Origin of the sequence: Paenibacillus lemnae (assembly GCF_012933385.1) — a bacterium.
GTDB lineage: Bacteria > Bacillota > Bacilli > Paenibacillales > Paenibacillaceae > Paenibacillus_AQ > Paenibacillus_AQ lemnae.
Window position 1 is genome coordinate 1 of sequence record NZ_JABBPN010000007.1, and the last position, 57,671, is coordinate 57,671.

47 protein-coding genes (1 of these 47 running past the window's edge) are annotated in these 57,671 nt (G+C 48.1%); 14 read left to right on the forward strand and 33 right to left on the reverse strand.

The window, feature by feature from the left end:
- Positions 1-33 precede the first annotated feature (33 nt).
- The gene (locus HII30_RS09370) at positions 34-498 is read right to left on the reverse strand and encodes a nitroreductase family protein (RefSeq protein WP_169504768.1); all 465 of its coding nucleotides are present in this window, start codon (positions 496-498) and stop codon (positions 34-36) included.
- Positions 499-703: 205 nt separating this feature from the next.
- Between HII30_RS09370 and HII30_RS09375 the strand changes: the two genes are divergently transcribed.
- Genes HII30_RS09375 through HII30_RS09390 form a run of 4 tightly spaced genes read left to right on the forward strand, consistent with a single transcriptional unit; the run spans position 704 to position 4,765 of the window.
- Positions 704-2,149: a spore germination protein gene (locus HII30_RS09375; protein ID WP_169504769.1), complete on the forward strand. Its 1,446-nt coding sequence runs from the start codon at positions 704-706 to the stop codon at positions 2,147-2,149.
- Complete coding sequence (locus HII30_RS09380) at positions 2,146-3,303, forward strand: Ger(x)C family spore germination protein (RefSeq protein ID WP_169504770.1); 1,158 nt, start codon at positions 2,146-2,148, stop codon at positions 3,301-3,303. The genes HII30_RS09375 and HII30_RS09380 overlap by 4 nt, the downstream gene beginning before the upstream one ends.
- Positions 3,304-3,352: 49 nt before the next feature.
- A complete protein-coding gene (locus HII30_RS09385) occupies positions 3,353-3,574 on the forward strand; it encodes a hypothetical protein (protein ID WP_169504771.1) in 222 nt (73 codons plus the stop codon).
- A 6-nt stretch (positions 3,575-3,580) separates the two neighbouring features.
- Positions 3,581-4,765, forward strand: coding sequence for a GerAB/ArcD/ProY family transporter (locus HII30_RS09390; RefSeq protein WP_169504772.1), 1,185 nt, complete (start codon positions 3,581-3,583; stop codon positions 4,763-4,765).
- Here the strand turns inward: HII30_RS09390 and HII30_RS09395 are convergent.
- From HII30_RS09395 to HII30_RS09410, 4 genes are all read right to left on the reverse strand, one after another.
- Positions 4,753-5,811 carry a stalk domain-containing protein gene (locus HII30_RS09395; protein WP_169504773.1) on the reverse strand — a complete coding sequence of 353 codons (1,059 nt, stop codon included), beginning with the start codon at positions 5,809-5,811 and terminating at the stop codon, positions 4,753-4,755. The two genes, HII30_RS09390 and HII30_RS09395, sit on opposite strands and share 13 nt — an antisense overlap.
- A 79-nt stretch (positions 5,812-5,890) precedes the next feature.
- Positions 5,891-8,923: an alpha-mannosidase gene (locus HII30_RS09400; protein ID WP_169504774.1), complete on the reverse strand. Its 3,033-nt coding sequence runs from the start codon at positions 8,921-8,923 to the stop codon at positions 5,891-5,893.
- A 116-nt stretch (positions 8,924-9,039) separates the two neighbouring features.
- Positions 9,040-10,182, reverse strand: coding sequence for a GntR family transcriptional regulator (locus HII30_RS09405; protein WP_169504775.1), 1,143 nt, complete (start codon positions 10,180-10,182; stop codon positions 9,040-9,042).
- A gap of 292 nt (positions 10,183-10,474) precedes the next feature.
- Positions 10,475-11,347, reverse strand: a complete 873-nt coding sequence (locus HII30_RS09410) for a YetF domain-containing protein (protein WP_169504776.1) — start codon at positions 11,345-11,347, stop codon at positions 10,475-10,477.
- Positions 11,348-11,542: 195 nt separating this feature from the next.
- Here HII30_RS09410 and HII30_RS09415 point away from each other — a divergent pair, with 195 nt between their 5' ends.
- Positions 11,543-12,505 (forward strand): sugar kinase, encoded by a 963-nt coding sequence (locus HII30_RS09415; RefSeq protein WP_246246223.1) that lies wholly within the window; start codon positions 11,543-11,545, stop codon positions 12,503-12,505.
- Positions 12,506-12,546: 41 nt separating this feature from the next.
- A complete protein-coding gene (locus tag HII30_RS09420) occupies positions 12,547-13,212 on the forward strand; it encodes a bifunctional 2-keto-4-hydroxyglutarate aldolase/2-keto-3-deoxy-6-phosphogluconate aldolase (protein ID WP_169504777.1) in 666 nt (221 codons plus the stop codon).
- Between the two features lie 50 nt (positions 13,213-13,262).
- On the opposite strand, the gene HII30_RS09425 is transcribed toward HII30_RS09420, so the two are convergent.
- Positions 13,263-13,856: a YitT family protein gene (locus HII30_RS09425; RefSeq protein WP_425495987.1), complete on the reverse strand. Its 594-nt coding sequence runs from the start codon at positions 13,854-13,856 to the stop codon at positions 13,263-13,265.
- A gap of 93 nt (positions 13,857-13,949) precedes the next feature.
- The gene (locus HII30_RS09430) at positions 13,950-14,801 is read right to left on the reverse strand and encodes an MBL fold metallo-hydrolase (protein WP_169504778.1); all 852 of its coding nucleotides are present in this window, start codon (positions 14,799-14,801) and stop codon (positions 13,950-13,952) included.
- A gap of 112 nt (positions 14,802-14,913) precedes the next feature.
- On the opposite strand from HII30_RS09430, the gene HII30_RS09435 reads away from it, so the two are divergent.
- Positions 14,914-15,837 (forward strand): J domain-containing protein, encoded by a 924-nt coding sequence (locus HII30_RS09435; RefSeq protein ID WP_169504779.1) that lies wholly within the window; start codon positions 14,914-14,916, stop codon positions 15,835-15,837.
- Between the two features lie 55 nt (positions 15,838-15,892).
- Positions 15,893-16,759 (forward strand): DegV family protein, encoded by an 867-nt coding sequence (locus HII30_RS09440; RefSeq protein ID WP_169504780.1) that lies wholly within the window; start codon positions 15,893-15,895, stop codon positions 16,757-16,759.
- An 87-nt stretch (positions 16,760-16,846) separates the two neighbouring features.
- Here HII30_RS09440 and HII30_RS09445 read toward each other — a convergent pair whose 3' ends face one another.
- The 8 genes from HII30_RS09445 to HII30_RS09480 form a co-directional block, all read right to left on the reverse strand.
- Positions 16,847-19,129, reverse strand: a complete 2,283-nt coding sequence (locus tag HII30_RS09445; RefSeq protein ID WP_169504781.1) for a PAS domain-containing protein — start codon at positions 19,127-19,129, stop codon at positions 16,847-16,849.
- 309 nt (positions 19,130-19,438) lie between these two features.
- On the reverse strand, positions 19,439-19,828 hold the full coding sequence (locus HII30_RS09450) for a response regulator (RefSeq protein ID WP_169504782.1): 390 nt from the start codon (positions 19,826-19,828) through the stop codon (positions 19,439-19,441).
- 133 nt (positions 19,829-19,961) lie between these two features.
- Positions 19,962-20,636 carry a Na-translocating system protein MpsC family protein gene (locus tag HII30_RS09455; RefSeq protein ID WP_169504783.1) on the reverse strand — a complete coding sequence of 225 codons (675 nt, stop codon included), beginning with the start codon at positions 20,634-20,636 and terminating at the stop codon, positions 19,962-19,964.
- 175 nt (positions 20,637-20,811) lie between these two features.
- Entirely contained in the window at positions 20,812-21,789 is a 978-nt protein-coding gene (gene glpX, locus HII30_RS09460) for a class II fructose-bisphosphatase (RefSeq protein WP_169504784.1), read from the reverse strand.
- Positions 21,790-21,808: 19 nt separating this feature from the next.
- Complete coding sequence (locus HII30_RS09465; RefSeq protein WP_169504785.1) at positions 21,809-22,639, reverse strand: pyruvate, water dikinase regulatory protein; 831 nt, start codon at positions 22,637-22,639, stop codon at positions 21,809-21,811.
- A gap of 13 nt (positions 22,640-22,652) precedes the next feature.
- On the reverse strand, positions 22,653-23,270 hold the full coding sequence (locus HII30_RS09470; protein WP_169504786.1) for a helix-turn-helix transcriptional regulator: 618 nt from the start codon (positions 23,268-23,270) through the stop codon (positions 22,653-22,655).
- 23 nt (positions 23,271-23,293) lie between these two features.
- The gene (locus HII30_RS09475; RefSeq protein ID WP_169504787.1) at positions 23,294-23,476 is read right to left on the reverse strand and encodes a GapA-binding peptide SR1P; all 183 of its coding nucleotides are present in this window, start codon (positions 23,474-23,476) and stop codon (positions 23,294-23,296) included.
- Between the two features lie 188 nt (positions 23,477-23,664).
- On the reverse strand, positions 23,665-23,847 hold the full coding sequence (locus HII30_RS09480; protein ID WP_169504788.1) for a GapA-binding peptide SR1P: 183 nt from the start codon (positions 23,845-23,847) through the stop codon (positions 23,665-23,667).
- 167 nt (positions 23,848-24,014) lie between these two features.
- Here HII30_RS09480 and HII30_RS09485 point away from each other — a divergent pair, with 167 nt between their 5' ends.
- Positions 24,015-24,968: a cation diffusion facilitator family transporter gene (locus HII30_RS09485; protein ID WP_246246231.1), complete on the forward strand. Its 954-nt coding sequence runs from the start codon at positions 24,015-24,017 to the stop codon at positions 24,966-24,968.
- An 89-nt stretch (positions 24,969-25,057) separates the two neighbouring features.
- Here the strand turns inward: HII30_RS09485 and HII30_RS09490 are convergent, their stop codons facing one another.
- From HII30_RS09490 to HII30_RS09530, 8 genes are all read right to left on the reverse strand, one after another.
- Positions 25,058-26,857, reverse strand: a complete 1,800-nt coding sequence (locus HII30_RS09490) for a S9 family peptidase (protein ID WP_169504790.1) — start codon at positions 26,855-26,857, stop codon at positions 25,058-25,060.
- Between the two features lie 140 nt (positions 26,858-26,997).
- Positions 26,998-27,414 (reverse strand): collagen-like protein, encoded by a 417-nt coding sequence (locus tag HII30_RS21455; RefSeq protein WP_211184514.1) that lies wholly within the window; start codon positions 27,412-27,414, stop codon positions 26,998-27,000.
- Positions 27,415-27,493: 79 nt separating this feature from the next.
- Positions 27,494-32,056, reverse strand: coding sequence for an S-layer homology domain-containing protein (locus HII30_RS09505; RefSeq protein WP_169504791.1), 4,563 nt, complete (start codon positions 32,054-32,056; stop codon positions 27,494-27,496).
- Positions 32,057-32,259: 203 nt separating this feature from the next.
- Positions 32,260-33,657 carry an extracellular solute-binding protein gene (locus HII30_RS09510; RefSeq protein WP_169504792.1) on the reverse strand — a complete coding sequence of 466 codons (1,398 nt, stop codon included), beginning with the start codon at positions 33,655-33,657 and terminating at the stop codon, positions 32,260-32,262.
- 193 nt (positions 33,658-33,850) lie between these two features.
- Positions 33,851-34,492: an ABC transporter ATP-binding protein gene (locus tag HII30_RS09515; protein WP_169504793.1), complete on the reverse strand. Its 642-nt coding sequence runs from the start codon at positions 34,490-34,492 to the stop codon at positions 33,851-33,853.
- The gene (locus tag HII30_RS09520) at positions 34,489-36,135 is read right to left on the reverse strand and encodes an ABC transporter permease (protein ID WP_169504794.1); all 1,647 of its coding nucleotides are present in this window, start codon (positions 36,133-36,135) and stop codon (positions 34,489-34,491) included. Before HII30_RS09520 ends, HII30_RS09515 begins: the two co-directional genes overlap by 4 nt.
- 3 nt (positions 36,136-36,138) lie before the next feature.
- Positions 36,139-37,209 (reverse strand): Fe(3+) ABC transporter substrate-binding protein, encoded by a 1,071-nt coding sequence (locus HII30_RS09525; protein ID WP_425495986.1) that lies wholly within the window; start codon positions 37,207-37,209, stop codon positions 36,139-36,141.
- 210 nt (positions 37,210-37,419) lie between these two features.
- Positions 37,420-37,989 carry a Uma2 family endonuclease gene (locus HII30_RS09530; RefSeq protein WP_169504796.1) on the reverse strand — a complete coding sequence of 190 codons (570 nt, stop codon included), beginning with the start codon at positions 37,987-37,989 and terminating at the stop codon, positions 37,420-37,422.
- Between the two features lie 232 nt (positions 37,990-38,221).
- Here HII30_RS09530 and HII30_RS09535 point away from each other — a divergent pair, with 232 nt between their 5' ends.
- A complete protein-coding gene (locus tag HII30_RS09535) occupies positions 38,222-39,625 on the forward strand; it encodes a SpoVR family protein (protein WP_169504797.1) in 1,404 nt (467 codons plus the stop codon).
- Between the two features lie 102 nt (positions 39,626-39,727).
- Here HII30_RS09535 and HII30_RS09540 read toward each other — a convergent pair whose 3' ends face one another.
- A complete protein-coding gene (locus tag HII30_RS09540) occupies positions 39,728-40,771 on the reverse strand; it encodes a globin-coupled sensor protein (RefSeq protein ID WP_169504798.1) in 1,044 nt (347 codons plus the stop codon).
- Positions 40,772-41,207: 436 nt separating this feature from the next.
- Here HII30_RS09540 and HII30_RS09545 point away from each other — a divergent pair, with 436 nt between their 5' ends.
- On the forward strand, positions 41,208-41,909 hold the full coding sequence (locus tag HII30_RS09545; RefSeq protein WP_169504799.1) for a DNA-binding response regulator: 702 nt from the start codon (positions 41,208-41,210) through the stop codon (positions 41,907-41,909).
- 861 nt (positions 41,910-42,770) lie between these two features.
- Here HII30_RS09545 and HII30_RS09550 read toward each other — a convergent pair.
- Positions 42,771-44,666: a PrkA family serine protein kinase gene (locus HII30_RS09550; RefSeq protein ID WP_169504800.1), complete on the reverse strand. Its 1,896-nt coding sequence runs from the start codon at positions 44,664-44,666 to the stop codon at positions 42,771-42,773.
- Between the two features lie 269 nt (positions 44,667-44,935).
- Here HII30_RS09550 and HII30_RS09555 point away from each other — a divergent pair, with 269 nt between their 5' ends.
- Entirely contained in the window at positions 44,936-45,754 is an 819-nt protein-coding gene (locus HII30_RS09555) for a DUF2161 family putative PD-(D/E)XK-type phosphodiesterase (RefSeq protein WP_169504801.1), read from the forward strand.
- On the opposite strand, the gene HII30_RS09560 is transcribed toward HII30_RS09555, so the two are convergent.
- Both HII30_RS09560 and HII30_RS09565 read right to left on the reverse strand, forming a co-directional pair.
- Entirely contained in the window at positions 45,751-46,965 is a 1,215-nt protein-coding gene (locus HII30_RS09560; protein ID WP_169504802.1) for an aminotransferase-like domain-containing protein, read from the reverse strand. The genes HII30_RS09555 and HII30_RS09560 overlap by 4 nt on opposite strands.
- Before the next feature lie 104 nt (positions 46,966-47,069).
- Positions 47,070-47,726, reverse strand: a complete 657-nt coding sequence (locus HII30_RS09565) for a response regulator transcription factor (RefSeq protein WP_169504803.1) — start codon at positions 47,724-47,726, stop codon at positions 47,070-47,072.
- A 379-nt stretch (positions 47,727-48,105) separates the two neighbouring features.
- On the opposite strand from HII30_RS09565, the gene HII30_RS09570 reads away from it, so the two are divergent.
- Together HII30_RS09570 and HII30_RS09575 are read left to right on the forward strand one after the other, a co-directional pair.
- Positions 48,106-48,522 (forward strand): hypothetical protein, encoded by a 417-nt coding sequence (locus HII30_RS09570; RefSeq protein ID WP_169504804.1) that lies wholly within the window; start codon positions 48,106-48,108, stop codon positions 48,520-48,522.
- Between the two features lie 14 nt (positions 48,523-48,536).
- Complete coding sequence (locus tag HII30_RS09575) at positions 48,537-49,598, forward strand: phosphodiester glycosidase family protein (protein WP_246246224.1); 1,062 nt, start codon at positions 48,537-48,539, stop codon at positions 49,596-49,598.
- Between the two features lie 276 nt (positions 49,599-49,874).
- On the opposite strand, the gene HII30_RS09580 is transcribed toward HII30_RS09575, so the two are convergent.
- From HII30_RS09580 to glnA, 6 genes are all read right to left on the reverse strand, one after another.
- Entirely contained in the window at positions 49,875-50,129 is a 255-nt protein-coding gene (locus tag HII30_RS09580; RefSeq protein WP_169504806.1) for an AbrB/MazE/SpoVT family DNA-binding domain-containing protein, read from the reverse strand.
- A 192-nt stretch (positions 50,130-50,321) separates the two neighbouring features.
- Positions 50,322-51,071 carry a GTP pyrophosphokinase gene (locus HII30_RS09585; RefSeq protein WP_169504807.1) on the reverse strand — a complete coding sequence of 250 codons (750 nt, stop codon included), beginning with the start codon at positions 51,069-51,071 and terminating at the stop codon, positions 50,322-50,324.
- Positions 51,072-51,207: 136 nt separating this feature from the next.
- Positions 51,208-54,735, reverse strand: coding sequence for a lamin tail domain-containing metallophosphoesterase family protein (locus HII30_RS09590; protein ID WP_169504808.1), 3,528 nt, complete (start codon positions 54,733-54,735; stop codon positions 51,208-51,210).
- Positions 54,736-55,082: 347 nt separating this feature from the next.
- On the reverse strand, positions 55,083-55,547 hold the full coding sequence (gene trmL / locus HII30_RS09595; RefSeq protein WP_169504809.1) for a tRNA (uridine(34)/cytosine(34)/5-carboxymethylaminomethyluridine(34)-2'-O)-methyltransferase TrmL: 465 nt from the start codon (positions 55,545-55,547) through the stop codon (positions 55,083-55,085).
- A 114-nt stretch (positions 55,548-55,661) separates the two neighbouring features.
- On the reverse strand, positions 55,662-56,750 hold the full coding sequence (gene serC / locus HII30_RS09600; protein ID WP_169504810.1) for a 3-phosphoserine/phosphohydroxythreonine transaminase: 1,089 nt from the start codon (positions 56,748-56,750) through the stop codon (positions 55,662-55,664).
- Positions 56,751-57,120: 370 nt separating this feature from the next.
- On the reverse strand, positions 57,121-57,671 hold the final stretch of the coding sequence (glnA, locus tag HII30_RS09605) for a type I glutamate--ammonia ligase (RefSeq protein ID WP_169504811.1). It continues 874 nt past the right edge of the window; the window shows 551 of its 1,425 coding nt (coding positions 875-1,425); its start codon lies off the right edge, out of view; its stop codon occupies positions 57,121-57,123.

The following is a 57,671-nucleotide window of genomic DNA, read 5'->3' on the forward strand; positions in this document are numbered from 1 at the left end:
GTGGTGCTGACAAGTGCCTCTTTATTTTTGCATCTACTTGAGCATTTTTACGCTGCGATTCTCGGCATTCTTAGTATGCAATAAACAATCCACAATGCTCTGCTTGACATCATCACCTAGATTGGCATACATGTTCACAGAATTATTGACGAAGCGCTCCTTCACATCCTCTGTCATATAACCGGCTTCAACGGACAGCGAGTAAATTTTCTCACCCTTCTCGTACCATCTCATGTCACCAAAAACCGCGATGACGGCTGAAGCGGTCAATACATGCTCCTGGTTGAACGCGATCGGATGCAGCTTCTCTTTCAGTTCCTGGTCGTCGATAACGAGAAACCGCCATGGCTGAAGGTTGCTGGACGAGGGAGCCAATGCTGCTTCCGCCAGCATTTCGTTCATTTCCTCGCGTGAAATCTTAACAGATGGATCATATTTTCGAACAGAATGACGTTCTTTTATAATTGCATAGAAATCCTGAGTTGTAACAGTAGTCATAATAACTCACTCCTTTATATATTCTGAATATTGCATAGTACATAAGGTATTGTAACCTATTTTTCCGCTGACGGGCAACATGAATCAATCCCCGGCCAACCGCTTTTCACATGAAGTAATCTCATGCATAACATCCTTATACTCCCGGCATCCTATGAAAACACTGGCATCTCAGTCATACGACGGATAAGAGGAGGGGACATTCTTGGATACTTCCAACACTTTGTTTCAGGAACTGAAGAATTATTTGAGCTGCAATGATGATGTGACTTATTTTCCAGTTCAAGTTCAGGACGTGGAATGTACATTTATATATATCCGTTCGATTGTGGATATTGTTATGCTTCAGGAAAAAATTATCCGCCCTCTGCTTCTGCTCAATGAACCTGGAACCAGACCCTTTATGGAAGTCATACACTCAGATACTTTATTTCCCTGGCCTATGAAGGACGAGAAAGATCCCCTTACTGCAGCCGAAGCGATAACAGCAGGAAGTGCAGTTCTTATTGTCAACTCCCTGCCTTCTTGTATGATCTTTACGATACCCAAATATCAGAAGCGAACAGTTCAGGAATCCCAGAACGAGCAGGTTGTCATTGGACCGCGGGAATCCTTTATCGAAGACGTTGATGTGAATTTATCTCTGTTACGTCATAAAATCCGTCACCCTGAGCTCAAAGTCGTACGTTATCAAATCGGTCGGTATACCAAAACCCCATTATATGTTGTTTATTTAGAAGGGTTGTGCGATAAAAAACTGCTTCAAGTACTGGATCGACAATTCAAAAATATTGATGTAGACGGTGTCCTCGGTGTCAGTTTTATTTCAGAGCAATTCAAGATTACCCGTAAAACATCGTTTCCCCAGTTCCAATATACCGAACGTCCGGATTCAGTCGCATCTGCCGTTCTTGAGGGCAGGGTAGGCATCCTGCTCGAAGGTACACCTTCCGCTCAGATTGTACCTACTACACTGTTCAGCCTTCTGCAGTCTTCCGAGGACTATTATCAGAGTTTTATTTACGCCAGCTGGATCCGTATGGTACGGTTCGTGTTCGCCCTAGTTTCCGTGCTTCTTCCAGCATTGTACGTCTCGATCAGCACATTTCAGCCCGAGATCATTCCGACTGACCTGCTGCTTACCATTGCAGCTGCCCGGGAAAACATCCCCTTCACGGCATTGGTCGAAGCCTTGCTGATGGAGCTGACCTTTGAAGCGCTTCGAGAAGCTGGAACCCGTATACCCAAGCCAGTCGGACAGACGATTTCCATCATTGGTGCCATCGTTATCGGACAGGCCGCTGTTTCAGCTGGAGTGGTGTCTGCTCCGATGGTCATTGTCGTCTCGATTACCGGGATTGCCGCTTTCATCGTCCCTCATTATGAATTGGGACTTTCACTGCGGCTGCTCCGCTTTGCACTTCTTATTCTGGGCGGAACGATGGGTTTGATTGGAGTGCTGGCTGCGACATTTATTATTTACAGCCGCCTGTGCTCATTGAACACATTCGGAACTCCCTATATGCAGCCATTCGCTCCGATCGTTTTCTCTGAATGGAGAGATATGCTGTTTCGTGCTCCCTCTTACATGATGACCAGGCGCCCTTATGCCTTTCATGCCAAGAACAAAAGGAGGCTCCGTAAAAAATGAGACGCTGGTGGATCGCCATTTCTTCCGTTCTTCCCGTTCTATTACTGACCGGCTGTCTGGCCAAGGTTGAAATCAATGATCAGCTCTTCGTCCTGTCCCTTTACCTGGATAAGGATGTGGAAAAAAACGAATATACCGTAACGATCAGCAGTCCGCTGCCCAATCGTCTGAGCAATGGGGCTGGCAGCGGCAGCGGCCAGGGACAACCTTTTGCACTCGTCACAGAATCAGCCCCAACCATCCCTCTCGCTTTGAATGCCATTCAGAGACAGATGACCCGAAAGCTGGACTTCAGCCATACCCGGGTCATTGTCATCGGCAATCGTCTTGCACGTGCTGGTCTAGAGGACTTGTTCAATTGGACGCTCAGGGAACGTGCTCTTGATTACAGCACATTTGTTATGATTTCCCCGCAGGATGCAAGATCTGCATCTGAGCTTACTCCGGTTTTTGAAACAATGCCTTCTACGGTTCTGAAGCGTTTCGCTGTTCAAAATAATGTGATGGGAACGACATTGAAGGACTGCCTGTCAGGATATATGGCAGGCACCGGATATGCCATGAATCAACTTTCGATTACCGAAAAACCCGTGTCCAGTCAGAGCAAGACCGAGAAATGGGCTGGCGTGGATGGAATCGGGCTTTTTGATAGTACTCGTCTCAAATCTGTGCTGAACATACAGCAGACCCGGGTCATCGCCTGGGCAATCGGCAGCCGGAAGACCCCCATCTACAGACCTGTGTACAGTGTTTTGTGGGATGGAGGCAGGAGTAAAGCCAGTGTTCTATTTACACACAGTGAATCTTCCAAAACGATTTCCATGACATCATCAGGCCCGCTGGTAACCATCAAACTTCGAGGAACCGCTGACGTCTTGTCTTTGAAAGATGACAAGCGCAGAGAACCTACGGAATCCAACACCTATATTATTAAGGAGTTAAATGATCAGATCGGTGGACATCTAAGAGAAGCTCTAACAATTTCCCAAGAAAACGGGGCCGACATTCTTAAAATCGGGCAGCTCTTGAATGCCAGATATCCGGATGTCTGGCAGGAGCTGAAGCAGGATTGGGCAGGTAATTATAAAAATCAAGTGGAGTTCCAGATCAAGCTGAAGCTGGATATCCGCAATACAGATATGCAGACTGGATAGTTAACATATGCTGCAGTTTTAGCACTTCACTTTAAAAGGAGCCAGGCTCATGTTCTGTCTGATTTTTTGCTCGCTTGCAGTAGTCGATTGGTTCTTGCTCCGCAAGGAACAGCCTACTAAGGAGAAAAAGCGCAAAGTGTACCGTATCCTATGGTTTATTGTGCCTATGATCGCATGGAACGCAGGCGCATCCCACATTTACGGATGGCCTAATCCGTTCGACGTGATAGAACTGATGCTTGGATGGTCTAACTCTCTTCTGGAAGGATGAGGATATATGCGCCAGTCCCCTTGGCAATTGTTTCGATTTGCATTTATCTACTTGAACTCCCAGCCTACGGCTTATTTAATCCCCCCGCTGCTGGCAGGCGCAGGCTATTTAGGCTGGATATCTATAATAGGCGCCATGATCTGCAGCTTGCTGCTCCTGTATTGTACGGTACGTCTAGGAATGGCGGACCCTGAAACCTCCTGGCTGTATTTTGGAGAGCGTATTGTCGGAAAGTGGCCGCATACCCTCGTTCTGATTCTCATTGTCTTCTGGATAATCACCTATGTAGCCGTAGATATTGAGAGTTTCACACTCTTCTATGGTTCCAATTATATGAGGGCAACACCGCAGTGGGTCATCCAGATCGTATTGGGGTTTGTCATCATCATTACCGCCCGATGGGGGATCGTTCCATTAATCTATATGGCGGATGGATTGTTTTTTCTCACCATATTTTCGATTGTTCTCACTCTGGCTTCGTTCAGTAAAGATGCTCATTACGATTGGCTGCCGGGGATGATCACCCATCATAATTTTGGCTCAGTATGGAAGCAAATCCTGTTCTCCCTGTCTTTTGTCGGAGAATGGATTGTATTCTTATTTCTGGCTCCGTTAATTAAAATCAACCGTCAGGCTTTCCGTAATCTGGCCTGCTCTGTTATGCTGATTACCCTCGCTGTCGTGATTGAATGGGGGCTGACACTATTGAATTTCGGACTTGAACTGGCCCGGATCCTTCAATATCCGCTCGTTGAGCTGATCCGAAGTTCCATTACAGGCCTGCTGGGCAACTCCGATCCGATCATTATCGGACTATGGGCAACATCCATGTTTATACACAGTTCATTTCTGCTTCAGATTGGTGCTCATATCATGGCCAAGCTGCTCAATGTCCACGGCCTGGAAATGGAAAAGCCTCTCATCACCCTGCTTGGAGGGTCGGCCAGCATATCAGCTTACCAACTCGGCCTGAACCCAGCATTATATCAAAAGCAGTTTAGCTCCTTTGCCGCAGTCCTGTTCTGGATAGTCATCGCCCTGATCCCGGTGGTGTACTTGATCATCCTAAAGTTTAAGGGAGGATTGAAACCGAAACCCGCAGGTATAGGTTCTGATCAAGCCTCGAACATTAAAGGGAACACCGCTTCCAATCATTCCGATCGCGGCCTGCCTGGAGATTATTCTCGCTGATATTCAGGGAAGAGGATGAATTGCACGCTCTCCGCGGTCAGCTTGTCCTGACTCCATCTGTAGGTAATTACCAGTTCACCGACAAATTCAGAAGGTGAAATACTACCGCCAAGACGCAGTACCAGCTTGCCGTTCTCGATGCTGTGATAAACAACCGACCCGAAACCCACAGCCGAATGATCCGTACGGCTGCCGTCTTCATCAGGGATTTCAAGTGTCATCTCTCTGCCGTCTGCTGTCACTGTGACCGTCAGCACACCATTCTGATGCTTTATGGCAGAGCTTACCTTCTCCTTCACAATTTCCTTGAATGACTGTACTGGAATCTCAGTAAGGTCCTTGGCACGGATTACATGTACATCCTGAGCATGGACGCCAGTGCCTGAACCTTGGTTCAGAAGCACCGTGACTTCCTCTTCTCCATCATTCGTAAGATCAGCTTCGATCAGCTGGGGTATCTCCTTCCACCCTGTAGGTGTGCTCCACGGAAAATGGTGCTGTTTGCCGCCAATTTCCAAGCTCAGGCCATGATACACGCCATCTTTCTCGTTGTTTCCGAATATTTTGACATCTTTGCGTGAGTCACCGTACGCGAGCGGCCGTCTGCCGCCGCTGTTAACCTTGACAACTTCCTGCTCACCACCAACCACAACGGCAGCTCCAGTAAGTCTCTTGAACAGTGACAACGGCACCATCACTCTGCCCTGTTCAATATAAACAGGATGCGTCAGTTGGATATCTCTTCCGGCTGTGGTGGATACCTCATCACTGCCGTTCGTGAGTACATAACGCTGACCGCCAGCCCAAGCCGTGAGTGATTTATCGAGCTGATTCCATTGAAGCTGTATGCCTTGCCAATCTCGAATTATATAAATGGGAAGGAAAACTTCCCCGTTGTTAACTACCGGCTGAACATCCATATTCACCATTTGATGATCCATACGCAGTGACAGCTCCTGCCGCGCATCCGCGAAAGCTCCGTTTCCTGAATGAATAACGGACGAGAGCAGTACAGAAGCCATCAAAGAACCTAATAATTTCTTCATCTCATTCGTTTCCTTCCTGTAACTGAGTCATATGTACATCATAGCGAAGTTACTAGGAAAAAGGGTTAAAATATGGACATTATTTCAAATGAATTTTATATGTCTTGATCTCAAACGGTGTAAGGGTAAAGGCAGCACACCCTCCAGACACCATAACCTCTTTCTCATGTTCTTCCATCAGATTCACTTCCTCCACTGCCGACACAGGCCAATGCAGCTGGAGATGTCCGTCTGCCCGGCTTCCCGAAGTTTCATACAGTCTCACCACAACAGCATCACTGTCCTCTGCCTGCTTAACCGCTTCGATCATGACATGCTCATGATCCACCTCAAAGGCTGATAAAACACGCTGTGATGCCTCACTCGCCTGCTTCAATATAGAGTGAGCCCGTATAGTTCGAAGCGGTACATTCAGTTCATAACCCGCCTTGTAGACAGAAGCCTGTTCCGCATTTCCCTGATGAGGCAGAATTGAATAAGTGAATTCATGCTGTGCCCGGTCAGCCGTTTCATCGGGATAACCCGGGCTTCTCAGCAGGTTGATATCCAGTCCCTGGTCATCTGCACGGAACCCGTACTTACTGTCATTCAAAAGTGCGACTCCATATCCACTCTCTGAGAGATCAATCCAATGATGGGCACAAATCTCGTCGCGTGCAAAATCCCATGAAGTATTGCGGTGAATTGGCCGTTTGATGGACCCGAATTGAATCTCGCTTGTGACTTCACCGGCCCGCACATCTAACGGGAATGATGCCCGCAGCATTTTCTGATTCTCCTGCCAATTCACTTTTGTCTGAAAATCAAGCCTTGCGCTGCCGGAGGTTAAAATAATCCGCTGCTGCAGCATGGAACTGCCAAAGGTATACGTTTGATCCACATAAGCCTGCGCACCATGAACTCCAGCCTGCACGGAGGCAGCTTTCAGCTGGCAGCTCGGCCGGCTGCGATAATCACTGCGGAAGTCCCATGCATCACCGCCCCGGTCATCGTAAAGGGTAAGCACATTGGCTTGATCATTCGTAGGCAGCAGCTCGCGCCGGTTTGGCTTGTCATAGATAGATGAGATGGAGCCGTTTTCTTGGAATTCAACGCGCAGCAGATCATTCTCGAGGTGCTGTGGCGCTGCGGAAAGAACAGAAACGGGATTGGCGGCTGATACAGCCTGATCCGCTGCGCTTACAACAGCATAACCCATGGACGGCACTACAATCTGATGCCAGTTCCCTTCCAGCTCCATCCACTCTTTTCGTTCCCATGGCAGCGAGTTGAAGACCACAGAGGATTCTTCCCTGCCCTTCGTCGCATATGAAGCCACAGCCGCGTAGCGTTCCGCGATCAGCGCTTCCGTACGGTCCAGCAGGATCTGATATCTGGCGAGAGACTCATCATACACCCTCTTGATGGATGATCCAGGCAGAATATCATGGAACTGATACAACAGCGTCTCTTTCCACAACGCTTCAAGCTCTGCCTTCGGATACGGCACCTTGCACAGCTGCTTGGCAAGCACAGCCGCGAACTCCAATTCACGCAGCGCCTTTTCCATAAGGCGGTTATACCGCTTATTCCGTCCCTGTGTCGTGAGGGTTCCCTGATGCTTCTCCAGGTACAGCTCGCCGTGCCAGGTTTTGTAATACGCTGCACGTTCATTCAGCTTGTCGAGAAAAGAAGCTGACGTTTCTTGTACTACCGGCGGAAGGCCAAGGAGATTATGTTCCCGCTCCAGGCGTTCCAGATGCTCTTCACCCGGACCTCCCCCGCCGTCCCCGATTCCAAACAGCAGAAGCGCCCGGTCCGATACGTTCTTGTCATGGTACTCTTGTTCAATCTTGAGCAGAGATCTTGGCGCAGCCGGAGAGTTATAAGTGTCTTCAGGCGGTAAATGCGTCAGTACCTTGCTGCCGTCAATTCCTTCCCAGAAAAACGTGTGGTGCGGATAGTCGTTATGCATATTCCAGGACAGTTTCTGTGTCACCATAAAATCGATGCCCGATTTCTTCAATAGCTGCGGCAGACTTGCGGTGTACCCGAAAATATCCGGTACCCACAGCGAACGCACCGTCTGCCCAAACTCTTCCTGATAAAACCGCTGTCCGTAGAGAATCTGGCGAACCAATGCCTCGCCGCCGGACACGTTGGAGTCAGGCTCTACCCACATTGCTCCCTGAAGCTCCCATCGGCCTTCCTCTACCCGAGCCTTTACCTGCTCATACAGGGCCGGATAATGATCCTTGATCCATTGATACAGCTGCGGCTGACTGGCTCCAAAAACATAGTTCGGATAACGTTCCATCATTTGGAGAACAGTAGAGAACGTCCGTGCACCCTTGCGGATCGTTTCCCGGATCGGCCACAGCCAGGCCAAATCCATATGAGCATGGCCAACAGCGCTGACTGTCAAGGTAGGGTCACCTCCGCGTTTCGCCAGTGGTACGGACAGAATTTCCCGGGCATGATCCACTTCATGCTCATGAAATCCCTCAGTGAATATCAGCGAAGCTTCATAGAGCGCCTGCAGAATCTGCGCACGTCTCGAGGCATTTTCCGGCAGCCGCTCCGCCAGCTCCAGCAGCACTTCCACATCATAATAAAGGGCACGGACCTGCTCGCGGCAAAGTGCTATGACGGCTTCTTTCAGTGTACCGCTGCGGTATCTGCCGAACAGATCATTGCAGCCGGCATCTCCCCACAAATCAATCTGCTCTCCACCGGTCGCTTGCTCTGTGATATGTACCACTCGTTTTCCAGGCTTGCCTAGTGCTGTCTCGAATTCCGAATTCACATTCGTTAAACCTTGTCTCGGCGTCCCTGCCTCATCGACCAGACACAGTTCGCCATTGACATCAATCAACAGTACAGCCTTTTGTCCGGCAGCTTCAGAAGGGATGTAGCCTTCAAAATGAAACCATGCGCAATCCCACAACTCGCCCCATTTCATGCCAGGCTTCAAATCTGTCAGCAGCTCTCCTGTTGTCCGTTGTTCAAATGAAACAGGTTCCTTCGTAACCCATGCGTTAACGTGTAGCGGTGCCAATTCCTGATATATATGCTGCTCAATCATATCCTTCATTTCTCTTAGTCGATCCAGGTTAAACGGTTCATATGGCATATTATCTGCTCCTCCAATACATTTACTATATCAATTAATATATCACAGATATAAATATATCAGATTCAATATCAATTAAAAATCTAAGAATGGAGCCAAAATAGCCCATGCCCGGCTTAATGCCGTTCATGGACTGAATCACGAATCACTAATATGGTGGGCAGCCGTACCGTTACCGATTTGGATTCCGGCTGAATCAGCCGGTTAACAAGGAGACGAACGGCCTCTTTCCCAAAGTTATCCATTGGCTGGGCGACTGTTGTCATGGGGACCGGAGCATATTCCAGAATATTGTGATCTGCAAACCCTGAAATTGACAGGTCCTGTGGTATACGCTTGTGAAGCTGAAGCGCTGCATGCATGGCCGAAACAGCCAGATAATCGTCAGCACAAAGGACTGCGGTCAATCTGCGGCTGCCTTCCAGAAAAGACTTGATCCACTGCACACGTTCCTGATGTCCTTCCTTCTGATCCCAGGGCTCATCCCGGATAAGGATCACTTCATGCTGAACGTCCACTTTTCCTTCCAGCAGCGCATCGAGGTATCCCTGATAACGCTCCTTCCTGCTCTTCACCTCGAGAAGCGGTCCTGAAATGAATCCGATCTCCCTGTGCCCGAGCTGCAGCAGGTAAGAGGTCATATCATATGCCCCTTTATAATGGTCATGACTGACACTGTCAAAATGGATTTCCTCGAACAGACGGTCCAGGATCACGACCGGATATTTTTGCAGCTTTAGCCGAAGCAGGTGGTCCCTGCATATGGTACGGTCTACCGGAAACAGCAGAATTCCGGAAATTTCTTTGCGCTCCGAGAACCACTGCACGGCTGCCGCCTCCTCTTGCTCATGCTGCACAACCTTGATGACAACCGACATGCCCTCCTCGGCAGCCGCTTTTTCTATAGATATGAGCATCTTTCCGATATAATCATCGATTCCAGGCACGATCAGGGCAATTTGAATGCTGTCATTGCGTTCCGAAGAAGCATACGAAGTCGAAGGGTCGTCCAGCATCTGCCTGAGCTCCTCCCGGTCAATATCTGCCAGAAAGGTTCCTCTCCGCGGCAGCCGATATACGACCCCCTCATCCTGAAGCGCTTGCAGTGCAAGCTTGCTTGTCATCCTGCTGACTCCATAGCGTGTTCCCAGTTCTCCCTCTGACGGGATGGGATCATGAGGTTTTAAACCCTGATCCAGTATAATGCGAATGACCTGCTCTCTCACCTGCTCAAATAACTTGCCTGACTTCTTCTTCATGATCTTCCAACCTTCCTTGCAATTTCACTGGTATTTACTATATCACATGAAAAAGAAGCCTGTCCTCACCTAGAAGGCCTGGCCTACATTATAAATAAGTCCACTATTTTGAAAGCGCTTCCGTAAAAGGGTTCTTTTTATGTAAGCAATTGGCATATCATATAGTGTAATAACCAGCAGACCCGGGACACCAACTTCTATTTCTTGATATAAGCGGCTGATTATTTGCCCCTGCCTGCTGGTTTTACCATCGCCTTATCCTATTCCATATGAAAGCCAAATATACCGCCTCTTATTGTTTCTTGGACTTTAGCAGCGGCTTTGCCTCATGCAGCAAGTCATGCAGGCGATCTCCATATTCTTGCAGCTGCTGTTTGGCCTGCGCGTTGGATGCCGAAAGACTGAGCAGCTCCAGCTCAACCTCACATTGTTTTAAAGCAGCATACAGGGAACCCGGTTGGTTCTTCTGCTCCGGCAGCGGTTTTTTGTCATTATATAAATCCAAATTCAGTGATCCTTCCGAACTGATTTGTCCTAGATATACTTCTTTCGGTGTAACACCGGACTTCTTCAGCTGCTGATTCAGCCAATGTGTGCTTTTACCGGATTGCTTCAAAGGCTCTTCCATGATCTCTCCATCCATCACGACCACCATCGGCTCTTCTTGTTGGAATGGATTCATATTCAGATCTTTCGGTGTGAGCGGCTGTTTCTCACTCACGAGCCTCACGTTGACTTCCCCGCTGGATTCCATGATCGCAAATTCTACGTCGGCCAAATCAAAAACACTTTTTTTCCGAAGCTGCTCCATCAGCTCATCCGAGCTCATCCGCTCCTTTTTCAGACTCTGCTCCTGAATCTTCCCGTCACGAATTAACACTCTTGCTTTGAAGTCGATGAAATCACGGACTCGTTTGTTTTTGATCTGCGCGAACTCAATCATCAGCGTAACGGCCACCCATACAGCCAGTGCTACGATACCCAGGTACCAGTTTGCCTCCAGATCCAGAGAAATATATGCAGCAAGACTGCCAATTGTAATCCCTGTAATATATTCAAAAAAAGAAAGCTGTGACGCCTGTCTCTTCCCCAGCAGCTTTGTCAGCAAAAACAAGACCACGACAGAGCTTAATGTACGCAATATCACTTCTAACCACTGCTGCACCCAAATCTTCTCCCTTCAACCTGCTGTTCCTTTATTGTGAAATGATATCATCGGTATTCTACCCCTAATTATCCAAATATTATTCTGTTATCTTCAGAATCCACCAGCTGAAAACGGTTTTTTCATTGAGTTATTTGTCCGGGACAGGTAAAGTAAAAGGAAACCTATATACATATGGAGGAGGAGACTGTATTCATGTTAATGGATCATCGCAGCTTCGATGTCATCACCTTCGGTGAATCGATGGGACTGCTGTATCCGCAAGGACCTCGCGGGATCGGCAAGGGAGGTACAATGAGCCAGTCGTTCGGAGGTGCCGAGAGCAACCTCGCCATCGGTCTGGCGAGACTGGGCTGCACAGCAGGCTGGTTCGGTCAGCTGGGTCATGATCCCATCGCACAAGGCATTGTGAAGACGCTTCGGGGTGAGGGTGTGGATGTATCCCGGGCTCGCTTTACGTCAAGTGCACCGACAGGCTTGATGCTTCGTGAACAATTCAGAGGAAAATCATCGGTTTATTACTACCGCGCTGGTTCAGCAGCCAGTAAGATGACTCCGGATCTTGTGGATCCTTCCTATATCGCGGACAGCCGGATTCTTCACTTCACTGGTATTACTGCAGCACTGAGCCCAAGCTGTCTGGACACCATCCGTCATGTTATTTCACTGTGTAAAGAAAGCGGTGTCAAGATCAGCTTTGATCCTAACCTGCGGCTGAAGCTGTGGAGCATTGAAGAGGCTAGGCCCGTGCTGCTGGAACTCGCCGAAAGCTGTGACTACTTTTTGCCCGGTTTTGATGAATGCAAACTGCTGTATCAAACCGAAGACGAGAACGAAATCTTCAGCCAGCTGCGAAAACTGAATGCCGTCACGGTTGTAAAAAGCTATAACGACGGTAATGTCATTGTGGAACAGGACAATCTGATCACGGTTCCCTTCCATAAAGTCGATGATGTGGTCGATACGGTCGGTGCAGGAGACGGATTCTGTGCAGGCTTTCTGGCTGGAATCTCTAAAGGCTATTCTACGGAAGAAGCTTTGCAGCTTGCTGTGCTGACAGGAGCCATGGTGATCCAGGCCATCGGGGACTGGGAGGCGCTGCCAACCTGGGAGGAAGTAGAACAAGAACGCGGCAACACAGCACATATCGAGCGTTAACATGAACTGAAATTCAACTACAAATTGGAGTGGATAAAACGATGAAAAAACTTAAATTAATCCAGCAAATTCATGAAGCGGGTGTCGTCGCCGTCCTTCGTGCGGATTCTCCTGCTGAAGTTGTCGCCATGGCACAGAAAGCGATTGAAGGCGGTATTAAGGTAATAGAGATTACAATGACTGTTCCATTCGCTCTTGAAGCCATTACGGAATTATCGAAAAAGTATTCCTCCGCTGATCCCGCAGCTGATAACTATGCCATTATTGGGGCAGGTACAGTCCTGGATCCTGAAACAGCCAGAGCCACCATTCTGGCAGGCGCCGAGTTCGTCGTTTCTCCTGGCCTCCACCGTGAAACAATCATTCTCTGCAACCGCTACCGCGTGCCAATCATGCCGGGTGCAGTAACTGTATCCGATATCACTGCAGCCCTGGAACTTGGTGTAGATGTTCTGAAGCTGTTCCCAGGCAACCTGTATTCACCATCAGTTATCCCTTCTCTGCGTGGTCCGCTGCCTCAAGCCAACATCATGCCTACTGGCGGTGTAAATCTGGACAACCTGGGTGAATGGATCAAGGCCGGTGCCTTTGCGGTCGGGATCGGCTCCGATCTGACCAAGGATGCGGTCAAGACCGGCGACTTTTCCCTGATTACCGATAAAGCGAGAGCTTACATCGAAGCATTTCAACAAACCAAGCAAAACTAGTTATAAAAAAAGCTGCTCCACTCGCATTTTTGCGGTGGAGCAGCTTTTTTTTATAAGGCTTTCCTCTGCAGCGTACATATGCCGGTGGACAAGCCGCCCGCCACAATCGTGAACAGTGAAGGGACAAACGTTTCGCCGCCCAGCAGCAGACCGCCTGCACTGACAATGATCATATCCATGCAGAGAATAATCACACCAACATTGATCGGCACATACCGGCTTATAAAATGAGCCAGCAGGTCTGTCCCCCCGGTGCTTGTCTCAAAACGCAGCATCAGGCCAAGCCCCGCACCGATTAAAGCTCCCCCTATCGCAGCATAAACCAGCACCCCCTCTTTCATAAATGCAGGGACACCATACTGCAGCGGGGACAACAGATCGATAATAAACGAAGAAATGAGCATTCCAGTCAAGCTGTTATAGAAAATATCCCGGTTCAAAAGCCAGGCTGACAAAAACATAGGAATGCTGCACAGGATAATAACAAATCCGACTGGAAGACCAAGCTTATAGTTTGCGATCAGTGCAATACCGATAACGCCTCCGTCTAGTACATGGTTCGGTATCAGAAATGCATTCGTGCCTAACGCGATCAACAAGCTGCCTACAATCATCATGGTATATTTTATGGTCCGTACACGCATCATGAACAGCTCCCAATTCCAGGAATATCTATTCATATGCTTGTCTGAACCAAAAATTGAGTCAGTACATCGAATTTCTTTTCAGCAAAAATGTTATGACCCTTTCACATAGATCAGCCGCTCTGTTCTGGCCATGACCTTGTTCCGCATATAGGGATAGTTCTCATAACAATAATCGATAAAATACCCCGGCTTCTCGCTGTTCATTGGAAACAGATCATAATGCAGAGGGATGGTCAAATCAAATCCGGCTTCATAGGCCAGATCCCCCGCTTCCCGGAAACCCATGTTCCCCACAATGCCCTTGCTGCGTCTGAATGCGTCTGCGCCGTTAATCGGCACCATCCCAATATCAACAGCTTGTTCCTGAAGACGCTCCAGCAGCCCCGGGTACACAACCGTATCCCCTGCATGGTAGATCATGACTCCGTTCATATCCAGCAGATATCCGACATACCTGTGTCCCTGGCCTTCCTGCTCATCCAGCTCTTCATGAGCGGCCGGTATAGCCTTAAGGCGAAATGAACCGTAATCCACCCACTCGTCGGTAAGTGCCGGACGGATTCGCGCTTCAGGTATCCGGACTTCCAGCATGACATTATGACAGCAGACCGGTGCGGTAAACACACTTTCCGGACACTGCTCTGCTATAACCGATAATGTGTCGGGATCCAAATGATCGGAATGTTCATGGGTGATCAGCACAAAAGAAGCTTGCGTGATATCCTGGGGTGCGAGCGGAGGCGGAAAAGCTCTGCTTGAAGTTCCCTCTCCTGATGAATAGTAAGGATCAATATAGATGGTGGTATCTCCCCCTTTTACGACAACACTCTCCTGTCCAAGAAACCAGATGGCTGCCGTTCCATAGGGAACCACTGTGGTTCTGATTTCTTCCATCAGCTCATGGCCTGTTCTTTGACTTCGGGCTTCATTGCGGTTTGTCATCCTTCAACTTCCCTTCCTTCCTTTTCTAAAGATCATTTCGTTTGTACTCTATCAGTTTTACACATATACTTATAGAAGGAAACGCTCACAGTATAGAAGAGGTGACTAGTAAATGGATCAAATGAAGCAAGCTTACGAGAAGCTGGGTCTCCCCGAGACAGCCACCCGTGAAGAGCTGGACGACCGCTATACGCTTCTCATGCGTCAAGCCCGTTCGGAGCAGCGCCGAAATCCGGATCAGGCAGAGGAAACCGAAGCCCGTTTCAGTGAGATGACAAAGGCTTACCGATTTATTTTAGAAGAAGAGAAACGGATATCCCTCGAAGAAATCAGCCGGCAAAAATACAGCAAATTCAGAGGCTTCGCCGGACCCGCAGAGAAGATAGAACATTTTTTCCGTTATTATAGATATCATCTGCTTGGAGGCCTGGCGCTGCTGGGGCTTGCTGTATATATCGTTATTAGTGTGTTCAATTACCGTGCAGAACAGGAACGCCTGGCCAAGCTGCCGCCTGTGGATCTGTCGGTGATGTTTCTGGGCAGCTTTATGCTGCCGGACAATGGAAATGATACGGAGCCAATTGAGAAGGCAATCCTGGAGCAGTTCCCGGAGTGGAAGCGGGTTGCTGTCAATGTAACCTACGTGCCGCCGCTGAATTCCAATAATCCGAATGATGCAGCGATGCTGCAGAAAGCGATGATTATGCTTACCTCGGAGCGCCCGGATCTGTATATTACCGATCAGAACGCCTATAATTGGGTCGGACACCAGGGGATTTTCCAGGACCTCGAGGATGAAATCAATAATGAGCTAAAAGATTCTGCTTCCCCTGACCTTCTCGTTACAGATCAACTGGAGGAGGATACCTCAGAAAAGGTCTATGCGGTAAACATTCAGGACAGCCCGCTTACAGAGCAGCTGCCGATTGCGAAACAGGACAACGAGAGCTTGATCGCCGGAATCAGCGGGGCCACCGAAAAAGATCAGAATGCCCTTCTGTTTCTCAAGAGATATCTTGAAGCCGACTTGAAATAATGGCTAATCTTGCTATAATAAAAAGAATTTGAGAGTACGGAAAAGGGAGATGTTCATGTCTGGAAAAATAAAAATATTTGCTGACAGCACCTGTGATTTGCCGCCTGCCTGGATTGAAGAGCACGACATTGGCATTGTACCCCTTTATGTGGTATTTGGGGACGAGTCGCTGCGGGACGGCATCGATATCACGCCCGTTGAACTTTATGCCAAAGTTGAAGAAACGGGCGCTCTCCCTAAGACTGCGGCACCTTCACCTGCCGATTTCATTGCTGCATTCAGCCCTTACGTAGACCAGGGAGACCAAATTCTATATATTAGTCTATCTTCAGAACTTTCATCTACCTACCAGAACGCACGGATTGCTTCAGAAGAAATGCCGCCAGGCAAGGTTACGGTCATTGATTCCAGGAACTTGTCCAGCGGGATCGGGCTTCTAGTCATGAAAGCGGTCCAAGCTGTGAAGGAAGGGACAGAGCTCCCGAAGATCGTGGATCATTTGACCAGTTATGTCGATCAGGTAGAATGTGAATTTGTCATTGATACCCTGGATTATCTGTATAAAGGCGGACGCTGTTCCGGCATGCAGAATCTGATTGGCAGCCTGCTTAAGATCAGACCTGTCATTAAAGTCGTCAACGGGGTTATGACACCGGCTTACAAAGTCAGAGGCAAGAAAGAAAAAGCACTGGATCAGATGCTCGCCAATGCGCTGGCCCAGGCAGAAGATATGGATAAAGATCTCATTATAGTCGTACATACGATGGCCGAGTCTGAAGCTCGAATGCTGCAAAAGGCACTTCAGGAGAAGACAGGCGCAAGGCATGTAGCTCTATCCACAGCGGGATGCGTCATCTGCAGTCACTGTGGACCGCAGACGGTCGGGCTCATGTATACCAAGAAAATCAGCAGTACCGGATGAGAAATCAACAACACATAGCTTAAAACAAGGCGGTGCAGAGATAATATCCCTGCACCGCCTTGTTTGCTATTATATATTGCTTCCTGCTCATTCCCTGACCGGAATCACCGGCAGCAGAAATTGAAAGGTACTTCCTTCCCCTTCCTGACTCTCTACAAAGATCGAACCACCCATCAGCTCTACCAGCTGTTTGCAGATTGCCAAGCCAAGGCCAGTTCCCCCATATTTGCGGTTAATTCCCGGATGAAGCTGTGAGAAGGATTTAAACAGCTGGTCCAGCTTGTTTGCAGGGACACCGACACCGGTATCGCTGATCGAGAATTTTAGCGTCAGCTTCCCGTTTGTATGCTGTGTGACCGGCTCAACCAACAGATGAACCTCTCCTTGTTCAGTAAACTTGACAGCATTGCCGACCAGATTGACCAGAATCTGTTTGATCCGCTGTGCGTCAGCCTCGACCTTCTCAGGCAGTCCTTCCCCGATATGATAGGAAAGCCGCAGGCCCTTTACTGCAGCCTGCTGCTGGAACAGACCCATAACATAATGAATCAGCTCCTGCAGTTCAAAGACAGAGGGCACCAGCTGCATTTTGCCTGCTTCAATTTTGCTGAAATCCAATATATCATTCAGAATCGTGAGCAGAGAATCGGAACTGTTTCGCAGAATTTCCGCATACGACTGCTGTTCCTCTGTCAAGCCGCTGTCCATCAGCAGATCCGCCATACCGATCATCCCGTTCATCGGGGTCCGGATTTCGTGACTCATCATCGCCAGAAATTCAGATTTGGCCTGTGCAGTCCGCTCTGCCGACTCCTTCGCCTTCAAAATTTCTCTCTCTGTTGTAATATCATGAAAGACCACTACCACTCCCTGAATTTCATCTTTATCAAAAATGGGATTGGTACGGTATTCCACCAGGAAGCTGGATCCGTCTTTACGCCAGAACACATCTTCCTTAACAATACGTGGATGTCCGTCCTGGAGCGTATTAAATATCGGGCAGTCTTTGAGATCATGATGGAGCCCATCTGCAGTAGTATGATGCATCACATCGTGCATGTTCGCTCCTATAAATTCCTCTGTTGTATATCCCAGCATTTTAACAGCTGCAGGGTTCACGAAAATAGCTTTTCCATCCCGGTCCAAACCGTAGATGCCTTCCATCACGGAATTCAAGATCAAACTATGACGGTCACTAAGCTCCTCCATTTGCTGAAGATGAATAATCCGCTCTGTTATATCCAGCGCTATCCCGTATACGCCGACAATGTTTCCGTTAACGATGATGGGTACATTAGTAACATGAATCCGCCGTTCGTCTCCATCTTTACGAATGATGGAACATTCATAATATTGGGGTTTGCCCTCTCTGGCCAGATTAAAGTGCGATGCGGTATAAGACAGATCTGAATCCCTTACTAACTGATGAAAGCTCATGGATTTCAGTTCCTCTTCCGTATAACCGGTCAGGGCTTCCATCTGCTGATTGACCGACTGGTAGTTCCCTTCCAGATCAAAAGAATATACACTGGACGGATTATAATCGAATAGAGATTTATAGCGCTGTTCACTCTCGGCTAGCAGACGCTGCGCCGCCCTTTTCTCTGTAATATCACGGGAAATTGCAACAATCTGCCTGGCATTGCCTTCTGTGTCGTAGCTGAAACGACCTGTGCTTTCAAACCAGATGTATCTGCCATTTTTGTGACGGACACGGTAAGTTACAGTGTACACACCTTCGCTTGTCAAAATTGTCTTAAGATAATCTTCCACTTCATTCAAATCATCCGGATGGTAGTATTCGTAAGCGCTGGTTCCGATCAACTCTCCCGGAGTATACCCCAGCAGGTTGATACAGGACGGTGATGCATAGGTATAACGCAAAAGCCCCCCCGGTTCATGCATGGAGATAAAATCCAGAGAATGATCTGTAATAATTCTGAATTTGTTTTCTATCTCCCATAATCGGGATTCTGCCCGTTTTTGCTCAGTAATGTCATGTGATATGCCATATAATCCAACCGTCTCATTGGCAACAATGATCGGAACATAGGTAACCTGTGCATTTCGAATTTCACCGCTTTTATGCTTGAACAATATTTCCAGATGCTGCGGACATCCGTTTAATGATTCTTTAATTTTCTCTGCACGGTTCTCCTCCGTAGCTTCACATATCAAGTCTCCGGGAACCAGCTTCAAAAATTCCTCTCGGCTGTATCCGGTTAATTGCTCAGTAGACCGGTTTACATCAAGATAAACTCCATCAGTATCCATAATATATATGGCGTCAGGATGGTTTTCATATAAAGACCGGTAAGCGCTGCCCTCGGATATCAATTGCTCTAAAACCCGGCTTTTTTCATGGCTCAACTCAGCTTCATTCCTCTCCGAAGTATTACCATAGAGAATATAACATATTTTGTGATCTTTATCGCTGGAAAAACATCATAATTCCTTCCAAAAAATAAAACATACCCCTTTTCAGAAAAGGTATGCTCTATTTATATACTCATTTAACATTACACGAATTTAACGCCAAATAAACTTCTTTTAAATACCTGCCGCCACAAGATTAAGAATCCTGTGCCGGACAGCAAAAAGAACGGTTTGCACCGTTCTCTACTGTATCTATCAGCCTTTGCGGCCGCTATGTTGTTAGCTCCTGCCTCACTCGCCGTATTAACTCAGTTCTGCTTCCTCGCTTGCAAGCAACTGCTCCAACAGTTTCATAAACTGTACCGCACGGATCGGTTTGGTCACATATTCTGTGAACCCCGCTTCTAGTCCGCGTTCAATATCGGCTTTTTCAGCAAATGAGCTTAGTGCGATAACGGGAATAGTACAGGTTTGTTCGTGCTGCTTCAAGCGTTCCAAAGCTTCAAATCCATTGATTCCCGGGAGCTGGATATCCATAATAATCAAATCAATCCGCTCCGTTAAGGCAATCTCGATTCCTTCTTCCGCCGTGACCGCTTCTCTGAGCACAACACCCTGCAGTCTTTTGATGACATGACGCATCACCTGCATATTCAACCGGTTATCCTCGACACATAGCACGCTCAAAGTCAAATCATCAACCTCCTCCTAAACAGAAAAAAGCCAAAAAGAACCTGTTAGGCTCTTTTTTGGCTCATAGCCGATCCATTTTAAGAAATGTCCGGACGATTACCACCAAAATTTCAAATCTATGTCATCATGCATTTCAGTCAAAGATGTAAGCTGCAATCCCTTTGTCCCTCGTAAAATCCCAATCTACATAAACATCCGCCAGTTCTTTACCAACAAGTTCGCCTATTCGGATATCCTGTCCGAATACTCTCTTCTCAAGTTTACGCTTGGTAGTCTTGAGAACATCCTGGTAACCGAGATCAATCAATTCCTTCTCCAAAAGAATGAGAATGCCTTCGCGGACGATAATGAGAGTCCGGGGATTGATCCACCAGGAATGGATGCGTTCCGGGAGCTTCTGCACCCGTGCTGTGAGCTGTGCGACCTGGGCGTGAACTTCGGCTTGTCCGTCATAGGGTGGAGAAAAGTGAAAGGAGTTTTTAAATAATCCGACAATGATGCCTGTAGCATTATGAAGGCCCCAGTCATAATACATCTCTTCCACCTCAATACCTGTTTCAAGCTTCAGATAATGTGTTAATTCAGGTAGAAGGGATTTCATAAGCAATTCCCGGGTATAGCGAAATGCCTTTTCTTCCTCTTTACTAAGCAGAAATTTCTCAACTGGACCAATAAAATTCCGGATGTGCAGGGTTATGCATTGTTCACCGATTGAAACATATACGGATTCCGGACCCTTACCGAAACGATCCCTTAACAGCTTTCCCGTGAAGCTGGCAATCTGGTTGATTAAGGACTGGGTAATCAATATTTCACTCCTACTGACAAGATACCATAAATATATGAAGTCTCACTATCTATTGTAACGCTTATTGATGAGAATACAACCAATTGATTCAGTTTACTATAAATAAATAATAAAATACATGTTTTTTTGTACCATAAAACAATCCCCGGCCCAAATATGACCGGGGATTTCTGATTTAAGAGGAAACAGCTGCGTATATTGGATGAACGGATGGTTTTAATGTGTGGATACTGCGTATATAACGGACGGTTCGTGTGGACGAGTACATGATGACAGAATGCGTTTCGGCACGGCCCCGTGGAAGGAATCTTACACCCGGAAGAAAGTCTCCGGGGGTAACCCCGGTAGCGATGAACAGCACACCTTCTTTGCCGACCATATCTTCCATCCTTAACATCTGAGACGGGTTTTGAAGGCCCATGTTCTGGCAGCGCAGAACATCTTGCCGGCTCCCAGGAATCAGCTTGCCCTGTATTTCACCGCCCAGACATTGCAATGCGGCTGCAGCCAGGACACCTTCCGGAGCCCCCCCTGATCCGACATACAAGTCAACACCACTGTCCGTACACGTGTCTATAGCTCCCATCACATCGCCATGGCTCAGCAGCTTAATTCGTACGCCTGATGTTCTCAGAGCTGAAATCATCGGCTGATGCCGTTCCCGGTCCAGAATGGAGACCGTAATCTCTGATAAGGATTTACCTAGTATGCGGGAGGTTTTCGCGAGAGTTTCTTCGATAGGATCCTCCAGGCTCAGCTGTCCGGCAAGTGCTGGACCAACCGCGAGCTTATGCATGTAAATATCTGGAGCATGCAGCAAACTTCCCTGTGGTGCGGCAGCGATCACAGAAATAGCATTGTTCAAACCGTTAGCCACCGTCTCTGTTCCCTCCAGCGGATCTACAGCAATGTCCATCCGCGGCCCTTTTCTGCTGCCAATACGCTCTCCAATATACAGCATCGGCGCTTCATCCATTTCTCCTTCACCAATCACCACAACGCCATCCATCGCAACGGTATCGAAGTGCTGTCTCATGGCGGTGGTGGCTGCTCCATCTGCGCTGTTTTTGTCTCCCCTGCCCGTCCAACGGGCCGACTCCAGTGCTGCTTCCTCTGCTACCCTTACCAGATCTAGTGCCAGTTGACTCTCCACTATAAATCCCTCCCCAGCTTTATATTTTTGAAGTACTTCCTTCATGATTGAGTGAGCTAATAATTAATCCAGCCGTTTCTTCGATCGCTTTATCCGTGACATCAATAACAGGACATTGCAATTGACGAAACAGATTGTGGGCATACTGCAGCTCTTCCTGAATACGGTCGAGTGCCGTATACTGCACTTCATTCGGCAGTCCCATCACCTTCAACCGCTCTGTTCGAATTTTGAGCAGATGATGTGCATCCATGGTTAGACCGAACACTTTGCCAGTTGTGACTTCTGCCAGCTGTGATGGAATCGAAATTTCCGGAACGATCGGATAATTCACGGTTTTATACCCTTTATGAGCAAGAAACATGGATAACGGTGTCTTGGAGATCCGGGAAACACCCAGCAGAACAACATCTGCTTTCAGAATCGCACCCACATCTTTTCCGTCATCGTACTGCACCGCGAATTCCATCGCTTCCACCCGGCGAAAGTAGCTGTCATCCAGCCGGTGAAGCAGTCCCGGCATCCGCTTAGGATAGTCATTGAAGGTGTCAGCAATCGCCTGCATCATCGGCCCCATAATATCTACTGCACGTACATTCAGGCGAACTGCTTCTTCACGGATCACTTCACGCAGTTCCGGTTGAACCAGTGTATACGCGATCACCCCGTTTTTACTGGAAACTTCCTTCATGATCTGTACCACTTCATCTTCATCTCGTACATTCATATACCGCTTTACTTCAGCATGTTCGAGCTCAAACTGGCGAAGAGCTGCTTGAACGACTGCCTCAGCCGTTTCGCCAATTGAATCCGAGCATATTGCAATAAAATGAGCTGGTGACTGATTCATCCCATTCCTCCCACTACTCTTCTGAGACCATATCGAGCAACATTTTGATAATATTCGTTTTCGTTATGCGGCCCACTACTTTCCAGGCATCCGGGTTATCATCCTCAGATTTAATGACCACAGGCAGGCTGTCAATTTGGTGGCCGATGATCTTTCGTGCTGCCTCCAGAACCGTATCCTCCGGCTGTACAGTGGTCACATTGGCACGCCGGGTCATGATCAGGCTGACTGGCATGGACGAAGCTGTTGGATTGCCGAGCGTTACTTTCAGGAGGTCTTTCCGGGAGACGATTCCGGCGAGATGTCCGTCCGCATCGGTAACGATCAGGTTCCCTACATTTTCTAAAAACAGGGATACAACGGCTTCATGAATCGTTGTCGTCTCCCGGATAATGATGGGAGCACCATGCAGATCTCCTACCTTCATTTCTAACAGCCCTAATTTTTGTTCCCGCTCTGCCGTACCGCGATTACCCAGAAAATAACCCACTTTCGGTTTGGCATCAATATAATCCAGAATCACCAGCTTCGACAGGTCAGTACGCAGCGTGGCACGGCTTACATTCAGCATCTCCGCAATCTGGTCCCCGGTAATGGGAGCGTGCTTCTTTACGACATTAACAATTTCCATCTGTCTGGCTGTCAGTTCGATGTTTACCCCTCCTGTACAAACGTCTTCACCGCTCCACATGATCCTATTCCGCAGTATCCGTGAATGATTTTCACCCCGTTCGTAGGCAGCGAGCCGATCCACTTGCCGCATTTGGAGCAGATCACCTGCCCTAAATCATGGTTTACTCCCTTTACCTGTCCTGTATCGCTGGATAGCTTCTCCATGATTTCTCCTCCTTAACGGATTTTAATAATCATATTAAAAATAACATTTGCTATATAATACGTCATATATATTTAATATGCAACATTATTTAACCTGATTTTAAAAATAAAAACGTGTTTTTCCTGTATTTGCCCATTAAAAAGACGTACGGCTCGACTGCCGTACGTCTTTTTATTCCGCTGCTGTTTTACCACTCTTCCGAAATTCGGCTTTTGCACTCTTCCCGTCCGCATTGACTGTGAAAAATTTTTACTCCGTCCGTGGGCAGTGTATCAATCAGTTCATCACAACCGGCGCAGATCACCAGCCCCATATCCTTAGTTGGGTCGCCTTGGCTCTGCATCCCATCCAGGCCTGTTAGCGTTTTCATAACGTTCCTCCCTGGTTTTCGATTTGCGCTTGCTTATTTAATTATATTTTGGTGTAAATCATCTTATGCGAATATATTTGCAACCATGTTGAAATTCCGCAAGTATATCTCTAATGGAAAAAGAAAGATACATAAACGGAGGAATGACATTGAAACAGCTGACTCAAATGATCAAAAAGGGCAATACCTCATCCGGAATTGCTGCTCTGGGCAACACGGTTCTTGCAATCATCAAAGCCATCGCGGCAAGCATCAGCGGCAGCGGAACGATGTTTGCCTCGGCTATGCATTCGGTAGCGGATGCAATCAATCAAGGCTTTGTGTTTATTGGCAGTGTGCTTGCCGAGAAAAAACCGACCAAAAAATTTCCGACCGGTTTCGGAAGAGTCATCAACCTCTTCTGTATGGTAGCTGTCATTGTGGTTACCGTCATGGCTTATGAGACGATTCTCAAAGGCTTCAAGCTTCTGAAACATCCCGAGGACTCCACCAATTTCTTGCTGAACTTTATCGTTCTTCTTATTGCGGTTCTTATTGACGGCTCCATTCTGTTTAAGGCGATGAAAGAAATTGTAAAGGAGACCAAAGCAGACAGGACCGGAACAAGCCTAATCGCAGCAGCGTTCAAGAACGCCCGGCGTGCTGCCCCTCCTACGCGGCTGGTCTTTTATGAAGATATTGTTGCTACGCTTGGCGCACTGCTAGCACTGATTGCGGTCATCTTCGCTAATTTCTCAGATTTCAACCTGTTAGACGGGATCGCTACCATTCTTATCGGTTTCCTTATGGTTGGTGTAGCTTACAAGGTCGGTTACGATAATATGGTGGGATTGATCGGTGTTGCAGCGCCCCAAGATGTGGAGGAGAAGGTATCCGGTCTGATTTTATCCGATCGTGATGTGACCGATATCAGTCGGCTGCGCATACTACAGGAGGGCCGTACGTATCATGTGGAAGCCAACATCGAGCTTCGTAAAGGGATGACCCTCGAAGAAGCTACCCAGTCTAAGACACGGATTGCTGCAAAATTGATGTCTGACACTGATATTTCAGATGTGGTGCTGGGCGTCATTGAAGATGATGGCGTTAGACTATGGAATCCCAAATACGATCTGGAATAGCCAGCTTTCAGTTCGGTAACGAACTTATATTTTCTTAAAAAGGGGTGTCCTTTAGGCCGTTTTACGGCTTAAAGGACACCCCTTTCAGTTTATTTCACGCTGTGCCGGTCCAGGAACTCTGATATACGGGCATATGCGAGCTTTTCATTTTCTTTTTTAGTAATGCCATGGCCTTCATCTTCAAAGACCAGATACTCCACTTCCCTGCCTTTTTCACGCAATGCCTCAACGATTTGATCTGATTCCTCCTTGACCACACGCGGGTCATTTGCCCCCTGAATAATCAGCATAGGATTGACCATTTGGTCCAGATACGTAATCGGCGAATCCTTAATAAACCGTTCTCGATCCTGTTCAGGATCTCCAATCCAGCGCTGCATGATCGGCTTCCAATGTTCTGGCACCGAATTGTAAAACGTGAACAGGTTGCTCACGCCGACAATGTCGATGGCTGCCCGGAAATATTCGGGATTGCGTCCAGCCAGAAGCAGGGTCATATAGCCGCCATAACTGCCGCCCATAACGAAGAGTCGTTCTCTGCTGGAAATGCCCTGGCCAAACAACCACTCCATGCCGGCTAGACAGTCCTTTCGCGGTCCTTCTCCCCAGTCCTGCTCCACCATTTTGACAAAGGCACTGCCATAGCCCGTACTCCCCCGGAAATTGGGACAGAAAATATGATAACCACGGGCAAGGATGTATTGGAACATCGCCCGAAATTGCTTTTGTTCCGCAGCCTGCGGTCCGCCATGAGGCCAAAAGACCGTATTTCCGTTAGCCAGTTCATCCTTTGCACGATATAAAAGAGCTTCAATCTCCATTCCGTCAAAGGAGCTATAGGTTATGGTTTCCGGATAAACCAGATCCTCTTCCGCCAGTCCAGTCATCACGTTCCGGGTCAGCATATTCCAGGCTCCATCCCTATACCGGTAAATATTATGCGGTTTAACCGCTCCGCGTGCCAGCAGGTAGAGCTGTCCCGATTTACCCACAACGAGCTGCTCCACAATATCAGACGGCAGCGGGATCTGCGCCAGTGTTCCAGCTTCCAGATGATAGGCATACAGGCCGTCCTCCACACCCTTCTCTGTCACGATGTACAGTGTTCTGGATTCCTTGTGATATTTGATCGATTTTACACCTTCGTTTTCGAGCTGCATAAGGGGAGAAAACTGATGGGTATTCAGATTATATTCGGCGATATAACTATAGTCAGACTCATAGTCTGTCACGAATAATACGGTATCATTGTCCGTATACAGCGGGTCACCGGCCGTATGAACCACATCGGGTGAAGGTGTCAGAGAGTGGTCCTGGCCGTTGATACGACAGTAACTGATATAGTAGGTGTTAGCATACATTTTGGTATAAATAAAGCTGGTTTCATCGGGACTCACTGCTGCAAGCTCGGTCGCGGTATCCGTCCCTTCCAGAATCAGCTCGTCCTGCTTGGAATCCAGATGATAGATACGGCTGTTCAAAAACGATGGATTATCTCTGGATGTATTGTAATAAAGTCTCTTTCCATCCTCTGTAAGATGGGCAAAATATTGCTTGTCTTCCGGATCAGCATCTTCCAGAAGCGGCATGGGGGTTCCCCCGTTCCAGCGCAGTGCATGCAGCTGAAAATTTTCATTTCCATCATGATCAAAAGCAGCAAGAATATGCCGGCCCTCCGGGTCTGCCTTAATAAAACTGCACATCTGTCCATTGTAAGTGAGCGGATATGGAAATCCCCCGGCTTCCTCCAAATTCATAGCCCATATATTGTATTTGCCGTTCAGACTGCTGCTGAACATTAATCTTTTCTCATCCGAACTAAGGCCAAAGGTACGAATGACATAGGTTTGAAAATACTGTTCCACATCGGGTTTTGGAAACTGCAGCATAGAAGGTCCCTCCTGTATTCAAAAAAATATGTATGAAAATACATTATTTCATCCCTTTATTGTACCATTGCAGCATACGCATTACGAACATAAAGAAACCCGGCACCAGATGGCGCCGAGCTCTTACACATAGATGAAGCTTAGAAGAAGCAGGAGAAAGAGCTGATTCTTCTCAAATCAATACCAAAGTAATACCAGAAACGTCCCGACCAGCGAAAACCGGACACCGAATTGCGTCCCACAAAAATAGGATAGAACCAGAAGTTTTCTCCATTATTCAGCCAGACGTAAGTATTGCGGTACAGGCAGCCTCTGATGGCCCCGGGGTCCACAGCCATCACAGACGGAGACTGCTGTGGCTGAAAGGACGGCGGCGGCGCAGTAGGAGGTGACGTCGGTCCCAAACCTGATGGCGGGAACGGCCCTGGCCCGGGTGGTCCCGGTGGCGGTCCAGGTGGCCCTGGTGGCGGTCCCGGAGGTCCTGGAGGTCCAGGCGGCCCGGGCGGGCCCGGTGGTCCTGGAGGATTAAACGGTCCGAACGGTGGGAAAAAACCCATTTCATAACACTCCTTATTGAGTAGGCTAATACACAGTATGCCGGAGTGTTTGAAATGGTTTGGGCGAATGCCCCTGAAATTAATTCATCTTTAAGAAGTTAAAGATGGATTGCGAAGTTTCCGCCCGATTTGCAGCCATGCCTGGATCGAAAAGACTTTCGGCTCTACCCTGCATAAGTCCCATGGAGATCGCTTTATTCACCGCAGTTTGTGCCCACTCTGACACTTGACTGCTGTCAGCGTAACCAGAAAGGTCAGAATTGAGAGGAATGTCCTTTCCCGACATGGATTCAAATGCTCTGACCAGCAATACTGCCATTTGCTCACGGGTAATTTCTTCAGATGGAGCAAAGCTGTCCTGGGATACCCCTTGAATCCATCCGGCTTGTGCTGCTGCAGCAACTTCACCTGCATACCATGCATTGGCCGGAACATCATTGAATGAAGAATCAGCATTCACCGTTTGTACTCCGAGTGCTCTGACAAGCAGTGCAGTAAATTCAGCTCTTGTTGTTATTTTACGAGGCTCAAATGATTCATCTGTAATGCCCTTGACAATATGCTTTGCAGCAAGAATTTTCAGCGGACGGTAAGCCCAGTGTGTATTCGGTACATCATTAAAAGATTTGTTATATTCAAACACGCTGTAAGAACCGGCATGATCCAGCTTCAGCTGAATTCCTTCACGATCTGGCAGCACTTGGCCGCCCGCATAGTTCCACTGTCTGGTTTGCTTGTCAAGCTCATACACGCCAATGAGTTCCTCATCCACCTCATCACCGCGGTATTCCCATACCGCTTCAACAGGCTCCTCAAAGGCATTTAGTTGTTGTTCCTTACCGTCTAAACTGCGCAGGTAAAGATTAAAGTTCAGCACAGGGGATGCGGGTTTATATTCGTTCCCGCCCGGAGCCGGTATAGATGTCTGGACTTCTTCCATACTGATGACAAGTTGTGCGTTTGTGTTTTGTGGATCAAGCATTTTCAGCGCTTTCAAGACAGAAACAGGTATGCTTATGCTTCCCTGTTCAAACACAACATTAAGATCATGCTCACCCAGCCATTCATCAGCCTGGTTTGGAAGAACAGCAGCGGTTTTCCCTGCCTCCAGCTTGATCGTCACACTGCCGCCTGCGCTATTAGAATTCGGCCGAAGCTCTGCGGCACTCACTTCTTGTTCACCCTGTCCAACTGGCGTCCCCGCTCCAGGCAGAGATGGGTTCTGCGGATTAACAGGCGTTGACACTGGCGGGTTTGTTACCGGAGGATTTGGCGTTGAAGGCTCTTCTTCCTCTGGATCTTCTGCTGCTGTTACAGTAACTGTTACAGGATCTGTGGAAACAACCGCACTGTCCTGAACAACCGATGCGTAAATGCTGACAGTGCCTTCCTTCAGTCCCTGCAATACACCATCTTCTATAGAAGCCATCAATGGATCACTGACATGATACGTAATTTCTGTACCATCTGCATTGCCTGTCAAACCGTTCATGAGCTGCAGGGTAACAGGCAATTCTATGGACTTTCCGACTTCGACGGATGCGGACTCTGGGCTTATTGAAGCTCCGGTCATCCGCACAGGCAGTCTCATGAGCTGAGCACCATTTTTGTAATACACACTTCCGTCAGGTCCCAGCGCCATCACGTGCACATCAGCATCAATCAGCTTGTTGTAAGCCAATGTCTCAGGATCGAAGACAATAAGCTGTCTTCCGATCGTAGTATACAGCAATCCATCCGGTCCCCAGTAGAGGAAGAATGGGCGCCAGTCACTGGCCTTTTGGCCTGTTGTCAAAATTTCGTAGCGCAGGACTTCCTTCGTCTCCGGATCCATAACGAACAAGGCGGAGGAGTTGCTGGATTGCGGCGATTCTCCCCACATAATGCCGTACAGATTACCATCAGGTCCAATGCTCAGTTCGCCAATCATCTTCGGACTAAAGCCTGGTACATTAGGAATCAGCTCCGCCGTCTTCGTTGCGGATGCTACATCCCATTCAAACAGTTTGGCTTCTGTTTCCGTGATATCAATGCCCAGTCCTCCCCAGATCGAGGTTCCTCCGTACACTTTCCCCTCTTTATAAGCAAGACCGATAACACTCTGATTCTTAACAACGTCCTGGTACGTATTCCATTGGTCTGCAGGCTCGTTGTATACAGTAAGAGCTCCTGCAAGCTGCCCATAATCGGCAACCGAACCTACGAACAGATGATCATCCCCGCTCGTAAAAGTCATGGTTCTGCTCTGCATATTCGGAATATCGTGGAAGAATCCCGGATTCACTCCCAGATTGTAAGGCTGAGAAAGATCATAACGCCATATGACCGCTCCACCGTACAAGCCGAAGTATACTTTGTTGTTCAAGAATCCGGTGCTGGAGATTTGATGAGGCTCTTTTTCTTGTCTTTCAAAATAACCCTTGTTGTTATCGTAAATACTCATTGCTCCCTGGTAGCCGCCCATATAGAACTTGCCATCAGGCCCCAGCTCCATGGAGTTGATTTCGATACCGCTTTTCTCCACATCAGGCTGGTTGATATCCAGGGTGTGCGTTTGGGGATCGAATACCATATGATCCACTTCATTATTCAGTATGGACAGCACCTGGCGTCCTGCGTCAGGGCCTTCCGTCAGTTCCACCCAGTTCATGGTGATGAGCTGTTTGTCGGGCAGGGAGACTTTTGGCATTACAGGTGCCGTTTCGTTAGTCTCTCTGTTATAGGTCCATAATTCCGAGGTATGCTGGTTTCGGTAGTACATCAGTTCGCTATTATAAGGTGATGGCGGTGAAATTTTACCGTCTGAGGCATCATCATCTTCATATAAAAGACGCTTGACGGTGCTGTATTCTGTTTTGTCGTCTTCCTCGTTCATAATGAGCAGTGAAGTGCCGTGCGTAAGGTACATTTTCTTGTCATACACCACAATACTTGAGATACCTGCCCGGATTCCCGTGATCGGAGTCTTAATCTCCACCTTTTCACCCGTCTCACGGTCGATCCGGATCAAATGGCCAATCGTTGTAATGCCGGCATAAAAATATTTATCGGTGACACCGGAGCCTCGGACATATTCCTGCCCTGGCTTGAGCGTTCCGTAATCAAAGTACTCCCCGGTTTCAATATCGTATACGAATGCTTTGGAATCAGGGTAAGTAGATCCGTATATTTTCCCGTCAGAGCTGGCATCCAGGTCCCAGATCCATTTGTTGGACGGATTCTCTCCCAGACTCTCCAGCTTTTGCTCCGCTCTGTTGTAGCGGTACATAATCCCGGTTTTCGTTCCCGCTAAATAAGCATTGCCGTCTGATCCGACGGTTACTGCCCAGATAACATCCGTAGTAGGAATTGGAGCTGTAAACTTCACGCTGCCGGTCACTGCATCCAGAACGTAGAATTGTGCTGGAGCTCCGCTGGCTCCAAAATAAATTTCACCACTGCCGATGGCTCCGCCGTTCGTTTTCGCTACCACCGTAGCATCTCCAAGCGAAACCGGCTGACCGAATTCGGTCGGCATCGTTAAAACAGTGGCTTCCTCGAAGACCACATTATCGTAATAGGCTTCGACATTGACACTCGTTAGTCCGGAATACAGCAGGATCCGGGCTTTCACTGCTCCTTCAGGTGCCTTGCCTTCAACTCTAACCCGGTTCCACTCACCAAGTGGAGACTCCGCTCCTTGACTGATTGACCCTACTTCCCGGTTAGCTGTGTCATAAAATTTAATATAGATTCTGCCGGACCCTTCAGCGATGTACAGATCGGTGGATGCAGCATACGTCTTTCCTGCTGCAACATCCATATAGTCACTATAGGCTGTGACCGCACGGGAATTGTTGTTATCTGTAATTTTCAAGCTGCTGCTGCTGCCGCCTGCTGCCTGCTCCTGGCTGATCACAGCACCTGCGTTTTCGTTTGCCGGATTCGGACTTACCGTCCAGCCCTGAATATTGCCGCCAATAACCGGCTGTTCGAAGCCTGCATTGAGCGGAGAGCCTTCCTCCTCTTCATTCGTAACATATTTCACGGCTTGAATGTCATCATAATATCCTGAGAAAATATTGTCTTTATGTACATACAGAAACACAATCGCATACTTGGCTTCTGCAGGTACAGGCAGCGTATCTCCTCCCAGCTGTGTCCACTGTCCCGTTACGACCTCATCTGCCGGGATTTTAAATCTTGTATCTTTTAAAATTCGATTGGACTCAACGATCTGATCCGATTTGAAATATCGAACCCACATCTCTACCCCGCCGTTTGCATTTGTCGTGCTGAACTCATCCACATATACACTTGCGGTGACGTTTAGAATTTCACCTTCCTGGACTGCAAATGGTGTACTTTCTGCACCCACATTTTTCTTATCAACATTCAATGCAATGCTTCGATTACCAGATTGATACACCGACTCGCTGACCGACATGCCGGATGCGGTGCCGCCGCTCCAATATTTCCAGCCCTCCGGCCTTCCATTGACAATTTCGCCCTCAAAGTCTCCATTCACAATGTTAATCGGAACGATCTGGCTCTGCGCATCTCCATAAATCTGTCCCCCCTGGAAAGGCCACGGGGCCATGGTCAGCAGTAGTGCAGTGATGATCATAACTGATACTGCCTTGCTGAATGATGTTCTTCTCATTAATTCCTTCATCTCCCTGTTTCGTATTTGGTTCACACCTTGAATCCGCTTACAAGTTGACGTGTCATGATCACATCTTGATCACAACTAGATCATATCAGGTTGTTATTCATGCTACAACACCTGTGTTAACTATTTTATTAAGATCATCTTGAGATCATTTGAAAAGTTCAAAAAAATAGTCCTATATATTCATATAGGGACTATCTCTCCGATCGATATCCCGATTCCAGGATAGGCTGCAGGCGATCCCACACGGAATCGGCATCTTCCATACCTGCCCAGAACAGCTTCAATTCTTTACGGATGGTTATCATGTCACGGTTGTGAAGGTTTAAATCCCTCATAAATCGGAACGTCGGTATGATCTCACGATACATGTGGTATCGGGATGGCCGCTTCATCACTTCTTCTCCTGTCCATTCTGCCGCTCTTTCCAGGCTTGGAATCGAAAGTGTCTGTTTCCGGATTATCATCTGTGCTTCTGTGGAAAGCATGAAATCCAGCAGGAGGCGGGCTGCATTCTTTTCTTTTGATTTTGAATTGATAGCAAGGCCTGTCGTCAGCAGCAGCGTTTTAGGTTCATGAATCATGGGAAGAGGTGCGATATCATAATCGATTTCCCCATTTTTCATTTTATTGAGACTATAATATGTACATAAAATCATGGACACTTTGCCCCGCATGAACAGCTCTTCCACATCCGAATTACTTTCCGAGAAATGAAGTGGTGAATAAGGCTGGTTAACTACCAGATTCCGGCACAGTTCAATGCTGTCAATGAAGCGTTCCTTAGCTGATTTGCTGTTGTTTCCTGCTTCCCCAGATCGAAATCCGTTCTGCAGCAGCATTACAGGCCAGCGGTTGCTGGATTGCATGTGATAATAAAACCCGAAGCTGCCGTGATCTTCATTCAGCCTGGCCGCTGCTTGTCTCAGATCGTCCCATGTCCAGCTGCTGTTCGGCTCTGCCAGATGGCTTTGTGCAAAATGGGTCTTGTTGTAACCGAGTATTATGGGCGAGAACATAAAAGGGACTGCAAGCAAACGATTTTCATATGTAAATGCTTCTGCTATACATTTATAAATACCTGGTATAGGCACCAACTCGTCTAACAATTGAGATCCTGTTTCGTCCTGAAAGAAATCAAAATCACTATGATTGATCATCATGACATCCAGCCAGTCATTATCGATGTATTCCTGGACCGTCTTGAAATAAGGGTCGTACGGTAGAATCAGCGTCTGCACTTTAATATGAGGATACCGTATGTGAAACGCATTCAGGATTTCATTCAGCCGGGCTTCTCTCACCATGTTGTTGTAACAGCCCAATGTAATGGTCAGCATATCCCGATTCTGGGGATTCGCAACCTTGGCTCCGACTTTGGGAAGACGGGTGATTAATTTTTCCTCACTCAAAATATCCAGGCCTTTGCGGACAGAATTTTTACTAAGTCCGTATATCTGCCCCAGTTCCGAGTTAGACGGCAGCAGGTCGCCGATTCCGTACTTGCCGGTTACAATATGCTTCCTTAATGTATCCACCATGTATTCCAGTCTTTTATGAAACGTACTTCGTTGAGGTTTGTTTTCTGCCATCATTATGTACTCCTTTGCATGGTTCAACTCGTTCAGGTGACAAAAGATGATGTTTCTCCCTCATCTCCTTGATTTTTCCTGTACGCGTGAATCATATCATAACAAAATTCATCTCGTCTAATCATCAGGTCCGCAGACAGCAAAAAAAACCGGCTGAGCATGACTCGCACCGGCTGCTGTATGAATTTCAAGCTTATTGGCCTAACCGTATATAACGGTCACTCATATCCTCGACATCTGCCTGATCATGCGTGACAAACAAGCAGGTCATCCCTTCAGCTTTGACAATATCCCGAAGCTCACTACGTATAGACTGCTTAAGCTCAGCATCCAGGCTGCTGAACGGTTCATCCATCAATACCACACTTGGACGGGGTGCCATTGTGCGCGCCAGAGCAACCCGCTGCTGCTGACCGCCGCTGAGTTCATGGGGATAACGGTCTTCATAGCCCTTCAGCTGAATCAGTTCCATCAGCTCCTGCACTCTCTCCTGGCGTTTCTTGCGCGGCATACGATGCAGACCGAAGGCGATATTGCTGGCAACATTCATATGGGGGAAGAGCGCGTAATCCTGACTAACCATGCCGACCCCTCGGTGCTCAGGCTGGATAAAGGTCGACTTATCATTTACTGTTTTGTCATTAATACGGATTACTCCTGCTGACGGAACTTCAAGCCCTGCAATCAGGCGAAGCAGCGTGCTCTTTCCGTTGCCGCTGCTCCCGACAATACCGACAATCTCGCCCTGCTCTATGTTCAGGCACAGCTTTTGAATGACAGGCTTGGACTTACGATCATAACTGAATTCAAGCTGATCGATATCAACAACACTCATGTCTCCCACCTCTTGTCTAGATAATGAAGTACATATACGGAGATAAAGCTGATGCCGATGATGAGCAGAGAAGGAATAGCTGCCTCATGGATCTGCTCATTGTTGGCATACTGATAAGTTCTGGTGGACAGGGTTTCAAAATCAAACGGACGCAGCAGCAGTGCCAGCGGAAGCTCCTTGCAGATTTCAACAAAGGTTAGAATACAACCGCTGAGAACCGCTCCCTTAATTAAAGGGAGATCCACTCTCCAGAAGGTATACAGCCTGCTGCGTCCGAGCAACCGGGATGCTTCACTGTACCGGGTTCCGGTTTTTTCAAAGCCGACTTCCACCGCATTATAACCGGTAGCCATGAACCGGATCACATACCCGAAGATCAGCATGGCGGCCGTGAGGCTTAGTACGACAGGTGTTCCTTTTCCACCCAACAGGCGGTACACCTCACCATAAACCTGATCCAAGCTTAAAAATACACCGAGCACACCAATAGCGATAATGGCCCCGGGAATGGAATATCCGGCGATAACCGTTCTCGAGAGCAGTGCTGAGCCCCAGGAGCGAGAACGGGTTGCACTGCCGACAATGAGGGACAGCAGCATGATGATGACTGTGGAAACGGCAGCAGTATACAAAGTTCTTCCAATAAAGAACATGAACTGATCATTCCATACATCCTGATACGTCCACGTAGCCCACACGATCAGTTGAAGAATCGGTACAGCAAACGCGGCAGCCAGCACCACCATACCGAACAGAAGAACCGCTGTACCCTTTACACTGCCCAGCTTGATCGGCTGCAGCGGTTTGGATTTGCTCGTACTTGCGCTGTACTTCCGGTGGCGCCGGAGAACACGTTCGATCAAAAAGAACCCTGCAAGAATAACCATCAGCCAGGCCGCAAGGCGCATAGCGGAATTGACATCATACATACCGAACCAGGTTTTAAAAATGGCTGTGGTTACCGTCTGCAGTCCGAAATACTGGGTCACGCCGTAATCGCTCAACACTTCGAAGACGACCAGACTCAATCCGCCCACGATGGCCGGACGGCAGATCGGCATGGCCACCCAAAAGAAAATGGACATCCCGTTTCGCCCAAGAAGCCTTGCATTCTCAATATAGGAGGCACTCTGCCGCTCCAGAAAGGACCGTGTAACCAGATAAACATAAGGGTACAAAAACAGGGTAAATACAACCACGGCTCCGCGCATGGATGTCAAGGAAATCCAGTCCTGAGAGGGATGGAAGCCCCAGTTCCGCAGCGTTACCTGTACCACGCCAGTATAGCTGAACATCGTGCTGTACGTGTAGGCACCAATATATGGCGGTACAGCCAGAGGCAGTACCAAGGCCCAGCGGAGTATTTTTCTACCCGGAAAATCAAAAACAGTGACGAACCAGGCCAGACTGACACCCAGCAGTGTGGTCGTGATAGCTGTAATGAAGGTCAGCGTCAATGTCTCAATGACATAATCCTTGACCAGATATTCCTTAATATGAGCCCAATGCTCGCTCGGGGTTTCAAAGATCGATAGGAATACAAACAAAATAGGCAGCAGTATCACTGCTGCCCCCAAAATGCTGACGATCCACCAGCCATTAAGATTTCTCTTGATATATGCCTTGATCTGTCTGAAGGACATGTGTTATTTCCAACCCGTCTTGTTCATTATTTCTACGGCTTTCGCGTTATGTTCTCCCAGTTTGCCAAGCTCAATTGCCTGGGTTTTGAAGCTGCCCCATGATTTCAACAGTTCAGGGATTTCCGCTTCCTTGTTCACCGGGAACTCGTAGTTTTCTTTCGAAATCATACCTTGAGCTTCCTTGGCTGTCAAGAATTCAATCAGCTTCACGGCGTTATCCTTGTTCTTGGCATGCTTGGTCAGCGCAGCGCCGCTCACATTGATATGTGTGCCTGTTGTACCCTGGTTCGGGAAGAATACGCCGACCTGCTCTCCAACCCTCACTTCTTCCGGATCTGCAGAGTTCAGCAGCAATCCGACATAGTAGGTGTTCATGAGGGCGACATCACCGACACCGGCTACAATCGCTTTTGCCTGGTCACGGTCACTGCCTTCGGGTGTGCGAGCAAGATTCGCTACCAGTCCTTTTGACCATTCCTCTGCTTTCTCAGGACCTTCCAATTCAATGAAGGAAGCCAGCAGGGATTGATTGTACAGATTGGACGATGGACGGACCAGCACTTTGTCCTTCCATGCGGGAGTTGTGAGATCTTCATATGTGGACAATTGCTCCGGCTTTACGCGGTCTTTGGAATACACAATGACACGTGCACGGCTCGACAGGCCAATCCACTGATTATCCGGGTCGCGGAGCTCCTGAGGCACCTGAGCGTCCACGGTCTCGGAAACAACCGGCTGGAGTACATCCGCCTGCTTCGCCGTGTTGAGGACACCGCCGTCAACCGTCATAAACAGATCCGCCTGGGTGTTCTCACCTTCCCGCTTCAGTCGTTCAATCAGCTCTTCAGCCTTGCCATCAATGACTTTAACCTGGATGCCAGTATCCTCCGTAAATTTCGCAAACAGCTTCTTATCTACATCATAACTGCGGGATGAATACACGTTAATCACTTTCTCCGCTTCCTTGCCGCCCTCTGAAGCTCCTTCAGCATTCTTCTCGGCACCACAGCCTGCCAGCAGACCGGCCGTCAATACCACACTCATCATTGGTGCAAACCACTTCCGTATACGCAACTTCAACACACTCCCTATTTTATGTAAATATAAATGATTATCATTATCAATGAAAAGTACATAATGAATCATAAGGTAGCTTAGGCAGCTTGTCAAGCACCAGTTACTGGCTGTACCCTGCTACTGTGCGCGGCTGGGCCTCGAACGGCTCAGGTGCTTAGCATCTGGAGCAAAATAAAACCGATTCCCGTGGGAATCGGTTTTAGCGTATTAAGCTTCCAAGTTGAACAGCTTGCCGAGCGATATCTGCAAATCCTTGAACACATTTGACCGCACGTTATCCTGCTCCGTATATAAATCGCGTACCTGGTATTCGCCATCCTGCAGAGCATAAACATGAACCGTGCGATTGCCGGGATCCACGATCCAATATTCCTGTACGCCATATTTCTGATATAGATTGAACTTCTCATTGAAATCCTTAAGCGCTGTTGAAGGTGACAGCACTTCGATAATCATCGTCGGAGCACCGTGACAGCCGTTCTTGGAGATCTGGCTTTTGGAGCATACTACCGACAGATCCGGCTGCGTCACATGATTAGGCGAATCATATTGATGACTTTCACTGAAGAACACATCGAACGGAGCGACAAACACGTAGCAATTCCGATTCTGCAAAAGCGTTCGAAGTGCGAAATGCAGCTCGCCTACAACAAATTGATGAAGGGCTGTGGGAGCTGGAGACATGTTATATGCCTTACCACTAATTAACTCCCAAGCGCCGTCCCATGACAACCAATCTTGATATGTGTGATGCTGCTTCTCACCCGGATTCGACACTGTGGATCTACCTCCTTCGAATTTCGTCCGCCCTGAAAATCTGTTTGCATGTACCTGAAATTATACCACATACGGCTTCGATTTCTTAGCTTTGAGTCTACCGGTCAGCTGCAGCATAAGTTCCATTTCTCCTTCCGGGCTTTTTCTCGCTACTAATCCCCTCCTTTGCCGAATATACATAAGTATATCTCTGCGCGATTTAGCTTCCATACCCAGGAAGGAGCCTTCAATCATGAGCTATACCGATGAAATGAATGAACTGCAAAAGGCCATTGACGAAATTATGGAGATCGCTGACGGTTTCGGGCTCGACTACTACCCGATGCGATATGAGATCTGTCCCGCTGACATTATCTACACCTTCGGCGCATATGGCATGCCCACCCGCTTTTCGCATTGGAGCTTTGGAAAAACCTTTAATAAGATGAAAATGCAGTACGATTTCGGGCTCAGCAAAATTTACGAGCTGGTCATCAACTCCAATCCCTGCTACGCCTTTCTGCTGGACGGCAACTCCCTCATCCAGAACAAGCTGATTGTAGCGCATGTACTGGCTCACTGTGATTTTTTCAAAAACAACGCCCGCTTCTCCGTATCCAATCGCAATATGGTCGAGAGCATGTCAGCGACCGCTGAGCGAATCTCAAGGTATGAGCTGGAGCACGGAACCGAAGCTGTGGAGAAGTTTATCGACGCGGTGCTGGCGATTCAGGAACATGTGGACCCGCAGATTGTGCGGCCGGAGAAGCTGGATAAACAGCGGTATACCGAGCGTATGATTCAAGGGAAAAAGGATGACGCCAAGCGTCACAAGCGCCCGGGACCCTACGACGATCTGTGGGGTGCCAGCAGTGAAGGCAGCAGCCCTGCCAAATCCAAGGAGGAAGAAGCGGCAGCCGCACGCCGATTTCCCCCGGAGCCGGAGAAAGATATTATGTGGTTTATTCAGGAGTATTCTGAAATTCTGGAGGACTGGCAGCGGGATATCCTGAGTATGCTGCGCGAGGAAATGCTGTATTTCTGGCCGCAGATGGAGACGAAGATCATGAACGAAGGCTGGGCTTCCTACTGGCATCAACGGATCATCCGGGAGCTGGACCTGACCAGCGAGGAGACGGTGGAGTTCGCTAAGCTGAATGCTTCGGTGGTGCAGCCGTCCCGGCATACGCTGAATCCGTACTACCTGGGGCTGAAGATCTTTGAAGACATCGAACGCCGCTGGGACCGTGACAAAATGTTTGAGGTCCGCGAGTACGACTCCGACATCTCCTTTCTGCGCAACTATCTGACGAAGGAGCTTGTGCGGGATCTCGATCTTTATGTTTTTGAGAAAAAAGGAGCCGAGTGGAAAATTACCGACAAAGGCTGGGAGAATATCCGTGACCAGCTGGTCACCTCCAGGGTGAACGGCGGCTCTCCTTATCTCGTTGTGCAGGACGGCGATTTTCACCGTTCCGGCGAGCTGATGATCAAGCATCAGTATGAAGGCATGGAGCTGGATCTCAAGTATATGGAGCGTACGCTGCCATATGTGTACCACCTGTGGGGGAAACCAGTGCACCTGAACACGATTATTGAGAGCAAGCCGATTCTGTACTCTTATGATGGTAAAAAGCTGCACCGCCGTTTTATGTAACTTCTAAGTACCAAAGGGACCCCCTGCGGATCATGATGGTCATGATCTGCAAGGGGCCTTTTTTTCATGGCTTCTGCTGTTAGCTTCTAATACTGTTGGCTTCTAATAAACGGCTGCCGGCTCTACGGTCTCGCCCTGGGAATCCCGATGTTGAAGAGCTTCCAGATCACTAGCCAGCTTCTCCATCATTCTCACAAAGGCAGCCAGCTCCTGCGAGCTTGCGGCCTGGTTCCGGGCATTGATGGAAGTCTGCTCCGATTCTCGTTCTACCTCGGCCAGCTTGCGGACAATGCCTCCCACCTTATCCTGGATCTGCTCCATTGCGCCGCGGGAATGACTCGCGAGCTTACGCACTTCCCCGGCAACGACTTCAAATCCGCGGCCCAGCTCACCAGCATGTGCGGCTTCAATCGCCGCGTTCAAACCGACAAGATGACTCTGATCAGCAATCTCACGAATGAGAGTTCCCATCTGCTCAATATGCAGAACCTCCTGATTCAACTCAGCTGTGAGGGTATGGGCCTTCTCCTGAGCTTCTGCGGTTTTGGCTGCATTTTCGGCCATGAGGGCCGCACTCTGCTCCAGCTCTACGATCATGGCACTGAGCTCCTGTACGGCAGCTGTAATGGCTTCTAGCATCGTCTTCTGCTCATCTACAAGGGACTGAATGTTCTCTTTCTCCTTCAAATCATAAGCTTCCAGGACCAGCTGGGAATCCAGATTGAACATTTTGCTCAGCGCATGAACGACCTGGGTCCAGCGATCCGGTATGGACTGCTGCAATAATTGTGTAGCGATATCGAGATAGATCATATAGGTTCCGAGATAATAGTCCGTGTTTAGTCCGATCCGGGAATGAATTTGGCCTACGAGGATCCGGTTCGAGATATAGGAGTCATCCACAACCCCGGCTGTCAGAGACATCCAGTACTCCCGCTGGGTTTGCTTCAAACGGTCAACCGTCGAATGGCGATGGATCATATCCTTTAAATGCGGCTGGCTCTCAATCCGGTCATACAACCGGTCCACCACTTCATCCACGACACTGCGAAAAACACCCGCATGCTCTGACAATAACGACAATTCCTGTTCCTTCAGGCCAATGTAATTCAGCTGATTCTGTCTCTCCGGCGAAACATTGATCATGAGATGCTTCAACTCCTGTTCTAACCTTAATAAGACCTGGTTTCATTATAGACTAAACGTCCCATAATATCCCAAGCCTTAAGCCCTAAATCGCGGTGTGTTTGCACAAGATCTACGGCTGGTGTTTATGCGGTGGATGGGGTCTTAACATTGCTTATTTGTTAGTTCCTAAATTCTTTAATATGATATAATGCATTCAACGTATACACTTCATATGACAACGTGCCTAAAGCGAATCTACAGCTAAAGTAAAATGTACCTTTAAATGTATGTTAACGTATATTCAATGCACATATGGCATCTCTGCACCGTCACACAATCTATACGCGACTTAAACTTAAATCCTACGCAGAACGTGAAGCACACGCCTTTCATCTGCCCTCCATTGGGCTGTGAGAGGCGTTTTTTTATATCTAAAATTAGGGAGTGAACAATGATGGTAAATTACGAGGACGCCCATGAGCAGTTTGTCGAATCACACTTGAGCAGGAGATCAGGTGAGCGGTATCGCCGACTGAAGGAATCTCATGCCTATGGCGAGCAATTGTTTTTGCAGGCCATATGGTGGCCGACGTTTGGGAATTTCGATCATCTTCATCCAGAATATGAAGTGGCTGATCTGGAAGACAACAGCCGCTATATTGATTTTGCTTATCTTCGGGGCGGTATTTCCATTGCGATTGAATTAGATGGTTATGGTCCGCATGTCCGACATTGCAGCCGTTTCGATTTCAGCAAAGACCGTTGGCGGCAGAACAGTCTAATATACGACGGATGGAAACTCATACGCTTTACGGTCGACGATCTCAAGGAGAAGCCTCGCAGGTGCGCGCAATTTCTTCAACAGTGTATGGGAAGATGGTATGGCAGCAGCATATCAGATACAAACTCAGTAGGACCGCTATCGGTAGAGGAACGGCTGATTATCAGGTATATAAGGCAGCGACAAGTGAGCGTGAAGCCCGCTGATATATGCACACTGTTCGGTGTCGGTAAATCCAAGTCACTGCTTCTTCTTCAAGGGCTGCTGTCAAAAGGACTTCTCGAACCGGACGGTAACAGCACAATCCGTATCCGTTCCTACAAGCTTGCGCGTAAGCTTACGCTGCAGGAGCTGGCTCAGCTGGATCTTTACTAGAATAACTGTAACTCTATCCAAACATGTCTAGTATAACTAACTGTTACTCCACTATTTGATCTGCTGGTAATTTGATGTGCAAGTTGCTGGTGGAACATAAGTCTGATATAGTCGATACTTGCGAGCAGCACCTTCAATCTAACCTTATAGATAAGTAACTTCAAAGCCTTTAAGGCAAATTAAATTAACTTGAGAAAAATAAGCTTGAATTCCAAGCTTATTTTTTTCATTTTAAATGAAAAGCTCAGTTTAAGATTGAAAATCAGTCTTAAATTGGCCAAAATTCCAATTATAGAAGAGAATGAGCATGAAATCTTATAAATAAGATTGAAAATCAATCTTATATGGTCGATTATCGCTGATTTTAAAGAAATAAGACTGAAATTCAGTCTTATCTAGAAAAGCTATGCTTTTCTGCTTGCTAAAAAATGCGATCATCCATGGCTGCTGCCCGAAGCACTGCAAACAGCACCTCTTAAGGACCACAGCTGCGGCTGCTTCATTGAGCTATAACACGAAAACAGCCTTCACCCCTGAAAATTTGGGGCAAAGGCCATTTTTAGCACTTATCAACACTCTTGCAGCAGGAGCCTATCCTACTCTAACTGCCGCACATCTCGATGCCGCTTTTTTCGTCTGCCGCACATTCCAACAGCGCTAACCGCCGGTTACTTCAACTGCCACACACTTTTACTGCTCATCTTACACGTGCTGCTCCCTACTGCACTTTCCGACTACCGATTACTCAACTGCCACCCACTTCTACTACTCAGCACAAACCTGCACTTCCGCTGGTGCACACTCATACTGCCCGTCGAACAAAACACCCATCCATTTCGCACCGCACCAGCCTCACCCGATTTACCGGTTCAGCAGGCTTCCCACATAGCGCAGCAGTTCGTTGGCGCATACCGGGCAGTAGCCGTGCTCGTCGATCAGACGGGAGCTCACCTCATTGATCCGCTTCAGCTGAACTGCATCCGGTGTTTTTGTGGATGTGGTGATTTTGACGATGTCTTTCAAATCGGCGAACAGCTTCTTCTCAATCGCCTCACGCAGCCGTTCGTGATTATGATACTCGAATTTTTTACCTTTTCGCGAATAGGCGGAGATACGGATCATAATTTCCTCTCGGAATGCTTTCTTGGCATTCTCGGACACGCCGATCTGCTCCTCGATCGACCGCATGAGTCTTTCGTCCGGATCCATCTCCTCATCGGTCAGGGGGTCACGGATTTTCGTCCAGTTGCAGAATGCCTCGATATTGTCGAGGTAGTTCTCGAACAGCGTTTTGGCCGACTCCTCGAAGGAATAGACGAAGGCCTTCTGGACTTCTTTTTTCGCGAGCTCATCATACTCCTTGCGTGCGGCGGAGATGAAATTCAGATACCGCTCCCGCTCTTCCTTCGTAATGGAAGGATGCTGATCCAGACCGTCCTTGATCCCCCGCAGCATATCCAGCGCATTAATGCACTGAAGATTCTGCTTGATCAAGGCACTCGAGATTCGGTTGATGACATAGCGGGGATCCACACCCGACATGCCCTCCTCCAGATACTCGTTCTGCATTTCTTTCAGATCTGCTTCTTTATACCCCTCAATCTCCTCACCATCATACATACGCATCTTCTTGATGAGATCCATCCCCTGCTTCTTCGTCTCCTTGAGACGGGTCAGAATGGAGAAAATGGCTGCAGAACGAAGGGCATGCGGAGCGATATGGATATGCTTCATGTCACTCTGGCCAATCAGCTTTTCGTAAATTTTCTCCTCATCTGTCACTCTCAGATTGTATGGAATCGGCATGACGATCATCCGGGACTGCAGGGCTTCATTTTTCTTGTTGGCAATAAACGCTTTATATTCAGACTCGTTCGTATGAGCTACAATCAATTCATCCGCGCTGATCAGCGCAAATCGCCCGGCTTTAAAATTCCCTTCCTGCGTCAGGGACAGCAGGTTCCATAAAAACTTCTCGTCACATTTCAGCATTTCCTGAAATTCCATCAAACCCCGGTTCGCCTTATTCAGCTCACCATCAAACCTGTAGGCTCGCGGATCGGACTCCGACCCATACTCTGTAATCGTAGAGAAGTCGATGCTTCCGGTCAGATCGGCAATATCCTGCGACTTTGGATCGGACGGACTGAACGTACCAATTCCCGTACGTCCCTCCTCTGATATCAGTACACGCTCTACCATGACCGATTCGATATCTCCGTTATACTCTGTTTTCAATCTCATTTGGCAGGATGGGCACAGGTTGCCCTCGATTCTTACACCCAGCTCTTTCTCAATGTCCGGACGCAGCTCCAGCGGAATCAGATGCAACGGCTCTTCATGCATGGGACAGCCCGCGATGGCGTAAACCGCACCACGTTCGGTGCGAGAGTACTTCTCGAGCCCCCGTTTGAGCAAGGTGACCAGCGTAGACTTACCCCCGCTGACGGGCCCCATCAGCAGCAGAATCCGTTTTCTTACATCCAGACGGCGTGCGGCCGAATGAAAATATTCTTCGACGAGCTTTTCCACGGCGCGGTCCAGCCCGAAAATTTCCTGTTCAAAAAACTTGTATTTCTTCCGTCCGCTGCTCTCTTCAATCCCGTAGGATTCGATCATGTCATACACACGTGCATGAGCGGTCATGGCTGGTGCCGGATCTTTTTTCAGTAATTCAATATATTCCCTGAATGTGCCGCTCCACGCCAAACGGTCGCTCTCTGCCCGATAAGATGCTATGCGTTCAAAAATATCCATACCGCTACCTCCTATGACTTCTTATTGAGGATTGGCTTCCATTCCACATGCGTCCCTTGCGCCTTTAACCACCGAAAAAGTGTATTACATACCTATGCGGCATTTACAGAATAGTTGACCTCATTTTGCAAGGAAACAGCTTTCTTTTTCCGGGAAGAGGAAAGCTTCCCTCTTCAGGATACGCACACCCGTTCCCGGCATGTTATACTGATGGAATACATCAAACAGCGGCGGATCAGCGTCTGCTGTCCTAACAAAGGAGAAGCGCCATGGCGATAAAGCACGAAGCCGAGCTGTATGCTCCATTGAAGGCTTTTTTTGAAATGCGCGGATATCTCATCAAAGGGGAAGTCCGGGACTGTGATCTGGTGGGCGTTCGGGAGGACGGCCAGGAACTGATGATTGCGGAAATGAAAAAAACGTTCAACCTCGCCCTGCTGCTGCAGGGGCTGGAACGTTTGAAGATGAGTCCTCATGTGTATTTGGCGGTAGAGAAGAGCCGGGCCAAGAAGGGTGCGGTGAACCAGCGGTGGAATGAGATCAGCAGCCTGTGCCAGCGGCTGGGCCTCGGGCTTGTGACGGTGACCTTCTACAAGACAAAACCTCCGTTTGTCGAGGTACTGTGCGAGCCGGAAGCCTATCAGCCACCCAGCCGGGGATCCTCACGCAAAAGAGAACGGCTGCTCCTCGAGTTCCGCGAGCGCAGCGGTGATTACAATACAGGCGGCGTCTCGCGTGCCAAGCTTGTAACAGCATACCGCGAGAAGGCTCTCCGCGTCGCTGCTGCACTGGCAGGAATCAGCCGTGATATGCCTGGTGCGCCGGGCAAGGCCAGTAGTGCTGAAGCTGACCTGGCAGCGCTAGACAGAACTCTGGAAGCCCCACCACCGCTTGGAACAGCACCTGCTAAAATACGGGATCTGAGCGGTGTCGGTAATGCAGCCGCTATTCTGCAGCGCAACTATTATGGCTGGTTTGAACGGATCGGTCGCGGTCGGTATGTCCTGACACCCGAAGGACGAAGAGCTCTGGAAACCTATGCTGCTGTATTGGAAACACACAGCAGCAGGGGAGAAACTGCACCTTAGCTTCGTGCTGTAAACTCCCGCACGGCTTCACTGATCAGATTCATCCCGAGCAGCAGCTCATCCCGGCCCGGATGCGTGAAGTTCAGACGAATATAATCGTCTTGATCCTCTCCGGGCGAGCACATCGAACCCGGTAGGAAGCTGACCCCTTTACGAACTGACACTTTGAGCAGCGTATCCCCACTTAATCCGCCCGGCAGCTTGACCCAGAGAAACATCCCGCCTTCCGGAAGGGAATATGATGCTTGCTGCCAGGCACTGCGTTTCAGGAGCTGGTCCATCAGCTTAAGCCGTGTATCGTACTCTCGGTTCAGCATCACAATATGATCTTCCAGATTGAAGTGCCGGGACTCCAGAAGATGATGAAGCATTCGCTGATTAAGCATACTGGACTGCCAGTCAGCCATCAGCTTGACAGCGGTCATCATCCCGATCACTTCTTTGCTTCCCGCAGCCCAGCCGGTCCGGAGTGCAGGTGCGACGGTTTTGCTGAACGAGCCGATATACAGCACATGCTCTCCCTGCCGCTCTTCCATAGAGATCAGTGACTTCAGAGTCTCAGGTTTAGTACCATCTTGTGGAAAATGGAGCTCACCCAAAGAATCGTCCTCTACTACCAGCAGTCCACTGCCTGACGTCATGCTCAGTACCTGTCTTCTGCGTTCCAGTGTCCAGACACACCCTGTCGGATTATTGAAATTAGGTGCCGTAAACAATAACTTCGGACGGTGGATTTTAATCATGGATGCCAGATGGTCGGGCAGAATCCCTTCACCATCTCCTTCCACAGGTATGATGCGTGCTCCCTGAAGCCTCAGCACCTGCAGCAGGCCCGGCGATGTCGGGTTCTCGACCAGGACACGGTCACCGGGATCGACATAGACGCGTACCAGCAGATCGACCGCCTGCTGCGTACCGGTCGTTAATAGAATCTGGTCTGGATGCAGCTCAAGGCTCTTACGGCGCTTCCAGCTCTGGCACAGCCACTCCCGGAGAGGCCCATAGCCCTCCGCTTCTCCGTACTGAAGAGAACGCGGGTCTGCCGACAGAACGGCATTTGCGGATTCCGCCAGGGACGACAGCGGAAACAGTTCTTCAGCCGGAAGCTCTTCCGCCAGTGAAATAAAAGAATCCCGCTTCGCAAGTTCCTGAACACTGCGCAGCGGGGACGACATGAGAGTCTGTGCACGGGAAGCAAAGGAATAGTGCATGTAAGGTTCCTCCCTCTATCCGTTATCCTGATCTCTTTGGTTATGTAATGGGATGCATTTATGGGTATTCTCCGTCATCCCGCATTATAACCGATCAGGTCATATCAGGCATACATCTGACGGCCTTGGCGGGTATAAAGCGCATATTTCTCAATCGCTTGGGCTCGGGTATTTACACCCAGCTTCACGTAAATTTTTCGCAGATAATTATCAATAGAACGGCGGCTGACCTCAATCTCAAGAGCGATTTTATCATAGGTTATCCCCTGAACGATCCGTTCCATAATGAAGCTTTCCATCTCGGACAGCGGCAGTCCGCCTTCTGAAAGAGGTGAAGATGTCAGCGGCCAAATGCCCTGTCTGACCCATTCCAAGGGCAGTGCGGTAATGCCTTCCCGCAATCCGGATATGATATGAATGAGCTGGAATGGAGAAGCCTGCTTGGATAAAATACCGCTCGCACCGCGGCTGATCAGACTCTGCAGCAATGGCAAACCGTCATTGTCTGTCATCACCACAACATGAGAGCTAGGAGATACCTGCTTCATCTGCTCCAGTACATAATCTGCGGTATGATCAGACAAGCGGTAATCCAGGAGCACCATATCGGGTGAATGTTCTTCTACAAATCGGATACCTTCCTGTCCAGTCTGCACCATACCGGTAACGTGTAAATCTTTCTCTTCTTCGAGAATCAATTTGGTCCCCAGCATACTTGTGGGATGACTTCCGACAATCACAACTCGCCAAACCTGATTCATGTTCTAACAACCCCCTGTTTCAACTACAAGTAATCACCTTAAAAACAATACAGTTATGTCATCATTCGGCGCGCCAGAAAGACGACCATAACAAACGCGAAAAGCGGTTGTTTACCGCTCTGCCGAGCATCGTATACAACTTCATAGCAGCTTTAAAGGCATATCATACGTAAGGCTCAGAAGAAACCGATAGACCAAGGCGAACGGCTTATATGTATCTCAGTTATGAAACAAATCTATACAAATTGTATCCCATTTTCGATCACATAGGCAATCTATTTTTCAATATATGAACATTTTTCTTCGTCTTTGCGAAAACGAATCCGTCATGATAGAATGAATATTGGTAAAAATGATAGGAATTACAAGGGGTGAAGAGATGCCAGTACTGCAGACAGAAAACCAATCTTCTTCTTATCCATCCCGCGAAGCTTCAGCGAGAAAAGGTCCCAAGGCCAGATGGTTTTGGCTGTTTTGGATCATATTGATTGGAGCGGGAGTCGCTGCCGCCTATTATTACAGCAATCATCTTCAGCAAGAAATGATAACCAGGCTTCAGCAGGATACACAGAAAGAGATGGCCGCCTTAAAGGCCCAATATGACAGCCGTTTTTCAGAAATTTCCAGTCAAATGAATCAAATTGACAGCAAAGTTCAGGCTTTTAACGAACTGCTTACTTTTACGAAAGACCAGGCCAGCGGCAAAACTGACAACAGCAATAAGCTGTACAGCCAGCTGAATGATGTCAAGCAGCAGCTTTCTAATCTGGAGAAGAAGCTGGAGCTGTTAAAATGAGATCCATTGCACAAATGACACCTAAACAAGTCAATCGGCTGTTTATGCTGGCTCTGGCCCCATTTATCGGGACAGCGCTTTGTATTTGGCTCCTGACGTCTCCGCCCCAGCTGCAGCTGAACACAACATCCTATGTACCGGACACCGATCTGACGCAGCAGTCCGGGACGATCAGCCAGGGACTGGATCAGGCCAGCAGCACGGTAGACCAAACCATTGCAACCATTGAGAAGACCGGCCAATTATATCAGCAAACAACCGCAGCGATGAATACGATCCGCGCTAAAGCTGTAGTACAAGCTGGTCTGCCAGAAGATATATACAACCGGCGAATTACCAGCAAGCTGGGCCGGCCCATTGAGACGGTTCAAACCGACCGTATCTCGATACAATTATTTAAAGTGAATCCAGGCATATACCGTGGACACGCGATGAAAATTAAGTTGAAAGACCCCAATGCTATGAAAATGGTACTCGGCAACGGACAACCCGGCAAAGCGGTTACTACGATGCAGGCCGTGAACTATTACGGAGCTGTCGCTGGAATTAATGCCGGAGGTTATGCCGACGGGAATGGCGGGCGGCATCCGCTCAGCACCACCTTCATTAACGGCGGTTATGTGACAGGGTTTCAGCCCAGCTTCAAGGACCTGGCCTTTGTCGGCTTGAATCAATCAGGACAGCTGATCGGAGGAAAGTTTAAGAACAAGGAGCAGCTCGACCGTCTGAATCCGAAATTCGGTGCTACCTTTGTGCCCGTATTGATGAAGAATGGTAACAAGACCCCGATTCCGTTGAAATGGAAAACGAGTCCGGCACGCGCTCCGCGAACGGTAATTGCCAATTATAAAGATGACCAGCTGCTAGTTCTCGTAACGGAAGGTTATAATGAAAAAGGAGATTCAGGCGCAACCCTGGAAGAGCTTCAGAACAAGCTGGAGCATCTTGGCGTCAAGGATGCCTATAATCTGGATGGCGGCGGCTCTTCGTCTTTGATCCTGAACGGTCGTGTGGTGAACCGCCCTTCGGATGGACGGCTGCGGCCTGTACCTACTCATTTCTTATTCTTTAAATAATTCATAATTCTCATTGGTTTTTTGGATCATGCTGGGTATAATAGAGAGTAGCTTAGCAGGAGGTGGCCTTTTATGTCCTTTTCATTAACGTTCTGGATCGTCATGCTGGTTTTCGCACTGTATACGGTCGGTATTCTGACTGCCGCATATAATGAAGATAAAACCGAAGGCCTGTAAGGCACAGCTTCCTCACTACGGGGAAGCTTTTTTCTTTGCTTACGCTGCACCTGTGAGGATATAAAAAAGCGCCGCAGTCTGCAGCGCATGTAAAAAGGTCTAGCCATGGTTTGGAAGCTGAGTCATCTCTGACATACATTGTGTACAAATGTAACGCTCTTTAAATTCACTAACCCCATCCATGGATCCGCAAAATACGCATTTGGGACGGTAGCGCTCCAGAATTATATGGTCTCCCTGCACCAGAATTTCTACAGGATCTCCTTCATTCATCTGATATCTTTTGCGCAGTGATTTGGGCAGGACGATTCTCCCCAGTTGATCCACCTTACGTACAACACCGGCTGGTTTCATACGATTGAAACACCTCTTTCGTTCAACAAAATTCTGTATGATTTATTATAACTTAATCTATAAGACCTAGTATAATAGTTCGATACCATCTTGTCGAATCCTGCTAGTTTTTAAAACATTTTTTATGTTTTTAGCAAATTTGTGGTGTTTTATAGGTATAGCGTATGACTTTCATGTTCATTTTTAACATTTTTAATCCCCGCCTCCTAAAAGTCTTAGAAGATTTTGAGGCAGGTTGAACTGCTGATTCTGAATCACAATTCTTTGCAGCTCTTCTTCAGAACTGTCGATATCCGCATCTTTAATCTCTTGAATCTCGCGATGCAGCCTTTCCATCTGTAGATCCAGAGCTCCTGCAGCATCTGCGGCGCTTTTCAATTCTTTTGTCAAACGTTCAGGCACCGTCTTGTTATATTTATAAAAGATTTTATGCTCCAGACTTGCCCAGAAATCCATAGCAATCGTCCGAATTTGTATTTCCACACAGGCACGCTGCTCCCCGTCTGACATATAAACCGGAACATCTACCAGCAGGTGAAGACTCTGATATCCATTCGATTTAGGATTCTGGATGTAATCTTTGACTTCGAGAACGACAAGATCGCTTTGGCCGCACAGCATGTCCTTGACCCGGTATATATCTGATATAAAGGAGCAGGTAATCCGTAATCCTGCAATATCTTTAATATTATTTTTAATACTGTCAAACGTCAGCTCGTGGTTTTTACGAAACATTTTGTTCATAATACTTTCCGGTGTCTTGAGTCTGGATTTCGTATGCTCAATCGGATTGTAATCATGCAGGGATTGGAATTCTTCTTTAAGAACATCGATTTTCATCTCCATATGATCCAGTGCAAATTTGTAGACCATCAGAAAACGGGTAATCTCATATTTGAATTTTTTAAATTGATCGATGGGATGCTGTGATGAAGATGGCATTTCACTCTTCCTTTCTAAATAACTCTTTTATTACGTACTATTATATAGGAAATGACTTCATTTCTCGAACGGGCGCATAACGCACAGAAAAGGCCTGTGAAATGAGCTTCACAAACCTTTACTGATATTCTTCTTTTTATTTAGCGGGCGCACCGCCTGTCGATTTGAATGACCATACCTCGGACATCGTGCTTCCACCGAAATCATCCTTTACCTTCACATACCAGGAATACCATTGATTCCGCTCCAGCTTGTGCCATTTTACAGCCGCCGTTTCACCGCTTTTCACCCGCTCTGTGCCGATGGCTTCTCCTTTCAGATGGTTCACCTGAATGCTGTCCGTGGCCACCCGTTTCAATGCAGGCGCAAGGTCCAGGCTGATGGTAAATTCATCAATACCAGGTTTTGTATAATAATTGTATTTGTCCAGATAAGGAGAGTAAGTATTCACGTAGATTTGGCCGCTTTCCTGATCCACATGGAATAACCGCAGATAACCGCTTCCGCCTTCGGCATGCCCCTGATAATCCGCCAGCATTTGATAAACCGTACGGTCAACTGCGCCGTCTCCGTTGTCATCCAGCTGATCTTCCAAGAGATTGGCTCCTGTATAGTGTCCGCTCAGTACCACAGCAACGTTGGCATTCGGTACAACCACCTTTTCATACAATTCATTACCAGCCTTGGAACGTGTTCCATTCGACAGCAAGTAGTCATGAAAGCTCAGGAAGGCAATACGATCCGGATATTCAGCCAACACATCATTCATCCACTCAATATCCTCTTCTTCTACACCCCATCCCATATACATCATGATATAATCGTTGCCTTCTATTGAAATGAGGTCATAATGGCCCCGGTTATCCTTATAGGATTCGCCATAGTAGGATTGATCCTTATACCGATCTTCCCCAAAATATTGGCTGTACGTTGTATAATCCCAGTCATAGCTCCCTACGTCATGATTTCCGGCAAGCACGCCATTCGGAATATTCGCCTCTTCAATCATCTTCATGTAAGCGTCAGCCCGTTCCCATTGATACACGGCACCTGGATCATTCACCAGATCTCCCGTGTGGAACAGGTATTGAATATTCAACTCTTCTTTGTTATTTACAATCCACTCAAATTGCTCCTGCTGTATATGTGGATACAGCTCTGTCAAAAATTGTGTATCCGTCACCCACACAAAGCTGTAATCATAATCACCGCGGTTCGGAATTTCATCCTGGACGATGACATCAATGATGTTATCCTGCACGTACTCTGATGTGTTCAGATTTCCGCGCAGTGTAAAATCCTGCTCCGAGGCAGCGATATGTTTCGTGATTTCCGTCCATTTCCCGGTTGTATGGTTCCATGCATACATGGTCACCTTACGCCCCGAAACCGTATGCCCTTCCCAGATGACTTCAACCTGGTCACCAGACTCTACAGTATCTTCGAGCTCCACTTCAAAACGAAGGTATGGAAACTGGCTGGTGGAATCCAGCGTCACATACTGATCATTAGACTCGGAGATTAACTCCAACTCTGTTTTCGTTAGTTCCGTTTCACCGGCAGGATATCGATCCTTTGGCGGCTCTTCATCTGATGCATTACGAGACACCTTCACCCGGTCACCACTCAAAGAATGGTAACGATAAGCCTGATGGAAAGAAACGGTCAGTTCGTCGTCCGTCGGGTCAGTGACCTTTACTTTAAGATTTGGGACAAGACCGGCAATCGGCCCTCCATTCACACCTGGAGATACGAGTACGGGTGCATCCGGATTTTCTTCAGGAGTAACAAACGTTACGGTGTGCTCAGTACGATTTCCGGCACGGTCCACCGCAATCACTTCAAGCAGGTGACTTCCTGGAGACAATGCAGCCGATGAGGTCTCGTATGGAACTTCGATGGCCTCTCCGTCCAGCTTCACATCCAATCGTTCCACGCCGGATATGGCATCTGAAGCCGAAGCTTCAATGGTAAAGCTTCCTTTATAAGTTCGGCTCGTACTGCTGCTATCATCCAAAGTCGTGGTGATTTCAGGTCCCTGGTTATCGACCTGAATAACAACAGAGTCTTCGCCGCCCTTGCCATCCTTCACTTGAATGGTGTGTTCGCCATCTGCAGCCTGCGTCGTATCCCATGTATAGGACACCGCATTCGGCTTGTCCACAGAAATATCAAATTCAAATTCCATTAATCTTGGCGTCTTTCCGGTGTCTCCTATTGTGAAAATCTTTTCCGGATCGCTGTATCTCGGGTCCCGGATCTCGGTACCGTCATTCAGCAGCAACCGCACGTTTCGGATATCAAAATCATCCATATTGCCTTCAGGAAGATCATCTTCAAAATACGTCTTGTCATTGTCCCCCGAACGGAACGTAATCGTGTTGTTTCCCCCGGTCAGCCACTGCGGCTCAATCGGTGCAGCCAGTGTAGGGTAACCGTCGATGTCGGAATCGGTTTGGTAAAGAATGTCCCGTCCGATCGTCAGCGTATTGATCCCGTCATCTATACCGTTGCCTTCAAATATAAAATAAGCGGGATGTTCCAGTCCAATGGACCCCTCAACCTGGTTTCCATCTATGAATAACGCAAGATCTTCAGCAGGCATATCATTGGCAGCACCCCGAACATGTACCGTTCCGGTCAGAATTTGCTCCTGGGTGAGATTTAGTCTCGGGCTTTTCTGACTGCCCTTGATCTCAACCTGAAATGTTGGGCTTTCCACCGACTTGAATGTATTGGATGCTGTAAAATAATACTCCAGCGTCTGATGGCCCAGCAGCTCTAAATATGGAATGGTATAACGGTACTTGCCGTCTTCTTCCTGAAGCTGGACGATGGTAAAATCTTCATCATCATCCACACGGTAAGATAACGCCAGGGATGTGACCATCCGTTGATCCTGCGCTTCCGCAGCCACTTCAAGGCTGTCTCCGGGAGCGATCTCGGTCTCAACCGTCAGATTCGTAACCGACGGCTCCGGCGTCGTGTCAATCTGCACCGGTTTTGCAGGCACTTCGGAATGCTGCAGTGATCCCGGTGTAGCTGTATGCTCCAAAAAGGAGATTTTTTGCATTTTCAAGCTGCCGTCTACCGGGAATTTATAAAAAATCCCCAAGTCCGTTTCGTTGTGAACTTCCCCGTCATTATAAAAGGCTGAGACAATAGGACGTCCGGTGTTGGTGACAACGACCAGTTCCCGCATCCGGGAATTAGACATGCCTCCGGCTTCAATCTTGACGATATCTTCATTTTCCACAAGATTAGTATTGTAATTGGCATTAAAATCCGCAACCGTGGAGTTTTTGTTCTGATTGTTGATGATCCAGAATACGAGGGTGCCACCAGGCTGGATATCAACCTCATTCGGATTATGCGCCCAAAGCGTATCACTTTCGAGATAGCGGTAGCGTATTTTGTAATTGCTGAAATCAATGACTTGATCCGTGTTGTTGTACACTTCAATAAATTCGTAGCCGTCTCCAGTTCCAACATTGGTAGAATCGGGGACGAGTTCTGTGATTAACAATTCGGGCATGTTCTGAGACGAAATGGTTGGAGAGGATTGAGCGGATGCTTGTCCGTAACCGGAACCTAGTGCTCCGCACAAGACAAGAGAGAGGATTAACAGACACGACATGAAGCGGTACTGGACAGACTTAAACATGGAAAACCTCCTAAAATGATTTTTGAGTCATCAATTCAGTTTCCCAGTTCTCCAGGTCTCCATGGGATATCTAAATTCAATTAAAGCGTTTTCAACATCTATAATGGCACACTCTCACTTGAATTTAAACCACTTTGGTCAATTTGCGAGAGAGTTGATTCTATAGTCCCTCTCTCTTTTCATTACTGTAGTGTCATAGCCCTATATCTATTCTGTCAAAGAACAGAAGAAAGTGAGCACATGGAATATGTAAACGCCTCTAACGGACATGGAGTCCATTAGAGGCGCAAATACAGGGGATTCCAGTTTCTAACGGACATGGAGTCCGTACATGGAGTCCGTTAGAGTTACTCCATCCCCGGAAAATCAAGCTGGCGCAGTGCCTCAAAGGCTACAATCGCCGCGGAGTTGGACAGGTTCAAGGAGCGGACCTTGTCAGTCATCGGCATCCGGATCAGCTGATCCGCGTTGGCTTGCAGCAGCTCCTCCGGCAGACCCTTGGTCTCTTTGCCAAACACCAGAAAGTCTTCATCTTGAAACGAAATGTCGGTATATCGCTTCTTCGCTTTTGTCGTAGAAAAGAAGTAGCGCCCTTCCGGATACTTCTCCTGCAGCTCTGCGAAGGAATCATGATACTCCAGATTCACGGCATACCAGTAATCCAGTCCTGCCCGCTTCAAGGTTTTGTCGTCGGTATTAAATCCGAGCGGACGCACCAGATGAAGGTGTATTCCGGTTGCCGCACAGGTTCTCGCTATATTTCCCGTATTCGCCGGAATTTCCGGTTCTACGAGTACAATGTGAAGTGCCATATCGCTTTCTAACCACCCTTATCTATCGGTTTCTTTCCATTATAACGCATCACGCGCAAAAAAAAGAGCCCCGCCGTTTCCGGCGGTAAGCTCCCAATCCGCAATCAGATCCTCTTATGCATGCTGTTCCTGGAATTGCTTCATAAAGTTCACCAGCGCCTCACAGCTTTCATACGGCACGGCATTGTAGATCGAAGCACGCAGACCGCCCACACTGCGGTGACCTTTCAGGCCGATGAAGCCTTCCTGCTCCGAAGCTTTAGCGAAGGCCTTCTCCAGCTCCTCGGACCCCAAACGGAATGTCACGTTCATATGGGAACGGCTTGCTGGATCTACACAGCCCTGATAAAACCCTTCGCTGTTATCAATCTCATTATAAATCAGCTCCGCTTTCTTGCGATTCAGCTCTTGAACGCCTTCCAGCCCGCCGCGTGCTTCAATCCACTTCAGCACTTCGTTGATCATATAGATCCCGAAGGATGGCGGTGTATTGTACAGCGAGTTGTTGCCGACATGCGTATCATAGCGCAGCATCGTTGGCAGATGCTTCGGTGATGAGCTGATCATGTCCTCACGAGCAAGGACTACCGTTACTCCAGACGGGCCGAGGTTTTTCTGAGCTCCGGCATACACCATAGCGAACTGGCTCAGGTCAAAAGGGCGGCTTAGAATATCACTGGACATATCGCAGATCAACGGAATGGAGCCGGTATCCGGGAACTCCTTGAACTGTGTACCTTCGATGGTTTCATTGGATGTTACATGCAGATAAGCCGGCTGCTCGGACAGCTGCAGACTGCTTAGCTCTGGCAGCTTCATATACTTGTCAGACTCCGAAGAAGCTGCAACATGTGTCTTGCCAATCAATTGTGCTTCCTTGATCGCCTTGTTCGCCCAGCTGCCGGTCTTCACATAGTTAGCTTGCTGGCCTTCGCCCAGAAAATTCATCGGGATCATGGCAAATTGTGTGCTCGCTCCGCCCTGAAGGAACAGCACTTTGTATCCTGAAGGATTGCCAAGCAAAGACAGCAGTCTTTCCTGCGCTTCATTATGTACGGACTCATAAATGGCTCCCCTGTGCGACATTTCCATAATCGACATGCCGCTTTCGCGGAAATCTACGAACTCGCTCTGGGCCTTCTCCAGCACCTCCAATGGCAATGCTGCCGGACCTGCGTTAAAATTATAAGATCTCTTGGTCAATCCACTCTCCACCCTTTCTATACATACGCTCTAAAATCATGTTATCGATTATCATAGCAACAATCAGGACCTGTCCGCAAGTGCTTTTTTCTCTATTAAAAGACATAAAAATCATGCAGCGATTTAGGATGAATTTTAAATTTACATGCTTAACGTAGAGTGAGAACCGATCTGGAGAAGCGAAGCGGTCGCCTTTATCCCCGGATTTGCCATTAGTGAGTTATAGTTCAAAAAAATCCGGGGATAACAGCGATCGGAAGATGGTTCTCAATCGAAGTGGACCTGTAAGTAAATCATCACTTCATTTAATATGCAGCATGAAAAGACGCAGGAAGGTTCAACCTCCTGCGTCTTCCATCAATACAAGATCTTACACATCATAGTAAAGCGAATATTCGTGCGGATGTACCCGGATGGATACTGCTTTAGCTTCTCCACGCTTCAAGGAGATAAAGTTCTCCAGGAATTCTTTCGTGAATACGCCGCCTTCGGTCAAGAACTCGGAATCAGCTTCCAGTGCATCGAGTGCTTCATCCAATGTAGCCGGCACACTGCGAATTTCTTTCTTCTCTGCATCAGACAGATCATAAATATTCTTGTCAAAAGGACCATAACCCAATTCAACCGGGTTGATCTTGCGCTTGATGCCGTCCAGACCCGCCATCAGCATGGCTGAGAATGCCAGGTATGGGTTCGCTGTGGAGTCCGGTGTACGGAACTCGATACGGCAGCCCTTCGGTGTTACAGCTGCTACCGGGATACGAACGGCTGCAGAACGGTTACCTTTGGAGAATACGAGGTTAACTGGTGCTTCATAACCAGGAACCAGACGCTTGAACGAGTTCGTGCTTGGGTTCGTCAGTGCGATCAGGGCTGGTGCATGATATAGAATACCGCCGATATAATGAAGAGCCATTTCAC

Coding starts and splice junctions, on each gene's coding strand:
- HII30_RS09370 (WP_169504768.1), bottom strand. CDS start 498: ATGACTACTGTTACAACTCAGGATTTCTATGCAATTATAAAAGAACGT.
- HII30_RS09380 (WP_169504770.1), top strand. CDS start 2,146: ATGAGACGCTGGTGGATCGCCATTTCTTCCGTTCTTCCCGTTCTATTA.
- HII30_RS09385 (WP_169504771.1), top strand. CDS start 3,353: ATGTTCTGTCTGATTTTTTGCTCGCTTGCAGTAGTCGATTGGTTCTTG.
- HII30_RS09390 (WP_169504772.1), top strand. CDS start 3,581: ATGCGCCAGTCCCCTTGGCAATTGTTTCGATTTGCATTTATCTACTTG.
- HII30_RS09395 (WP_169504773.1), bottom strand. CDS start 5,811: ATGAAGAAATTATTAGGTTCTTTGATGGCTTCTGTACTGCTCTCGTCC.
- HII30_RS09400 (WP_169504774.1), bottom strand. CDS start 8,923: ATGCCATATGAACCGTTTAACCTGGATCGACTAAGAGAAATGAAGGAT.
- HII30_RS09405 (WP_169504775.1), bottom strand. CDS start 10,182: ATGAAGAAGAAGTCAGGCAAGTTATTTGAGCAGGTGAGAGAGCAGGTC.
- HII30_RS09415 (WP_246246223.1), top strand. CDS start 11,543: ATGTTAATGGATCATCGCAGCTTCGATGTCATCACCTTCGGTGAATCG.
- HII30_RS09420 (WP_169504777.1), top strand. CDS start 12,547: ATGAAAAAACTTAAATTAATCCAGCAAATTCATGAAGCGGGTGTCGTC.
- HII30_RS09425 (WP_425495987.1), bottom strand. CDS start 13,856: ATGCGTGTACGGACCATAAAATATACCATGATGATTGTAGGCAGCTTG.
- HII30_RS09430 (WP_169504778.1), bottom strand. CDS start 14,801: ATGACAAACCGCAATGAAGCCCGAAGTCAAAGAACAGGCCATGAGCTG.
- HII30_RS09435 (WP_169504779.1), top strand. CDS start 14,914: ATGGATCAAATGAAGCAAGCTTACGAGAAGCTGGGTCTCCCCGAGACA.
- HII30_RS09440 (WP_169504780.1), top strand. CDS start 15,893: ATGTCTGGAAAAATAAAAATATTTGCTGACAGCACCTGTGATTTGCCG.
- HII30_RS09465 (WP_169504785.1), bottom strand. CDS start 22,639: ATGAATCAGTCACCAGCTCATTTTATTGCAATATGCTCGGATTCAATT.
- HII30_RS09470 (WP_169504786.1), bottom strand. CDS start 23,270: ATGGAAATTGTTAATGTCGTAAAGAAGCACGCTCCCATTACCGGGGAC.
- HII30_RS09475 (WP_169504787.1), bottom strand. CDS start 23,476: ATGGAGAAGCTATCCAGCGATACAGGACAGGTAAAGGGAGTAAACCAT.
- HII30_RS09480 (WP_169504788.1), bottom strand. CDS start 23,847: ATGAAAACGCTAACAGGCCTGGATGGGATGCAGAGCCAAGGCGACCCA.
- HII30_RS09485 (WP_246246231.1), top strand. CDS start 24,015: ATGATCAAAAAGGGCAATACCTCATCCGGAATTGCTGCTCTGGGCAAC.
- HII30_RS09490 (WP_169504790.1), bottom strand. CDS start 26,857: ATGCTGCAGTTTCCAAAACCCGATGTGGAACAGTATTTTCAAACCTAT.
- HII30_RS21455 (WP_211184514.1), bottom strand. CDS start 27,414: ATGGGTTTTTTCCCACCGTTCGGACCGTTTAATCCTCCAGGACCACCG.
- HII30_RS09505 (WP_169504791.1), bottom strand. CDS start 32,056: ATGAGAAGAACATCATTCAGCAAGGCAGTATCAGTTATGATCATCACT.
- HII30_RS09510 (WP_169504792.1), bottom strand. CDS start 33,657: ATGGCAGAAAACAAACCTCAACGAAGTACGTTTCATAAAAGACTGGAA.
- HII30_RS09515 (WP_169504793.1), bottom strand. CDS start 34,492: ATGAGTGTTGTTGATATCGATCAGCTTGAATTCAGTTATGATCGTAAG.
- HII30_RS09520 (WP_169504794.1), bottom strand. CDS start 36,135: ATGTCCTTCAGACAGATCAAGGCATATATCAAGAGAAATCTTAATGGC.
- HII30_RS09535 (WP_169504797.1), top strand. CDS start 38,222: ATGAGCTATACCGATGAAATGAATGAACTGCAAAAGGCCATTGACGAA.
- HII30_RS09540 (WP_169504798.1), bottom strand. CDS start 40,771: ATGATCAATGTTTCGCCGGAGAGACAGAATCAGCTGAATTACATTGGC.
- HII30_RS09545 (WP_169504799.1), top strand. CDS start 41,208: ATGGTAAATTACGAGGACGCCCATGAGCAGTTTGTCGAATCACACTTG.
- HII30_RS09550 (WP_169504800.1), bottom strand. CDS start 44,666: ATGGATATTTTTGAACGCATAGCATCTTATCGGGCAGAGAGCGACCGT.
- HII30_RS09555 (WP_169504801.1), top strand. CDS start 44,936: ATGGCGATAAAGCACGAAGCCGAGCTGTATGCTCCATTGAAGGCTTTT.
- HII30_RS09560 (WP_169504802.1), bottom strand. CDS start 46,965: ATGCACTATTCCTTTGCTTCCCGTGCACAGACTCTCATGTCGTCCCCG.
- HII30_RS09565 (WP_169504803.1), bottom strand. CDS start 47,726: ATGAATCAGGTTTGGCGAGTTGTGATTGTCGGAAGTCATCCCACAAGT.
- HII30_RS09570 (WP_169504804.1), top strand. CDS start 48,106: ATGCCAGTACTGCAGACAGAAAACCAATCTTCTTCTTATCCATCCCGC.
- HII30_RS09575 (WP_246246224.1), top strand. CDS start 48,537: ATGACACCTAAACAAGTCAATCGGCTGTTTATGCTGGCTCTGGCCCCA.
- HII30_RS09580 (WP_169504806.1), bottom strand. CDS start 50,129: ATGAAACCAGCCGGTGTTGTACGTAAGGTGGATCAACTGGGGAGAATC.
- HII30_RS09585 (WP_169504807.1), bottom strand. CDS start 51,071: ATGCCATCTTCATCACAGCATCCCATCGATCAATTTAAAAAATTCAAA.
- HII30_RS09590 (WP_169504808.1), bottom strand. CDS start 54,735: ATGTTTAAGTCTGTCCAGTACCGCTTCATGTCGTGTCTGTTAATCCTC.
- trmL (WP_169504809.1), bottom strand. CDS start 55,547: ATGGCACTTCACATTGTACTCGTAGAACCGGAAATTCCGGCGAATACG.